General features: G+C 64.7%; 52 protein-coding genes, 1 tRNA gene and 2 pseudogenes (1 of these 55 running past the window's edge). 31 read left to right on the top strand and 24 right to left on the bottom strand.

Annotated elements, in window-relative coordinates:
- The 3 genes from V9L17_RS17350 to V9L17_RS17340 all read left to right on the top strand — a co-directional run.
- A protein-coding gene (locus V9L17_RS17350) for a YnfA family protein (protein WP_337352283.1) crosses the window boundary here: on the top strand, positions 1-279 show its 3' portion. 81 nt of this gene lie to the left of the window's left edge; the window shows 279 of its 360 coding nt (coding positions 82-360); the start codon falls outside the window, past its left edge; it ends in the stop codon at positions 277-279.
- An 82-nt stretch (positions 280-361) separates the two neighbouring features.
- Positions 362-766, top strand: a complete 405-nt coding sequence (locus tag V9L17_RS17345) for a YidH family protein (RefSeq protein ID WP_337348823.1) — start codon at positions 362-364, stop codon at positions 764-766.
- A 3-nt stretch (positions 767-769) separates the two neighbouring features.
- A complete protein-coding gene (locus tag V9L17_RS17340; protein WP_337352282.1) occupies positions 770-1,108 on the top strand; it encodes a DUF202 domain-containing protein in 339 nt (112 codons plus the stop codon).
- 19 nt (positions 1,109-1,127) lie between these two features.
- Here the strand turns inward: V9L17_RS17340 and V9L17_RS17335 are convergent, their stop codons facing one another.
- Entirely contained in the window at positions 1,128-1,526 is a 399-nt protein-coding gene (locus V9L17_RS17335; RefSeq protein WP_337348821.1) for a DUF3592 domain-containing protein, read from the bottom strand.
- Between the two features lie 33 nt (positions 1,527-1,559).
- The gene (locus V9L17_RS17330; protein ID WP_337348820.1) at positions 1,560-2,246 is read right to left on the bottom strand and encodes a DUF2848 domain-containing protein; all 687 of its coding nucleotides are present in this window, start codon (positions 2,244-2,246) and stop codon (positions 1,560-1,562) included.
- Positions 2,247-2,396: 150 nt separating this feature from the next.
- Here V9L17_RS17330 and V9L17_RS17325 point away from each other — a divergent pair, with 150 nt between their 5' ends.
- On the top strand, positions 2,397-3,788 hold the full coding sequence (locus V9L17_RS17325) for an MFS transporter (protein ID WP_337348819.1): 1,392 nt from the start codon (positions 2,397-2,399) through the stop codon (positions 3,786-3,788).
- Between the two features lie 69 nt (positions 3,789-3,857).
- Here V9L17_RS17325 and V9L17_RS17320 read toward each other — a convergent pair whose 3' ends face one another.
- Positions 3,858-4,514, bottom strand: coding sequence for a GntR family transcriptional regulator (locus V9L17_RS17320; protein WP_337348818.1), 657 nt, complete (start codon positions 4,512-4,514; stop codon positions 3,858-3,860).
- A gap of 32 nt (positions 4,515-4,546) precedes the next feature.
- Between V9L17_RS17320 and V9L17_RS17315 the strand changes: the two genes are divergently transcribed.
- Entirely contained in the window at positions 4,547-5,341 is a 795-nt protein-coding gene (locus V9L17_RS17315) for a carbon-nitrogen hydrolase family protein (protein WP_337348817.1), read from the top strand.
- Positions 5,342-5,363: 22 nt separating this feature from the next.
- On the opposite strand, the gene V9L17_RS17310 is transcribed toward V9L17_RS17315, so the two are convergent.
- The gene (locus V9L17_RS17310) at positions 5,364-6,158 is read right to left on the bottom strand and encodes an alpha/beta fold hydrolase (protein WP_337352281.1); all 795 of its coding nucleotides are present in this window, start codon (positions 6,156-6,158) and stop codon (positions 5,364-5,366) included.
- Between the two features lie 353 nt (positions 6,159-6,511).
- Between V9L17_RS17310 and V9L17_RS17305 the strand changes: the two genes are divergently transcribed.
- The 3 genes from V9L17_RS17305 to V9L17_RS17295 all read left to right on the top strand — a co-directional run bounded on the left by V9L17_RS17305 (position 6,512) and on the right by V9L17_RS17295 (position 10,717).
- Positions 6,512-7,831, top strand: a complete 1,320-nt coding sequence (locus V9L17_RS17305; protein ID WP_337348815.1) for an ammonium transporter — start codon at positions 6,512-6,514, stop codon at positions 7,829-7,831.
- A gap of 130 nt (positions 7,832-7,961) precedes the next feature.
- Positions 7,962-10,136: a transglycosylase domain-containing protein gene (locus tag V9L17_RS17300; protein WP_337348814.1), complete on the top strand. Its 2,175-nt coding sequence runs from the start codon at positions 7,962-7,964 to the stop codon at positions 10,134-10,136.
- A gap of 41 nt (positions 10,137-10,177) precedes the next feature.
- Positions 10,178-10,717 (top strand): GNAT family N-acetyltransferase, encoded by a 540-nt coding sequence (locus tag V9L17_RS17295; protein ID WP_337352280.1) that lies wholly within the window; start codon positions 10,178-10,180, stop codon positions 10,715-10,717.
- A 52-nt stretch (positions 10,718-10,769) separates the two neighbouring features.
- Here V9L17_RS17295 and V9L17_RS17290 read toward each other — a convergent pair whose 3' ends face one another.
- The 5 genes from V9L17_RS17290 to V9L17_RS17270 form a co-directional block, all read right to left on the bottom strand.
- Entirely contained in the window at positions 10,770-11,381 is a 612-nt protein-coding gene (locus tag V9L17_RS17290; RefSeq protein ID WP_337352279.1) for a PadR family transcriptional regulator, read from the bottom strand.
- A gap of 132 nt (positions 11,382-11,513) precedes the next feature.
- Complete coding sequence (locus tag V9L17_RS17285) at positions 11,514-12,113, bottom strand: J-domain-containing protein (protein ID WP_337352278.1); 600 nt, start codon at positions 12,111-12,113, stop codon at positions 11,514-11,516.
- 456 nt (positions 12,114-12,569) lie between these two features.
- The gene (locus tag V9L17_RS17280; protein ID WP_337352277.1) at positions 12,570-13,013 is read right to left on the bottom strand and encodes a hypothetical protein; all 444 of its coding nucleotides are present in this window, start codon (positions 13,011-13,013) and stop codon (positions 12,570-12,572) included.
- Entirely contained in the window at positions 13,010-13,321 is a 312-nt protein-coding gene (locus V9L17_RS17275; protein ID WP_337348809.1) for a hypothetical protein, read from the bottom strand. Before V9L17_RS17275 ends, V9L17_RS17280 begins: the two co-directional genes overlap by 4 nt.
- Complete coding sequence (locus V9L17_RS17270) at positions 13,318-13,836, bottom strand: flavin reductase family protein (RefSeq protein ID WP_337352276.1); 519 nt, start codon at positions 13,834-13,836, stop codon at positions 13,318-13,320. The genes V9L17_RS17275 and V9L17_RS17270 overlap by 4 nt, the downstream gene beginning before the upstream one ends.
- 302 nt (positions 13,837-14,138) lie before the next feature.
- Here V9L17_RS17270 and V9L17_RS17265 point away from each other — a divergent pair.
- Positions 14,139-14,212 (top strand) — tRNA-Cys (locus V9L17_RS17265).
- 50 nt (positions 14,213-14,262) lie between these two features.
- Here the strand turns inward: V9L17_RS17265 and V9L17_RS17260 are convergent.
- Positions 14,263-15,936, bottom strand: coding sequence for an HNH endonuclease signature motif containing protein (locus tag V9L17_RS17260; RefSeq protein ID WP_337352275.1), 1,674 nt, complete (start codon positions 15,934-15,936; stop codon positions 14,263-14,265).
- 157 nt (positions 15,937-16,093) lie between these two features.
- Between V9L17_RS17260 and V9L17_RS17255 the strand changes: the two genes are divergently transcribed.
- Positions 16,094-16,765, top strand: coding sequence for a GntR family transcriptional regulator (locus V9L17_RS17255; protein WP_337352274.1), 672 nt, complete (start codon positions 16,094-16,096; stop codon positions 16,763-16,765).
- Between the two features lie 63 nt (positions 16,766-16,828).
- Here V9L17_RS17255 and V9L17_RS17250 read toward each other — a convergent pair whose 3' ends face one another.
- The 3 genes from V9L17_RS17250 to V9L17_RS17240 form a co-directional block, all read right to left on the bottom strand.
- Positions 16,829-17,413, bottom strand: a complete 585-nt coding sequence (locus V9L17_RS17250; RefSeq protein ID WP_337352311.1) for an adenylate kinase — start codon at positions 17,411-17,413, stop codon at positions 16,829-16,831.
- Positions 17,414-17,594: 181 nt separating this feature from the next.
- Positions 17,595-18,092, bottom strand: a complete 498-nt coding sequence (locus tag V9L17_RS17245; RefSeq protein WP_337349160.1) for an SRPBCC family protein — start codon at positions 18,090-18,092, stop codon at positions 17,595-17,597.
- Between the two features lie 12 nt (positions 18,093-18,104).
- A complete protein-coding gene (locus tag V9L17_RS17240; RefSeq protein WP_337349161.1) occupies positions 18,105-18,437 on the bottom strand; it encodes an ArsR/SmtB family transcription factor in 333 nt (110 codons plus the stop codon).
- Between the two features lie 126 nt (positions 18,438-18,563).
- On the opposite strand from V9L17_RS17240, the gene V9L17_RS17235 reads away from it, so the two are divergent.
- From V9L17_RS17235 to V9L17_RS17210, 6 genes are all read left to right on the top strand, one after another.
- Complete coding sequence (locus tag V9L17_RS17235; protein WP_337352273.1) at positions 18,564-19,562, top strand: LacI family DNA-binding transcriptional regulator; 999 nt, start codon at positions 18,564-18,566, stop codon at positions 19,560-19,562.
- Positions 19,563-19,629: 67 nt separating this feature from the next.
- Entirely contained in the window at positions 19,630-20,358 is a 729-nt protein-coding gene (locus V9L17_RS17230) for a FadR/GntR family transcriptional regulator (protein ID WP_337349163.1), read from the top strand.
- A gap of 120 nt (positions 20,359-20,478) precedes the next feature.
- Positions 20,479-21,924 carry an aspartate ammonia-lyase gene (locus V9L17_RS17225; protein ID WP_337352272.1) on the top strand — a complete coding sequence of 482 codons (1,446 nt, stop codon included), beginning with the start codon at positions 20,479-20,481 and terminating at the stop codon, positions 21,922-21,924.
- Between the two features lie 230 nt (positions 21,925-22,154).
- Complete coding sequence (locus V9L17_RS17220; protein ID WP_337352271.1) at positions 22,155-23,465, top strand: dicarboxylate/amino acid:cation symporter; 1,311 nt, start codon at positions 22,155-22,157, stop codon at positions 23,463-23,465.
- 13 nt (positions 23,466-23,478) lie between these two features.
- Positions 23,479-23,775 (top strand): winged helix-turn-helix domain-containing protein, encoded by a 297-nt coding sequence (locus V9L17_RS17215; protein WP_337352270.1) that lies wholly within the window; start codon positions 23,479-23,481, stop codon positions 23,773-23,775.
- Between the two features lie 227 nt (positions 23,776-24,002).
- Positions 24,003-26,492 (top strand): glycoside hydrolase family 2 TIM barrel-domain containing protein, encoded by a 2,490-nt coding sequence (locus V9L17_RS17210; protein ID WP_337352269.1) that lies wholly within the window; start codon positions 24,003-24,005, stop codon positions 26,490-26,492.
- A 75-nt stretch (positions 26,493-26,567) separates the two neighbouring features.
- On the opposite strand, the gene V9L17_RS17205 is transcribed toward V9L17_RS17210, so the two are convergent.
- Positions 26,568-26,831: a hypothetical protein gene (locus V9L17_RS17205; protein ID WP_337349168.1), complete on the bottom strand. Its 264-nt coding sequence runs from the start codon at positions 26,829-26,831 to the stop codon at positions 26,568-26,570.
- Positions 26,832-27,225: 394 nt separating this feature from the next.
- Between V9L17_RS17205 and V9L17_RS17200 the strand changes: the two genes are divergently transcribed.
- From V9L17_RS17200 to V9L17_RS17190, 3 genes are all read left to right on the top strand, one after another.
- Positions 27,226-27,438 carry a hypothetical protein gene (locus V9L17_RS17200; protein ID WP_337349175.1) on the top strand — a complete coding sequence of 71 codons (213 nt, stop codon included), beginning with the start codon at positions 27,226-27,228 and terminating at the stop codon, positions 27,436-27,438.
- Positions 27,439-27,548: 110 nt separating this feature from the next.
- Positions 27,549-28,799 (top strand): NYN domain-containing protein, encoded by a 1,251-nt coding sequence (locus tag V9L17_RS17195; RefSeq protein WP_337349169.1) that lies wholly within the window; start codon positions 27,549-27,551, stop codon positions 28,797-28,799.
- Positions 28,800-28,880: 81 nt separating this feature from the next.
- Positions 28,881-29,705 (top strand): PhzF family phenazine biosynthesis protein, encoded by an 825-nt coding sequence (locus tag V9L17_RS17190; protein ID WP_337352268.1) that lies wholly within the window; start codon positions 28,881-28,883, stop codon positions 29,703-29,705.
- On the opposite strand, the gene V9L17_RS17185 is transcribed toward V9L17_RS17190, so the two are convergent.
- The 9 genes and pseudogenes from V9L17_RS17185 to V9L17_RS17145 form a co-directional block, all read right to left on the bottom strand.
- Positions 29,702-31,423 (bottom strand): alkaline phosphatase D family protein, encoded by a 1,722-nt coding sequence (locus tag V9L17_RS17185; RefSeq protein ID WP_337352267.1) that lies wholly within the window; start codon positions 31,421-31,423, stop codon positions 29,702-29,704. The genes V9L17_RS17190 and V9L17_RS17185 overlap by 4 nt on opposite strands.
- A gap of 131 nt (positions 31,424-31,554) precedes the next feature.
- Positions 31,555-32,469: a pyridoxal 5'-phosphate synthase lyase subunit PdxS gene (pdxS, locus tag V9L17_RS17180; protein WP_337352266.1), complete on the bottom strand. Its 915-nt coding sequence runs from the start codon at positions 32,467-32,469 to the stop codon at positions 31,555-31,557.
- 104 nt (positions 32,470-32,573) lie between these two features.
- Positions 32,574-33,947: pseudogene (locus V9L17_RS17175) on the bottom strand (L-serine ammonia-lyase).
- A complete protein-coding gene (locus V9L17_RS17170) occupies positions 33,947-34,579 on the bottom strand; it encodes a sarcosine oxidase subunit gamma (protein ID WP_337352265.1) in 633 nt (210 codons plus the stop codon). The pseudogene V9L17_RS17175 and the gene V9L17_RS17170 overlap by 1 nt, the downstream one beginning before the upstream one ends.
- Positions 34,572-37,532, bottom strand: coding sequence for a sarcosine oxidase subunit alpha family protein (locus V9L17_RS17165; RefSeq protein ID WP_337352264.1), 2,961 nt, complete (start codon positions 37,530-37,532; stop codon positions 34,572-34,574). The genes V9L17_RS17170 and V9L17_RS17165 overlap by 8 nt, the downstream gene beginning before the upstream one ends.
- On the bottom strand, positions 37,529-37,948 hold the full coding sequence (locus tag V9L17_RS17160) for a sarcosine oxidase subunit delta (RefSeq protein ID WP_337349136.1): 420 nt from the start codon (positions 37,946-37,948) through the stop codon (positions 37,529-37,531). The genes V9L17_RS17165 and V9L17_RS17160 overlap by 4 nt, the downstream gene beginning before the upstream one ends.
- Positions 37,949-37,962: 14 nt before the next feature.
- Complete coding sequence (locus tag V9L17_RS17155) at positions 37,963-39,183, bottom strand: sarcosine oxidase subunit beta family protein (RefSeq protein ID WP_436476603.1); 1,221 nt, start codon at positions 39,181-39,183, stop codon at positions 37,963-37,965.
- On the bottom strand, positions 39,180-40,478 hold the full coding sequence (gene glyA, locus V9L17_RS17150; RefSeq protein WP_337352263.1) for a serine hydroxymethyltransferase: 1,299 nt from the start codon (positions 40,476-40,478) through the stop codon (positions 39,180-39,182). Before glyA ends, V9L17_RS17155 begins: the two co-directional genes overlap by 4 nt.
- A gap of 167 nt (positions 40,479-40,645) precedes the next feature.
- Positions 40,646-41,323, bottom strand: coding sequence for a GntR family transcriptional regulator (locus tag V9L17_RS17145; protein WP_337349134.1), 678 nt, complete (start codon positions 41,321-41,323; stop codon positions 40,646-40,648).
- 137 nt (positions 41,324-41,460) lie between these two features.
- Here V9L17_RS17145 and purU point away from each other — a divergent pair, with 137 nt between their 5' ends.
- The 4 genes from purU (at position 41,461) to V9L17_RS17125 (ending at position 46,551) form a co-directional block, all read left to right on the top strand.
- A complete protein-coding gene (purU, locus tag V9L17_RS17140) occupies positions 41,461-42,375 on the top strand; it encodes a formyltetrahydrofolate deformylase (RefSeq protein WP_337349133.1) in 915 nt (304 codons plus the stop codon).
- Between the two features lie 54 nt (positions 42,376-42,429).
- A complete protein-coding gene (locus tag V9L17_RS17135; RefSeq protein WP_337352262.1) occupies positions 42,430-44,922 on the top strand; it encodes a GcvT family protein in 2,493 nt (830 codons plus the stop codon).
- 130 nt (positions 44,923-45,052) lie between these two features.
- A complete protein-coding gene (locus V9L17_RS17130) occupies positions 45,053-45,679 on the top strand; it encodes a cyclodeaminase/cyclohydrolase family protein (protein ID WP_337349131.1) in 627 nt (208 codons plus the stop codon).
- Entirely contained in the window at positions 45,676-46,551 is an 876-nt protein-coding gene (locus V9L17_RS17125) for a bifunctional 5,10-methylenetetrahydrofolate dehydrogenase/5,10-methenyltetrahydrofolate cyclohydrolase (protein WP_337352261.1), read from the top strand. Before V9L17_RS17130 ends, V9L17_RS17125 begins: the two co-directional genes overlap by 4 nt.
- 104 nt (positions 46,552-46,655) lie before the next feature.
- On the opposite strand, the gene V9L17_RS17120 is transcribed toward V9L17_RS17125, so the two are convergent.
- Positions 46,656-47,351, bottom strand: coding sequence for a GntR family transcriptional regulator (locus V9L17_RS17120; protein ID WP_337352260.1), 696 nt, complete (start codon positions 47,349-47,351; stop codon positions 46,656-46,658).
- A gap of 118 nt (positions 47,352-47,469) precedes the next feature.
- Here V9L17_RS17120 and V9L17_RS17115 point away from each other — a divergent pair, with 118 nt between their 5' ends.
- The 8 genes and pseudogenes from V9L17_RS17115 to V9L17_RS17080 all read left to right on the top strand — a co-directional run.
- Positions 47,470-48,345 (top strand): methylenetetrahydrofolate reductase, encoded by an 876-nt coding sequence (locus tag V9L17_RS17115; protein ID WP_337349128.1) that lies wholly within the window; start codon positions 47,470-47,472, stop codon positions 48,343-48,345.
- A gap of 12 nt (positions 48,346-48,357) precedes the next feature.
- The gene (locus V9L17_RS17110; protein WP_337352259.1) at positions 48,358-50,685 is read left to right on the top strand and encodes an FdhF/YdeP family oxidoreductase; all 2,328 of its coding nucleotides are present in this window, start codon (positions 48,358-48,360) and stop codon (positions 50,683-50,685) included.
- Positions 50,682-51,284 carry a GTP cyclohydrolase I FolE gene (gene folE, locus V9L17_RS17105; RefSeq protein WP_337352258.1) on the top strand — a complete coding sequence of 201 codons (603 nt, stop codon included), beginning with the start codon at positions 50,682-50,684 and terminating at the stop codon, positions 51,282-51,284. Before V9L17_RS17110 ends, folE begins: the two co-directional genes overlap by 4 nt.
- A gap of 148 nt (positions 51,285-51,432) precedes the next feature.
- The gene (locus V9L17_RS17100) at positions 51,433-51,837 is read left to right on the top strand and encodes a GlcG/HbpS family heme-binding protein (RefSeq protein ID WP_337349125.1); all 405 of its coding nucleotides are present in this window, start codon (positions 51,433-51,435) and stop codon (positions 51,835-51,837) included.
- Positions 51,838-52,085: 248 nt separating this feature from the next.
- The gene (gene fdhA / locus V9L17_RS17095) at positions 52,086-53,303 is read left to right on the top strand and encodes a formaldehyde dehydrogenase, glutathione-independent (RefSeq protein WP_337349124.1); all 1,218 of its coding nucleotides are present in this window, start codon (positions 52,086-52,088) and stop codon (positions 53,301-53,303) included.
- 111 nt (positions 53,304-53,414) lie between these two features.
- Positions 53,415-54,731, top strand: coding sequence for a molybdopterin molybdotransferase MoeA (locus V9L17_RS17090; RefSeq protein ID WP_443198046.1), 1,317 nt, complete (start codon positions 53,415-53,417; stop codon positions 54,729-54,731).
- Positions 54,719-55,597, top strand: coding sequence for a formate dehydrogenase accessory sulfurtransferase FdhD (fdhD, locus tag V9L17_RS17085; protein ID WP_337352257.1), 879 nt, complete (start codon positions 54,719-54,721; stop codon positions 55,595-55,597). The genes V9L17_RS17090 and fdhD overlap by 13 nt, the downstream gene beginning before the upstream one ends.
- Positions 55,584-55,856: pseudogene (locus V9L17_RS17080) on the top strand (molybdenum cofactor biosynthesis protein MoaE); the annotation flags it as partial. The gene fdhD and the pseudogene V9L17_RS17080, both read left to right, overlap by 14 nt.
- Positions 55,857-55,973 lie beyond the last annotated feature (117 nt).

Genomic DNA, 55,973 nt, shown 5'->3' with positions numbered 1-55,973 from the left:
GCGTGGCTGGTGTGGCAATCCGTCCGGGAGGGCAAGGACTGGTGGTGGGCCGGGGCGGGCGTCATTGCCCTGGGCCTTTACGGTTTTGTGGCCACGCTGCAGCCCGATGCCCATTTCGGCCGCATCCTTGCCGCTTACGGCGGTGTCTTTGTCGCTGGCTCCCTTGCCTGGGGAATGATCTTTGACGGTTTCCGGCCTGACCGCTGGGACATTGCCGGCTCCGTCATCTGCCTGCTCGGCGTGGCAGTGATCATGTTTGCCCCGAGGAACGCGGGCTGAGCACCCCTGGCCTCAGGTGACGGACATGCCCCAGGCAGCCGGATCGGGCGGATCAGCCCCGGCCAAAGGCTAAACTGTCCCCGTGTCCACCAAACAGCCACCGCCCGGCGATCCCGCGCCTCCGCAGCGGGGGAAAATCGCCGAACGGCTGCTGCCAGGCGGCACGGAGCCGGATCCCCGCTTCACGCTGGCCAACGAGCGCACGTTCCTGGCCTGGATCAGGACCTCCCTGGCGCTCCTGGCCGGGGGAATCGCCATCGAGGCCTTCACCTCGGACCTGTTCCTCGAACCGGTCCGCAAGGGCCTTGCAATCCTGCTGCTCCTTCTCGGCATGCTGCTGAGCGCCGGTGCCGCGGTGCGCTGGATCAGGGTGGAACGGAGCATGCGCAACAAGACCCCGCTCCCGCTGCCGCTCATCGTGCCGCTGCTGGCTGGCGCTGGGGCGCTGGCCGCCGCCGTCGTCCTCATCTTTATCCTCTGGCGCTGACCCGTGGCCCGCACCAGGGCGGCACCGCCCGGACATGAGGATCCGGGCCTCCAGCCTGAGCGGACCACGCTGGCGTGGGGCCGGACCATGATGGCGCTGGTGACTGTGAGCGCTATTTTCCTGCGCTGGCTCCCGCACCACGGGCTCCCCATCCTGCTGCTTTTTGCTGTCTCGGCCGGCGCTGCCGGTGCCATCTACTTCACGCAGCGCCGCCGCTACCGCACCAGCACGCGCGGGATTAGGCAGGAAACCGTCGACGCCGACACATCCGCTGTGCTGTGGACCGCGGCCTCCGCAGTTGCGCTGGGCGGCCTGGGCATCCTGGTGGTACTCGTCACCTAGTCCGCCCCCCGGCGCCGGTTCAGAACATGGGGAGGATGAACCCCGCCAAAAACGCCACTGTGCCGACACCGGTAAGGATCCGCCCCACCACTACGGCAGTCTTCCCGGCCGCTTCCGGTGCGGCGGTCTGCCACTGGGTGGGACGTTTGGGGTGGTAGTAGATGGGAAGGGTGTCGCCCACTGCCATGTCCTTGATGTCGTGCGGGGACATGGGCGCATGATGGATCCGGTACTTGTGGTCAAACCACCGAAAGCCCGTCCCGCTCGCATCTGAATAGACCACGCCCTCGGCGACCACCCACGGGTTCACGAATCGCCGCAGGAACCCGGCATAGACCAGCAGCATCAGCCCGGCAGGCAGGCATAACCAGGTCAGCATTTCCAGGATGGGACCTGCCATTTCGAGCGCAGTTGGCATAGTCAAGATGCTACAGGGAACGGGTTAACGGAATCAGCCGATTGGTTCGGCCATCTGCTCCACCACGTACTGGGCGTCCACGGTGGATCCTGTGACTGGGTCCGTCATTTCCACCCTCCAGCTGCGGGCGAATTGGTTCACCCCGCTGGTCATGGCGACCGTGCCCGAAATGAGTACCGTTCCCGGTTCGTTCAGGCCGCGTTCGGCGAGCACTTCCAGCCAGTAATCAGGGGTCAGCAGGGCTCCCAGGGAACTGTCCTGTATCAGGGTGTCCGGGGTGTCGCCCTCCCCCACCCAGCCCTTCAGCGTGATCTGGTCCAGATGGCCGCGCACTTCCTCCAGGCGCCATGCCTTACGGCCCAGGACATCCGGGCTGGCGTTCTTGCTCCAGGCAACGCCGTGGACCTCGAGTTCGCGGTCGGTGTGGTCGCAGGCAACCGTCAGCAGCACGCCGTCGTCGGTGATGACCAGCGCCCATTCGGCTTCCCCTGACGTCCGGGCATGCTGGACCCGGACTTCCGTGACCTGCTGGGCCAAGTAGGGGGACACTGGGTAGAGGGCCGGAGTTGTTGCAGGTCCCGGCACGCCAAGTTCTGCCAGTTCGGCAATATGGGCCTGCACTTCTTCCTGCTCGCGCCCTGCGTAGCCTGCGTTGAGGAGGTGATTGACCTGTACATCCCGCGTGCTGCCGTCGGGAAGTTCGAAGCTGAGAACCGTCATGGTGGATCCATCCTTTGCGTGTGTTGCGGGGAAAATTTACAAACCGGAAACCGGAAACAGTCGCCTATGTACATCCAGTATGCGTAATGTATACATTTAACGCCAGCGTGACAGGCGTCACCCTCAAATTACTCGTGGAGGACAAACACCATGGCTAGAGTCCCAGTTCCGGTTTCCGGCGCAGCGCCGCATCAGGACAAGCCGATTCATCCCAAGGGCCTGTACAAGGCCTTCGCCGCCAGCCTCACCGGCACCGCACTCGAGTGGTACGACTTCGCCGTCTACTCCGCCGCGGCCGCCGTCGTATTCCCCATCGTTTTCTTCCCGTCCTCGGATCCGCTGACGGGCACCATCCTGGCCTTCTCCACTTATGCGGTGGGCTACGTTTCCCGCCCTGTGGGCGGCATCATCTTCGGCCGGCTCGGAGACCGGATCGGCCGCAAAAAGGTCCTCGTGACCACCCTGATGATCATCGGTGTGGCCACCGTCCTCATTGGCGTCCTGCCCGGATACGGCAGCATCGGCATCACCGCCCCCATCATCCTGGTGCTGCTGCGGTTCGCCCAGGGCGTTGGCGTGGGCGGCGAATGGGGCGGCGCAGTGCTGCTCTCCAGCGAATACGGTGACCCGCACCGCCGTGGTTTCTGGGCCTCAGCCGCGCAGGTCGGCCCACCGGCCGGCAACCTGCTGGCCAACGGCGCCCTGGCGATCCTGACCCTGGCCCTGACCGAGGAGCAGTTCCTCAGCTTCGGCTGGCGGATCGCGTTCCTGGTCTCCGCCGTACTGGTGGGATTCGGCCTCTGGATCCGGCTCAAGCTGGAGGACACCCCCATCTTCAAGGCCATCGAGGCGCACGGCGAACAGCCCAACGCCCCGGTCCGCGAAGTCTTCAGCAAAGAGCTCCGCCCGCTGATCGCCGCCATCCTGTGCCGGGTCGGCCCGGACGTCCTCTACGCGCTCTTTACGGTGTTCACGCTGACGTACGGCATCCAGACCCTCGGCTACGAGCGCAACCAGGTGCTCACCGCAGTCCTGATCGGTTCGGCGTTCCAGCTGTTCATGATCCCCCTGGCCGGCGCCGTGTCCGACCGCTTCAACCGCCGCGTGGTTTACGGCACCGCCGCGGTCCTGGGCGCCCTTTGGACGTTCGTCTTCTTCGGGGTCCTCGGCGGCGACAACGAGCCGGTGCTGATCATTGGCATCGTGCTGGGGCTTATGGCGCACTCCTTTATGTACGGGCCGCAGGCCGCGTTCATCGTGGAGCAGTTCTCGCCGCGGCTCCGCTCCACCGGAAGCTCACTGGCCTACACCTTTGCAGGCGTGATCGGCGGCGCCATTGCCCCGCTGATGTTCACGGTGCTGCTGTCCCAGTTCGGCACCTGGATTCCCGTGGCGATTTACGTTGCCGTTGCAGGCGCCGTCACCTTGGTGGGACTGGCCCTGGGCCGGGATTCGAACACCGTGGAGGACGAGGACTACCGGCTCCTGCTGGAAGGCACCGGGGCCGCACCGCAGCCGTCCGGAATCCGCGAAACCGAGTGAGAACCCGGAGTTTTTGTCCACGGAAGTCGCCCAAAACGCGCCGTGGAAGTCATGTGGACAAGAACTCCTTCAGTTGCGGAGCAGGATGTCCCGCGTGACAGCCAGGTGATGGTCAATGGCTTGCTGGGCCTTCGCGGAATCGCCGGACACCAGGGCATCGAGGATGTCCTGGTGTTCGGCGCATACCTGCTCCCGCCGGCCACCGGTGCGGAACAGCGCGGACACGCCCACCAGGATCTGGCGGACATGCAGCTTGCTGTAAGTCCGGGAGATCAGTTCGTTGCCGGCAGCATCGATCAACTGCTGGTGGAAGAGGGTGTCCAGCCGGATGAACTCTCGCGCAGCCTCAGGATTCAGTTCATCAGGAAGGGCTGCCTGCTGGTCGAGGGTGTCCTGCATGGTCCGGGCGGGTACCACGCCCTGGTCGATCACCAGCCGGGCGGAATGGCTTTCCAGGACACCACGCAGTTCCATGAGTTCGGACATCTCACGGCCGGTCACCGGCGGAACGTAGGCGCCGCGCTGCGGGATCAGTTCCACCAGGCCGTCGGAGACGAGCAGCAGGAGGGCCTCACGCACAGGGGTCCGCGAAACGCCGATTTCGGCGGCAAGCTCCTGTTCGTTCAGGAACCGGCCCTGCATGTCCGGATCGGTCAGGATGTTTTCGCGCAGGTACGCGTACGCTTTTTCCCGGCCAGAGGCCGCCGTTCCCGACATTTTTCGCATACATTATGTATACAACAGAATGGAGTAATTTCATGCGTTTAGCAGTGGCCCAAATCATCACCGGAGCCGATCTGGCCGCCAACCTGGAACTGATCCGAGAATACGCCACCCGCGCAAAAGCAGCCGGGGCGGAACTCGTGGTGTTCCCGGAAGCCGCCATGCGCGCCTTCGGCCACCGGCTGACGGATATCGCTGAAACGGTCGACGGCGCCTGGGCCGGCAGTGTGCGCAGCCTCGCCAAGGAGTTGGACATCACGGTAGTGGCGGGCATGTTCACTCCAGGGCGGGACGGGCGCGTCCGCAACACCCTGCTGGTTACTGGACCTCATGTGGAAACCTCCTACGACAAGATCCACCTCTTTGACGCATTCGGTTTCGCCGAGTCAGACACCGTGGAGGCCGGAACCGGTCCCGTGACCTTTGAGGTGGACGGCACCACCTTCGGCCTCGCCACCTGCTACGACGTCCGCTTCCCCGCCCTGTTCACCGCCAACGCCAAGGCCGGCGCCCAGGTCAACATCGTCTGCGCCTCGTGGGGCGCCGGCGAGGGCAAGGCGGAGCAGTGGGACCTTCTGGTCCGGGCCCGGGCCCTGGACAGCACCACCTTTGTGGTGGCCTGCGGCCAGGGTGATCCGGCCAGCGTCGGCATCACCACCGCCGGCAATGCACCCACGGGCATCGGGCACAGTGCCGTCATCTCTCCCTTGGGTTCAGCCCTGGTGGCGCTTGGCGGCGAACCGGAACTCGCGATCGTCGACATTGACCCGTCCGTCGTTGCCGAGGTCCGCGGAAAACTGCCCGTCCTGGAGAACGCCCGGTCCTTCTAGGGCGTGCGGGAGATGGCCGCGTTCACGGAAGCACAAATCCCCTGAGTGCGGCCATCCACGGCCCGAAACAGTCCAGGTGGGCGTCATGGGAGGCCCCGGGGAGGTCAACGCGCGTCGCATTCCTGCCTCGCCGGACAAACCCGGCCTTGCCCGCTTCGTCAAACATGCCGGCTTCCCCGTAGGCCACCAGGGTGGGCACAGCCACGCTTTCCCACTCCCCCCAGCGCGGGACGGCCACCGCACTGATGGCCGCCACCATGACATCGGCGTCGAACCGCGGCCAAAAGCCGCCGTCGCGCTCCTCCAGATCCGCCGCCCAGGCAAGTGCGAGCGGTGCATCGCCAAGGAAGGCCTGGGCCGCGGCCCGGCTGGGGAACGGCACGGGCCAGGACCGGAAATAATCCCCCATCGCCGCGCGGTCCTCCGCCCCTCCCCCGCCGGCGTCCGCCTCCAGCAGCACCAGCCTGGATACCAAGTCCGGCCTCGCTGCGGCCACGAGCATGGCCGTATGGCCACCCATCGACTGCCCCACCAAGGCTGCCGGCGGGCCCACCGCCTCAAGCACACGCACGACGTCGGACACGTAAGCAGCGCGCGAGACATCCCTTGGGTGGCGGGTGCTGGCGCCGTGGCCGCGCTGGTCCACCAGCACTGTGCGGCATTCGGGGAGCGCTGCCGCCGTCGGCAAGAATTCGCGGGCGCTGCCGGCGAGGCCGTGGAGGATCACTACGTTGGGCCCGCTGCCGCCTGTGTCATAGCAACGCAGTTCCACTCCCTGCCCGGCGGTAACAGTAAATCCTTGGATTGACGTGGGCATCCCATCACCGTACGTGAATCCCACCGCGGGCCCGGTGAGCTGCCGTTCATTTTCACGAAACCTTCTGGCCTTTAGCGTCCGTCGGCGGCTTCTCACCCTCCGTGCACCAAATTTCGCGCCGCTGGTGGCATCCAGCATGCTGATCCGGGGTTCTCCGGACAGCTCAACAGGCTTCGTTAACATTTCGGAAACATATCGGTCATGCGATCTTCACGTAGGCGACGTTTGCGTAACCTGCCTGCAACTTAGCGAAGCAGAAACGGAAACACACGGCGGCAAATATTGACCAGGGGGAATGCGAGGGCCGAACTGGAGAGTCCCGTATTGCAGGCTCAACGCGAAGGGACCCGCAGGTGGAAATCACTGCGCAACACGTCTGGCTGATGATTTCAGCGGCAATGGTACTGTTCATGACCCCTGGGCTAGGCCTCTTCTACGGGGGCATGACCCGCGCCAAGGCGGCCCTCAACATGATCCTGATGAGCTTCATCTCCGCGGGAATCGTCGGTGTGGTCTGGGTGCTCTGGGGCTACTCGATGACCACCGGCGAAGGCATCCTGGGCCTCTTCGGCAATCCGTTTGCCAACTTCGGCCTGCAGAACCTCATGGGCTCGCCCGAGCTCATCAAGGCCGGCTACAGCGCCACTTTCGCCATCATCACCGTGGCCCTGATCAGCGGCGCCATCGCGGACCGTGCCCGGTTCAGCGCCTGGGCAGTCTTCGTTCCTGTGTGGATCACGCTCGTCTACTGCCCGCTCGCCTACATGATCTGGGGCGGCGGACTCCTCAGTGCCGGCGGCGCCCTGACGTCGATCTTCGGCCAAGTCATCGACTTCGCCGGCGGCGCAGTAGTAGAAATCAGCTCCGGCACTGCTGCCCTGGTCCTTGCCCTGATCGTGGGCCAGCGGCACGGCTTCGCCAAGGATCCCAACCACCGACCGCACAACGTCCCCTTCATCATGCTTGGTGCCGCCATCCTGTGGTTCGGTTGGTTCGGCTTCAACGGCGGCGCGGCGACGACGGCGGAACAGGCCGGCCTCATCTGGGTCAACACCCTGGTGACCCCCGCCGCAGCCATGCTCAGCTGGCTGGTCGTCGAAAAGGTACGGCACGGCCACCCGACGTCCCTCGGCGCTGCCTCCGGCGTGGTGGCAGGCCTGGTGGCAATCACCCCGTCCTGCGCCAACATCAGCCCGGTGGCCGCCATCGGCCTGGGCCTGGTGGCCGGCGCAGCCTGCTGCTGGTTTGTGGACCTGAAGTACCGCTTCGGCCTGGACGATTCCCTCGACGTTGTGGGTGTCCACCTCGGCGCGGGCCTTATCGGGACGTTGGCCCTGGGATTCATCGCCCTTCCCGTGGACGGCGTGGGTGGTGGACTGTTGTACGGCGGAGGCGTGCAGCAGCTGATCGCCCAGACCGCCGCAGTGGTGGTCACCCTGGTCCTCTCCGGCGGTATGACGCTGGTGATTGGGCGCGCGATCAACAAGACCATCGGTTTCCGGGTCAGCCACGAGGCCGAGACCGTGGGCGTGGACCTCGCCGAGCACGCCGAGAGCGCCTACTCCTTCGGGGAACTGGGCAGCCGTTTCAACCCGTCCGGCCACCTCGCTGCCGCGCAGCCGGCAGCCCAGGAGTCCGCCTCCCAGCGCGCCAAGGAAGACAGCTTCGCCTGACACTGCGACCCCATTCTGTTGCGCCTTTGTTGCGCCACAAAGGATCGGTTTCTATGTGATAACGGCTCTGGAGGATGCGAAGACGGGCGGCGTATGCTGATGTCACGTCGCTAGCCTGAGAGCTGAAAAAATGGCGAAGAAGAAACGCGGACACGGTCTGGTCGCGACCCTCGGAAGGGTCATCGGGTTCTTCACCGCGAGCGCATTATGCGGCGTTCTTGTTGCGAGCCTGGTGGTTCCGGCGGTGGCAGCCGCAGGCTTCGGGGTCAGCAGTTCCATCAGTTTCTTCGACCGCCTGCCTGAGGAACTTGTGGTCGCGCCGCCGTCGCAATCCACCAAGGTCCTGGCCTCCGATGGCCAGCTCATTGCAACGTTCTATGCCGAGAACCGGATCAAAGTCCCGCTGGACCAGATGTCGCCCTACATCCGTGACGCCGTCGTAGCCATCGAGGACAGCCGCTACTACGAGCACGCCGGAATCGACCCCCAAGGGATCCTGCGCGCTGCGATCTCCAACATGACCAGTGGCGGCAGGCAGGGTGCGTCCACTATCACCCAGCAGTACGTCACCAATGTGATCAACGAGGCCTACCTGTCCCAGGACAAGACGGACGAGGTGATTCTCAGCGGCCAAAAGAGCATGGCTGACAAGCTCCGGGAGATGAAGCTTGCCGTCGCGTTGGAGAAGAAGTTCAGCAAGGAGCAGATCCTCGAGGGTTACCTCAACATCGTGTTCTTCAACCGGGATGCGTATGGCATCGAGGCCGCTTCGCAGTACTTCTTCAGCACCTCGGCGAAGGACCTCACACTGCCGCAGGCCGCGCTCCTGGCCGGACTGGTGAACAGCCCTAGCTTTTATAACCCCGCGGTCAACCCGGACAAATCGATCGTGCGGCGCAACCAGGTGCTTTCCGAGATGCTTGCCACGGAAAAAATCACCCAGGCCGAGCATGACGCCGCTGTTGCAACGCCCATCGAACTGAAGCTGAACCCCGGCAGGCAGGGCTGCGCCAACGCCACGATGGCGCCGTACTTCTGCGACTACATTTCCCACCTCATCCTCAACAACCCGGCGTACGGGGCAAGCCTGATTGAACGCGAACGGAGGCTCTACCGGGGTGGCCTGACCATCAAGACCACGCTGGATCCAAGGCTGCAGGCTGCGGCGCAGGCACAGGTGGACAGCACGGCGGGTGCAAATCCCGACAGGTGGGGGGCGGCGCTGGTGACGATCCAGCCTGGTACCGGCAACATCCTCGCGATGGCCCAGAACACTGTGTTCCTGCCGGAGGAAGGGAAGTTCGACACGCAGCTGAATTTCAACGTGGACGCCCGCGATCCACAGGGCAATGACCTCAATGGCGCTGGCGGATTCCAGCCGGGATCTACCATGAAGCCGTTTACCTTCGCGGAATGGCTTAATGAAGGCAAGTCCATGACGGCCGAAGTGGACGCTTCCCGGCGGGTATATCCGTTGGGATTCCCCTGGCGGTCCAGCTGCGGCAGGGTCCTGGGCGCGTACAGCACGGCCCAGAACAATCCCGAGCTGGGCGCCGCCGACGACCTGCAGAACGCGGACGAGGGCTACTACCGCCGCATGCCCGTGAACTACGGCCTCTACAACTCCATCAACACCGCCACGTTCGCCTCCGCCGCCCAGCTTGATTTCTGCGGCATCCAGAAAATGGTGGACGCTGTGGGGCTGCACAGCGGCCTGGACGGCGCGCAGATCAACATGCACCAGCTGGGCAACCTGCTGGGGGCCATCGGCGTGGCCCCGCTCCACCTGGCGAATGCCTTTGCGACCTTCGCCAATGACGGCCGTTACTGCGTCCCCATCGCAGTGGTGGACGTGACGGACGTGAACGGCGGCAAGCTTCCCGCCCAGGCCAGCGAATGCCGCAACGCGGTCAAACCCGAAGTGGCACGTGGTGTCAACGCAGTTCTCCAGGACGTCCTGAAAGTGGGCTCAGGCGTGTGGATCAATCCCAAGATCCACACTGTGGTGCCCACCGCGGCAAAGACCGGAACCTCGAACAACAACGGCGCCACCTGGATTGTTGGCTACACGTCAGGCCTGGCCACCGCGTCCTTCTTCGGTGATGCTTTGGAGGGCCAGAAGCGGCCCGGCCAGAACGTCACCATCAACGGCGTGTTCTACCCCCGCTTGGACGGCTACATGATCGCCGGCCCGCAGTGGGTCAACTACATGCTGCAAGTGGTGAAGCTCTACCCTGCAAATCCGTTCCCGCCGCCGCCTGCTTCGATGTCGTCCCCTTCACCCGCTCCCTCAGCAAAGCCCTAGGAGTCCGGCCTGGTCGCAAGCGAGGGTGCGAAAATGATCCAATGCCAACCATTGAGACCAACCGGCTGATCTTGCGACCGTGGGAGCCGGAGGACGCTGACTTCGCCTTCGACCTGTACTCCCGCTGGGAAGTGCAGCGGTTCATCGGCAATCCTCCCCGCGTGATGGCCGGGCGGGCCGAGGCAGAGGGGCGGATACGGGACTGGCGGCAGATGGACCACCCAGTGCACGCGGTCTGGGTTGTGCAACTCAAGGGGTCCGGCCAGCTGGCGGGAAACCTGCTCCTGAAATCCATCCCCGCGTCCGGGCCTTCCCTGCCGCTGCAGCCGTCCGGCGATACGGAAATCGGCTGGCACTTCCATCCCGACCATTGGGGCCACGGTTTCGCGACCGAGGCAGCGGCCGCTGCCCTGAACTTCGCCTTTGCCAGCGGACTCAGGCGGGTGGTGGCGGTGACGGCGCCGGCCAATGCTGCCTCCCAGAAAGTCTGCATCAGGATCGGTATGCGGCATCTGGGGCAGACCCCCCGGTACTACAACTCGCTCTGCGAGCTTTTCGAGGCGACTGCCCCGCAGCCGTAGCCGCCGTCGTCGTGCATTTCAACAGATACTGTCGGGTGTTTCAGCAGATGCTTCAGTCAGCGAGGATGAGGTAAAGCGCCCGCCGGGTTTCATCGAGCTTTTCGATGGCGGCAGTGCGTTGCTCCTCGGTGGCGCCGCGGAACTGGTGGATGACCCCCATGAGTTTTCCGATGCTCTCGTGAAAAGCCGGTCCCGTGGCGTCTCCGGCGGCGTTCCAGGCGTTGTCCAGTTCCTCACTGTTCTCTGCCACATACTCCCGGCCTGCGTCGGTAAGCGCGAATTCGGTACGACGGCCCTCGCCAACAGGGCTGATGAGTTCCTCGTCAACCAACTGCTGAAGGGTGGGATAGACCGAGCCCGGGCTGGGGCGCCACGCGCCGGAGGTCTTTTCGGCGATCGTCTTGATCAGCCCGTACCCGTTCGACGGCGCCTCCGCCAGGAGGGACAGGATGGCTGCTCTGACATCACCCCTGTTGGCCCGCCTGGGACCGCCCGGTCCGAACCCCGGCCCAAAGCCCGGGCCGAAACCTCGGGGCCCGAAGCCGCGCGGCCCGAAGCCACCGCCGCCGTGGCCATGCGGTCCGCGGCGGCCGTGCCCGCGTCCGAAGCGTCCGCGGTGCGGCTCATTCTCTGCATATTTGTTGTCTTCGTACATGCCTTTCATAGCGGCATTGTCCTTCCGGTTGTGGAGATTCCAGTCGCCCACCACACCGGCGAGCGATACTTAACGATATATCGCTGAGTATCGCTTGGCAATAGCCGACGACGGCGGCAAGGTGCCGCCGTCGTTATCCCGCTAACCGGTGCCGTTCCACAGCCGCTGCCACCACGTGCGCCTCGCTTCCGGCTGCGGCTCAGGGCTGGCGGCCTTGGCGCGGGCGGTGCGGCGCTGGTGCCAGCGCGCCACTTCGACGTCGATGTCCCGGGTCTTGGTGACGACGGGCGGGCCGCCCTGCAGCTGCCGCCGGGCGTCGACGACACGGGCGTTGAAGTCCTTCAGGATGTCCCGGACCTGCTTTTCGGTGAACTGGGCATCCAGGCGGTCATCCAGTTCGGCGTCCTCGGTGCGCAGCAGGATGGCCTTGGGCCCCAGGCCACTGATGTTCTCGCGCTGGATCAGGCCCTTGACCCACCAGTCTGGATCGTAGGCCTCGCCCAGGCCGGGAATCGGCTTGCCCGAGTACTTGAGGTTGTCGAACTTGCCTTGGGCCATGGCGTCGCGGATGAGGTACTCCACCCGCTTGGCGTCGTCAACCTTGCGTCGTTTTTGCCGCTCGTTTTCCTCAGCGGCCTCCAGTTGTACCTCTTCCTCGGCGCTAATGCCCGCGCCCCGGTAGGAACGCAGCTCCGCACCGCGTTCCAGCCGCCGCCTGAAGGCGTTGTCAGCTTCACCCATGTCCCGTCACCGCCCCTGAACTGCGCCGCTCCTGACTTCCAGTATTCAAGTGTCCGCATTCGGTTTCAACGGGCTAATTCATCATCATCGAGACCTGATGGAGCTTTTTGTTGCCGTTCGTGACCGCGCATCGCACCCGCTGACGCCTGGTTTCACCCCGTGACAGCTTTGCCTGACCAGCTGGGCTCGCGCCTATGGCTGCTCCTACAGTGGCTGTCAAAGGAACGCTGGCATGCGATTCGCGTCCCGCGACAGAGCGTGAGTTAGGTCCAGACCGGTTGGACCACCCGTGGCAGCAGGGCTGCGTGGGCAGATGGACGCGGAACCCGGGCTATTGGGAGGTCTTACGCGTTTTCCATCTCCGATTTCCGGCGGAAAGCCCTGGTTCAGCAGGCGCTGAAGAAGGTCGAGGAAAGCGCCCGGGGCCTGGGCGTGCAGGAACTGGTCCTGCAGTGCTCAAGCTGTGGGCTGCCGAATCCAGGACGACGCCAGCTCGGCATCATGCTCGGTCTCGGTCAGTGCGTAGTGGAAGACCCGGCTGTCGGGGTTTTCCAGCCGGCCGCGTGGCTCCACCCTGAACCATTCATGGCCGGCGACGGCCTGCGCCCAGGCGTCGGCTTCCTCCCAGTACACATCCCCGGACCGGCGGTCGGGATGCACGTGCATCGCCACCGAGATCATGAACGTGGCATCCTCGTTGGTAGGACGGAGGGCGAAGCACACCACGTCCACGCTGACGCCGTGGTTCACGCAAGAGGGCTTGCGGGCCATTGCTGTGGCGGCGCTGTCCACCGCACCCTCGTGGATGACCTGCCTGGCGAGTGCGTACATCTGCCGGCGAAGCAGGGACAGTTCGTCTCCGCAGCTCACTTGGATCCTGCGGGTGAGTGCCCCGATCACAACGGCCACCTCGCGGCAGGAAGCAGGCTGACCCCGTCTAGGTTGCCGTGCATTTGGCGGCCGGATCCTTCGAGGCTAAGCACCCAGACAATTTCGGAGTCGGGCGTTTTGGCGTCAACCCGGCCGAAGTAGGGCATGCCCGCCGGAGGTGTGACCCTGACGGTCGACCCCACCCCGATCGCGGACCAGTCCTGGACGGCGTGGTCCTGAACGGCGTCATAGTGGAGGCCAGCACCCGGCCCGTCGGCAGGATCCCGCTGGAGCGGGCGCCGGCCCCGCCTGCGGGAGCCTGACTTGACCGGCGTCATGCAACGCTCTCCAGCAACTTGGCCCGGGACGGCACGCCCTCGAAGTAGCCGCCCTTGAAGAAGAGCAGCGGCTCTGCGCCATCCCTGGCACCGAGTGCGCGCACCGCGCCCACCACGATGGTGTGGTCACCGCCGTCGTATTCATCATGCAGTTCGCAATCCACCCATGCGAGGGCCTGATCCAGCACCGGACTGCCCAGCGGCGAGGCGGTGTAGTCGACGCCGGCAAACCTGTCGGTTCCGGACCGGGCGAACTGGGCGGCGAGGTGCTGGTGCCCGGCGGGCAGGATGTTCACCGTGAACCGTCCGGCTTTCCGGAGTTGCGGCCAGGTGCCGGAACTGCGGGCGGGGCTGAAAGTAACCAACGCCGGATCCAGGGAGAGGGAGGAGAAGGACTGGCAAGTGAAGCCGGCCGGGCCGTTGTCCGTCACCGCGGTGATCACCGTCAAACCGGAGGCAAAGTGGCCCAGGACGTGACGCAGGCGCTGGGGGCTGAGATCAAAATGTTCCGTCATGTTCTTTTCCTTTCAAGGCCGATAATCCAAACCAACCACCCGTCCACGACCCTTTCAACCACAGGTGAAACGCACCGACGCGCAGAGAAACCTGGCTTCACGGCCCGAAGCATGGGGTAACGAAAAAGCCTGGAAACACTGCCTTGACCAGTGCGTTCACCACCGTTGCGGATTCGGGCCCCATCGCGTCAGTCAGCGGTGGCCGGTTCATCGAGCGACGCCAAACGTCGTACACCGCAATCGTCCGCAGGATTGGTTAACAGAGCGGGACAATGCCGCGGCTGGTGCTTAAGCTACTGCTACGTGATGTGCCCGAGAGGCCAGGGAGCGGTCTGCAAAACCGCTGACGCGGGTTCGAATCCCGCCATCACGTCCACTCCGCAAGCCGCGCGGATCTCAGGTGGCTGCCGGCAGTCCAGCAAAGGGTCACAGACGCAGCGCGTCATCAGGGAGAGCATCGCCGGGCAGCCTGCCGTCAACTGGTGACGGATCTGGTTCGTGGCGCGCCAGTTCGTCCATGATGCGGGGTGGCCATTGGGGTGGTTCCCAGTCTTGGTGTTCGCTTTGGTAGTGGCGTCCGGTGGGTGAGGTCCAGCCGGGTGGTTTGTCGATGCTGGCTTCGGTGGGTGTCCAGGCGGTGGTGTGTTTCAGCCGGTGGTGTTTGGGGCAGGGCTGGCCGAGGTTGCTGATGCCGGTGGTGCCGCCGTCGGCCCAGGCCAGGAGGTGGTCTGCTTCGTTGTCCAGGGACTGGTTGTTGCAGCCGGGGAAGGGGCATTTGCCGTCCCGGAGCCGGAGCCATTGGCGCATCGCGGCGGGGATCCGGTAGCTTTGGCGGCCGATCTCCAGCGGCGCCCCGTTGCGGGGGTCGGTCAGGACGCGGTGGAACGAGCCGGCGCCGTCGGCGACCAGGTTGCGGGCCATCGACGCCGGGATCGGCCCGTACCCGTCGAGGGTGGCTGGTTCGTCGGTGAGGCCCATCAGCGCGAACACCGGCACGGTCACGAGGACCTGCGCCGCCGGTAACGGGACCCGGCCCGTCATGACATCACTGGCGGTGGCCGAGTCGGCGGCCGGAACGCCACCAGCCACGACATCACTGGAGCTGGGGGCAGTTCCGTCGCTGAAGCCGGTACTCGTTTTGGTGCCGTCGCTGGTGCTGCGGGCCCCGCCACTATTGACGCTCACACTGCTGGTGCCGGCGCTGTTGCCAGCTGCTGTGTCTGTGCGGGCCTCGGCGGGGCTGCCCGTGGGGAATCCACCGCTGAGGAGCAGTTGGGCGGCGATGTCGGCGCGGAGCTGGGTCATGGTGCGGGTCTCGGCCGGGCCCTGGAGGGTGCGGGCGGTGGCGGTGATGCCGTTCCAGATCCCGGCTGCCCGGTCCGCGGGCAGGTAAGCCGAAAGCCAGGCCATGCCGTCCCGGTCCGGGACGTACTCCAGCCGCCGGTCCAACACACTCCTGGCGTGGCGCTTTTCGATACTCACCGGATGGTGCCGTTCCCGCCAGGTCCTGGCCTTGTGCCGGAACCGGGACGGGACCAGGTCACCGGCCGGGCACTCCCGGGCCCGGTCCGGAACGTCCGGGCCCAGGAAACGGGCCTCCAACGCCGCCGCCCCGGCCGCATCCAGGCCGGTGGTTTCATCGACCATGACCCGCGCGTGCTGCCACGACAGATCCCCGGACTGCAGCGCAGCCAGCGTCAGCGGCAAGGCAGTGGTCAGCTCATGGGCCTGCGCCAACAGCGCCGAGGCCGAGCGTTCACTCACCGTCAGCGCACACGCGACCTCGGACACCACACCCATCTCCTGGGCCGTGTGCTCCCCAGGGCTCCTGACCGGGCCGTCCAGGGCCGCAGCCTTTCCCGCGTACGCGGCGGCCAGGCGCACCCTGAACGCCGCCACCATCGCGTCCACCCGGACCGAACCGCCCAGCCCGTCCAAGCAAGCATCCGCCTGCCCCCGCAAAGGATCACCACCCCCGGAACCCGTCTGGAAACCCGTCTGGGAACCGCGGCCACCCAGCCCCCGGCGCATACAGGCAGCAAACTCCGCAGCAGCAGCCTCGAAAGCCTCAACCGCCTCGTCAACACCCGGGATCCCCATACCCCCATCATCCAGCGAGGCGCCAACAAGAACACCACAGCACATCGCCTATGTGGATAACCTCCCGGCCCCGCTACCCGAACCTCGGGACTGTTTCCGGCCGGGCCGCCGGCGCGATGCTTGCGCTCATCAGTTGCTCCTTTGCAGGCGATGAAGAATGAAACGGAGGGGAAAAAACGAGGGAAAGCCAGCGCTCCCTCCGGGTGAGCCGCTCTCAGAGAATGAACTGGCGCAGGAACTGGGCGTGAGCCGGACTCCGGTGCGGGAAAGCCTCATACTCCTCCGGGAGGAAGGGCTGGTTCAGGTCTTCCCCCAAATCGGCTCATTCGTCTCGCTGGTGGATCTTGGACGGGTCTCGGAGGCCCAGTTCGTCCGGGAGGCCATCGAATGCGCGTCCCTCAAGGACGTTGCCGTGGATGCGGCCGGCCTCGCGGGCCTCCGCGAAATACTGCGGAGCCAGTCAGATGCAGAAGCCAGCGGAGATGTCGAGGAATTCTTCCGCCTGGACGAGGACTTCCACCGCGAACTCCTGCGACAGGCGGGTCATGAGTCCGCCTGGGCAGCCGTCAACTCAGCCAAGGCCCACCTGGACCGCGCGCGGCGCTTGAGCCTACTGGATACCAGGCCTGTGGCCACGTTGATTGAGCAGCATACGGCCGTGGTGGACGCGCTGGAAGCCAACAACCTGACGGATGCGGACAGCTCATTGCGCCTCCACCTGCGGGGCGTCTTCGAGGACGTTCAGCGCATCCAGGAGAAAACTCCGGAGCTCTTTTCCGACGGCGCAGTACGTCGGCCCATACGGCGGAGCGTCGCCCGCCTGACGTAAGAGGACGACGGCGGGAAGTCCCGCCGTCGTCCTTCAGCCGTGTGTTCTTGCAGTTGCCGTTGCTTACCGTCCGTTGACGGGCACGCCAAGCATTTTCGCCAAGGCGCCAAGGATCCTGTCCGTAACCTCGTCGATTCCGCCAATTCCGTCCACCTGGGCCAGGATCCCGCGTCCGGCATACCTGGCCACCACAGCTTCGGTCTGCTGGTGATACAGGTCCAGCCGGTGGCGGATGACGGTTTCGTTGTCGTCGCTCCGGCCGGCTTCCTTGGCCCGGAAGAGGAGTCGGCGGACAAGCTCCTCGTCGTCGGCCGTCAGCTGGAGCACTACGCCCAGTTCCTGCTCGCGGGCGGCCAGGAGCCCGTCGAGGTAGTCCACCTGATCGGATGTGCGCGGGTAGCCGTCCAGTAGGAAGCCGCTCCCGACGTCGTCCTGGCAAAGGCGGTTTCGGACCATTTCGTTGGTGACGGTGTCCGGTACGAAATCGCCATTGTCCATGTACTTCATAGCCTCGACCCCGAGCGGGGTCCCGCCCTTGACGTGGGCGCGGAAGATATCTCCGGTGGAGATCGCGGCAACACCGAGGCGCTCGGAGATCCTTTCGGCCTGCGTTCCCTTGCCCGAACCGGGCGGCCCGATAATCAGCATTCTCGTCATTCAGTACCCCTCACTGGGTTATGGGACGTCGTCGTCCTGGCCCGATGCTACGGATCCAAAGGTTGCGAACGGGCTGCATCGGCACCTGAGAGCAGAGTACGACGGCGGGACGCACCCGCCGTCGTACTCTTTCCTTTTGTGCTGTTACCGGTAGTCCTGGCGCAGTGGGCGGTCAGGTCCGGGCGTGCTCGGCGAGCACGGCATCGATCTGGCCGGCTGCCTCCTTCATGCCTTCCTCCATGCCCATCTTGATCATTTCTTCCATCTGCTCTTCGGATTCGAAGGTGGACATGATGGTCATCCGCGTGCGGCCGCCGATGTCTTCGAGGTCCACGCTGGCATGGGCGCTTCCCAAGGCATCCACCGGAGCGCCGGAGTCGTCGGCAAAACCGTCATCGAACTCGAGCTTCCGGGGCGCGTCGATGGCGGTGAATTTCCACCATCCTCTGGGCTTCTCCCCTTCAGGAGTGGTCATGTAATAGCTGGCCTTCCCGCCGGGCTGGAAATCAAAGCCCTCGAACGTAGCGGGGTAGCCAGGAGGCCCCCACCAGCGCTCGAGCTGCCGGGGGTCTTCCCAGATCTGCCAGACGCGCTTGACGGCGGCATCGAACTCGGCAACGAGGGTGAGGCTGAGTGCCTCGAGATTGGTGGTGGAACTGATAACAGGCATGGCCGTACCTTCCTATCCTTCAGCCAGGATGTCCGCGATCCGTTCGGCACGCTGCCGCCAGATCGTCTCGTACTCGTCCAGCAGCCGGCGGGCCTTCGCCAAACCTTCGTGATTGCCCCGCACGATCTGCTCCCTTCCGCGCTTCTCCTTGGTGACCAGGGAAGCGCGCTCCAACACCGCCACATGCTTTTGGACGGCGGCGAAACTCATGGCGTAGAGGGCCGCGAGGCCGGACACCGAATACTCCGCCACCGTGACCCTGCGGACAATGTCCCGGCGGGTGGCGTCCGCGAACGCCTGGAAGAGGCGGTCGACGTCGGCATCACTCATCTGATCTACAACCATTTGGTTGTACGATACGCCGGCCGCTGAGGGGTGTCAACGGATATTTTTGTTCCTTGGCGGAACCTGGCTCCGGCAGCTGCATGTCGGGGTATCACGTGTCAATGGGATCTATGCGATGATCGGACTGTGACCGCGGAGACGAAACCCAACAAGCGACCCACCAGCTTTGATGTCGCCAAGAGGGCCGGGGTTTCCCGCGCCACGGTCAGCCACGTGCTGAACGGCCAAGGTTCCCGCTTCCCGGAGCAGACCCAGCAAAAGGTGCTCAAGGCCGCAGCTGAGCTTCAGTACAAACCGTCGCCCGCCGGACGAGCCCTGGTGACCGGACGCAGCGACATCCTTGTGATACTCATACCCAACGCGACTTTCGGCACGAACTTGCAGGATCTCGTGGACAGCGTCAGCGCCCAGGCGGCCCGCCACGGCCTGAGCGTGGTGGTGCGCTTCGCCGGGCGCGATGCGGCGGAAACCCTTGCCGCCATCCTGCACTTCCGGCCGGTGGCCGTGGTGGACATTGGAGTCCTGTCCCCCGAAGACCGCGAAACGCTGGAGGCGACCGGAGCGGTGGCCATTCCGCGGTACAGGCAGTCACGGGAACCTGAAGGGGACCTCAACTTCCTCGTGGGGAGGGCCATGGCGGAGGAACTGCTTCGCGACGGACCCCGCCGACTGGCCTTCGCCGCCTTGGTTGACGAACGGCAGGACCCCTTCGGGCCGCCACGTTATGCGGGGATGAAAGCTGCGGTGCGCGCCCGGGGACTGCCAACGCCGGAACGGCTGGACATTCCACTCAAGCTGACAGGGGCGAAGGCGGCCCTCGAAGCCTTCGCAGCGCAGGGCACGCCGATGGGAATTGGCTGCTACAACGACGACGTTGCCATCGCCGTTCTGGCCGCCGGCCGGGCTCTCGGGCTCAAGACCCCGGGCGATCTCTCGGTGGTTGGCGTGGATGCGACGGAGGTGGGACAGCTCGTCTCCCCCCGACTGACAACTGTGCTCATGCAGGACGACGCACTCATGGAGCAGATCGCGGCAGACCTGGCTGAGCTGCACCAGAAAGAGGCAACGCAGCAGGTGCATGACCCGCGGCCGATGGTCAGAATCATCCAGGGCGAGACCACCTGAGGCCTCATTTTCGGCAACACTCCGGCGGTGCGTTGACATGCGGTGTTACTAGTGACATGCTCGTTACATGGACCTGTTGGACAGCTGGACAGCTAGACAAGACCGGGTGGTACGCGTCGGTGCGGCCGAAGCGGTTTTTGCTTCGCTCCGCGGTGCCATCGAAGCCGGCAAAATCCCTGTCGGTACGCGGTTGGACTCAGAGGCATCCCTGGCCAAGCAGTACGGAGTCAGCCGGACCATGGTCCGCGAGGCCCTGCGTTCCTGCACGGCCCTCGGACTGACCGCCACCCACACCGGCAAGGGCACCTTTGTCATCGCCGACAAAGTGGCCCAGGACCTCAAGCTCGGCAAGTACTCCGCCAGCGCCCTCGTTGAGGCCCGCCCCCATGTAGAGGTTCCGGCCGCAGGCCTGGCCGCCCAACGCCGCACCAACGAGGACCTGGAAGCCCTCCGGGAAATTCTCCGCGAAATGTCGGAAGCTGAGAACCTGCAACAGTGGGTGCAGCTTAACACCGAGTTCCATGTCACCATCGCCCGGTCCAGCGGCAACGGCGTCTTCGAATCATTCCTCTCGGACATCTGTGAGGCGATGGCGAACCAGTCCAACACCCTCAACCTCGTTGCCGACCGGCGCAAGGAATCAGGCGATGAACACGCCCGAATCTTCGAGGCCATTGAGCGCGGCTCCGCCGAGGATGCGTCCCAAGCGATGACCATGCACCTGCACGGGGTGGAGTGTGCCCTCGGCACCATCGTCCCGGGCGGTGGTCCCACCGGGGCAGGCCGTACCGGCTAAATACGCCCGCTATTCCGCAGTCCACCCATGCCTCCGCCATCCCGCGGTGCCATCAACTACGCCCCAAAACGGCTCCCAGCATGCCGTCCACGCCCGTCAACGAAGCCCTGTGAGGACCCCATGACCACCGACCTGCCCACCCTTGATGCCCTTCCGGAGACCCGCTCCGAGCACGATCTCCTCGGTGATCGCGATGTCCCCGCCACCGCCTACTGGGGCGTCCACACCCTTCGCGCCGTCGAAAACTTCCCCATCACCGGCCAGCCGCTGTCCTCCAACATGCACCTGGTCCGCGGCCTTGCCGCCGTCAAACTTGCAGCCGCCCGCACCAACCACGAACTTGGCCTCCTCGACACCGAACGGGCCACAGCCATCGAAGCCGCCTGCACGGACGTGATGAACGGGCACCTGGCCGACCAGTTCGTCGTCGACGTCATCCAAGGCGGCGCCGGCACCTCCTCGAACATGAACGCCAACGAGGTCATCGCCAACCGCGCCCTGGAGATCCTTGGCCACCCCAAAGGCGACTACACACGCCTTCACCCCAACGACCACGTGAACCTCTCCCAGTCCACCAACGACGTCTACCCCACCGCGGTGAAACTGGGCACTATTTTCGCCGCCCGGGAACTGCTCGACGCCCTCGCCGAACTCGAGGAAGCTTGCGCCTCAAAGGCCCTGGAATTCCGCACTGTCGTCAAGATGGGCCGCACCCAGCTCCAGGACGCCGTCCCGATGACCCTGGGCCAGGAATTCGGTACGTACGCCGTCACTATCGGCGAAGACCGTCTGCGCCTCGCCGAAGCCGAGCTCCTTATCCATGAGATCAACCTTGGCGCCACCGCCATCGGCACCGGCCTGAACGCCCCCGCCGGCTACGCCGAAACCGCCTGCCGGCACCTGGCCCACATCACCGGCCTGCCGCTGCTCACCGCGCCGGACCTGATCGAAGCCACCCAGGACGTCGGCGCCTTCGTCCACCTCTCCGGAGTCCTCAAACGCGTCGCCGTGAAGCTCTCCAAAATCTGCAACGACCTGCGCCTGCTCTCCTCCGGCCCCCGCGCCGGTTTCGGCGAAATCAACCTCCCGGCCGTGCAGTCCGGCTCCTCGATCATGCCCGGCAAGATCAACCCGGTCATCCCGGAAGTGGTCTCCCAGGTGGCCTACGAGGTAATCGGCAACGACGTCACCATCACGATGGCCGCCGAAGCCGGGCAGCTCCAGCTCAACGCCTTCGAACCCATCATCGTCCACAGCCTCCACAAGAGCATCTCGCACCTGGAAGCAGCCAGCCGCACCCTCACCGCACGCTGCATCCGCGGCATCACCGCCAACACCGATCACCTCCGCCGAACCGTCGAACAATCCATCGGCCTGGTCACCGCCCTGAACCCCCACCTCGGCTACGCCACCGCCACAGCGATCGCCCAGGAAGCCCTTGCCACCGGCAAAGGCGTCGCCGAACTCGTCCTCGAACACGGCCTCCTCACCCACACCCAACTCCTGGAACTCCTCAGCCCCGAACGCCTCGCCAACCTGAGCAAAGAGTCCCCAACCGCCCCCTAACCTCGCAAGCTCGGCCAGGGAACCCAGCGGTCGCGGGCCCATCAACCGCCCCCTGACCCGCGGGCCCGGCTAGACAAACTACCCCCGCACACCTTCAACCCCGCCTATCCAGGGAGCAGGGGCACACCGACGTGCCCAGATTCCCGGACCGGCCAGAGAGAAAGCGGCACTCAATGATGAAGGCCGTTCCGCTACCGGGCCACCAGCCCGGCCTCACCCAAGGAGTGATCATGAAAAACAAATCAACCATGTGGATCCTGGCAGCACTCGTTATCGGAATCATCACCGGGCTGGTGTTCCACTGGCTACTGCCGGACGCAACCCGCGAATCGGTGGTGTCTGTCCTGGACACCGTGACCCACATGTTCCTGAACCTGATCAAGATGATCATCGCCCCGCTGATCTTCGCCACCCTGGTCTCCGGCATCGCCGGCGCTGCCAAGTCCGCCGGTGTGGGGAAGCTCTTCGGCCGATCGATGATCTGGTTCCTCTCCGCCTCCGTCCTGGTGGGCGCCTTCGGTTTCATCACCGCGCACGTGCTCAATGTGGGCGACGGCCTCAACCTCGTGGCGGGCGGCGATGCTGGGATGGAAACGAAGACCCTCGATTACGCGGAGTTCGTCACCAACATCATCCCGACGAGCGTCTTCGCGGCCCTGACGGCCAACAACCCCCTGCAGATCCTGGTGTTCGGCGCGCTCTTTGGCATCGCCCTGCTGAACCTCCGGAAGAAGGGCCGCTCCTCGATCGCGGATGCCATCGATGAACTGATGGGCGTCATGCTCAAGGTCACCGGCTACGTGATGAAGGCGGCCCCGGTGGGTGTCTTCGCCGGTATCGCAGCGGCCTTCACCGCCGAGGGCCTGGACGCTTTCGCCACGTACGCGTCGTTCATCGGCGGCTTCTACGTGTCGCTCTCCGCACTCTGGGTAGTCATGATCGCCGTGGCAGTCGCCTTCCTGGGTAAGGCCGCCTTCCGGCTGGTCCGCATTGTTCGCGAACCGATGGTCATCGCCTTCGCCACCTCCAGCAGCGAGGCCGCCCTGCCTAAGCTCATCGAGGGCCTCACCAGGTTTGGCATCGAGAAGCGCACTACCGGCTTTGTGCTGCCCCTGGGCTACTCCTTCAACGTGGACGGTTCCATGATGTACATGACGTTCGCGTCGGTCTTCCTGATCAACGCCTACGGCATCGACATGGACCTGGGCCAGCAGATCGCGATGACCGCTATGCTGCTGCTCAGCAGCAAGGGGATGGCCGGTGTGCCGCGCGGCTCACTCGTGGTGGTTGCCGCCGTCGTGCCTGCCTTTGGCATTCCCGCAGCAGGCATCGGCGTCCTGCTGGTGATCGACCAGCTCCTGGACATGGGCCGCACGGCCACCAACATCCTGGGCAACGCGATCGCCACCGCGGTGATCGGCCGGACCCATGATCGGGAATCCGCACTCGTGGAAAGCACGACGGCGGCATACGCCGACGGCGCCCCTCCCACCGATACGGCGGCAGAGCACCAGGAACGCGAGCACGCGACAGTTCGCTGAAAGGCTGCGGCACATGTCCCTCGAAGTTCAGACCCGAACACTGGTACGCCCCGCCGACAGCAGCAACGATGGGCGGCGCACCACGGTCAGATCCCTCATCATCGACTACCTTGCGAGCAACGGGGCCAGCAAGGTGGCCGATATCAGCGCCGCAGTCACGGCTTCGCGGAACTGCGTCAGGTACCACCTGGCTGCGCTGGAACGCGCAGCAATCGTCCGTTCCAACATCTCCCCCGGGACCCGGGAGGGCTGCACGCCCTTTTACGCGCTGGTCCCGGGAAACCGGGTTGCGGACAAGACGTCCACCTAGACCCCAGATGAGCTGCCAGCGGTTGCTGGCGGCTCATCTGCATTTGGGGACCGCCGGAGGTATGTCCCGAAACGCCAGACTCTTTTTCCGGATGGTTGACACGTGATACCAATCAATGATCTCCTTCATTGACACGTGATACTAAATCCAGGAATCACCGAAACAGACTTTGGACCGCCACCTGCTTCCCGCGGGCTGGACCCACATCGCTTACAAGGGAGAAACCGATGACCCGCGCTTCGTTCAATGCAGGATGGGCCGTACGGCCGAAGGTCAGCCTCTTCGCTGAGTTTTCGGGCCCCCTCGCCCCGCCGCAGCCCGTCACGCTGCCGCACGATGCGCTGATCGGGCTGCCGCGTTCGGCCGATTCCGCCCAGGGTTCGCACACCGGCTACTTCCCTGACGGCACCTTCGAGTACTCCAAGACTTTCGACGTGCCCGAGGACTACCGGGGAAAGCGCATCGCCCTCGAGTTTCAGGGCGTTTACCGGGATGCGATGGTCTTCGTCAACGGGGACTTCGCCGGCCAGCGCCCCTTCGGCTACTCCACGTTCAACATCCGGCTGGACCCATTCCTGAAGTACGGCCAGCCCAACACCATCCGCGTTGATGCGCGCGTCCACCAGGACTCACGCTGGTACTCCGGCGCCGGCATCTACCGGGACACTTTCCTGTCAGTGACCGAACTGGTGCACCTGGCCCCTAACGGGGTCCGGATCGCGACGCCGGACATCACGGCCGGGCGTGCCGTCATCGACGTCGCAACCACCGTCGAGAACGAGGGACTGTCTACCGCCACCGTGACGGTGGGAACGGAACTGCACGACGGCGATGGCAAGGTGGTCGCCGTCGGCTCCGCCCCCGTGACGCTGAAGGCGGGCAGCACCGCCGTCGTCCGCCAACGCCTCTACGTCACCGAACCGAAACTGTGGGGCGTGGACAGCCCGCATCTTTATTCGGCGCGGACCAAACTGCGCGACGTCCTGGAGGTGCTGCAGGAAGACACCACCATCTTCGGCATCCGGTCCCTCCAGCTTGACCCGTTCAACGGCCTCCAGATCAACGGCGAGACCGTCAAACTGCGCGGCGCCTGCATCCACCACGACAACGGCGTCCTCGGCGCGGCCACTATCGCCCGCGCGGAGGAGCGCCGGATCCAGCTGCTCAAGGAGGCCGGCTTCAACTCCATCCGGAGCGCCCACAACCCTGTCAGCCAGGCGATGCTGGACGCCTGCGACAAGCACGGCATGCTGGTCATGGACGAAACCTTCGACGTGTGGACCGAAGGAAAGTCCTCCTTCGATTACTCGCTATCCTTCCCCGAATGGTGGGAACGCGACGTCGAGGCCATGGTGGCCAAAGACTTCAACCACCCGTCCGTGGTGCTCTACTCCATCGGCAACGAGATCCCGGAAACCGGCAGCGGACTGGGCTCCGGCTGGGGACGCCGGATCGCCGAGAAGATCAGGTCCCTCGATCCCACCCGGTACACCACCAACGGCATCAACGGTTTCGTATCGGTCATCGCGGATGCTGCGGAGATGATGAAGCGGGCTGGAGCAGGAGACGACAGCCAGGGCGTTAACGCCATGATGAGCGAGGCCGGCGAAGCGATGGGCCGCATCAGCGCCTCTGCCCTCGTCTCGGAACGGACCGCGGAATCGCACGCGGCGGTGGATGTTGCCGGCATCAACTACGGCGACGGGCGCTATGTCCAGGACAAGGAACTCTTCCCCAACAGGATCATCGTTGGAACCGAAACATTCCCGGATCGCATCGACGTCCTCTGGAAGCTTGTGGAGGAAAACCCGCACGTGATCGGCGACTTCACCTGGACCGGCTGGGACTACCTCGGCGAAGCAGGCATCGGCCGGGTGCAGTACACCGATGAGAGCGAGGGGGCACCCGCATTGGGAGCGCCGTATCCGTGGCTGCTGGCCTGGTGCGGTGACATCGACATCACCGGCTACCGCCGGCCCGCCTCCTACTACCGCCAGACGGTCTTTGGGCTGCGCCACGAGCCCTACATTGCCGTCCAGCGCCCCGGGAACTACGCCCGCGAACACGGCATGGGCCCCTGGACGTGGACGGACAGCATCTCCAGCTGGAGCTGGGATGTCCCGGCGGGCTCACCCGTCAAGGTGGAGGTCTACAGCGACGCCGACGAGGTGGAGCTGCTCCTGAACGGAAGCCCCGTGGGCCGCGTCCCTGCCGGACCGGACCACCGGTTCCGGGCGCACTTCGAGCTCACATATGAGCCCGGCGAACTGGTGGCAGTCGGCTACGTCGGCGGTGCCGAGCAGGGCCGCACTACGCTTTGCACGGCCACCGCGGATGTCTGCCTGACCGCCAATGCCGACCGCACCGAGCTGCACGCCGATCACTCGGACCTCAGCTATGTGGCCATCGAGTTCCGTGATGCCAACGGCACGCTGGCCACGAACGTTGAACGTCGAGTCGCTGTGATGGTGGAGGGCGCCGGCGTGCTGCAGGGGCTGGGCAGCGCCCGGCCCGACACAACCGAAACCTACACCGGGACGAGCCACACGTCATTCGACGGCCGGCTGCTCGCCGTCGTCCGGCCCACGATGGCGGGCGCGATTACCGTGCACGTCAGCGCAGATGGATTTGAGCCCGTCACCGTCAGCCTGCTTGCCTCCGCAGCTGACGCCGGCGAAGCCGCCGTCCTCGGCAACGAGGTGGGCGCCCTCGCCTGAGAAACCGGGCCACAAGGCAAACCGGAACGGGACGACGGCGGGATATTCCCGCCGTCGTCAATCTCCATGGGGGGCCTACTGCGGGAAGCAGGCCTCCGCGGAGCCGAGGTGGATTTGCGCTCCGCCTTTGACGAACTCCCCGAATGTAGCGAACCCGCCAGCTTCGGCGATGGCCTTGTAGGTGTTGACGTCGAGCACACCGGCGGTGGCCTCCGCGGAGACGATGAGCCCTACGCAACTGGCGTGGTGGTTGGCTGCCTGTGCTGCCGGCAGCCCCATCGTGAGGGCGACAAGCGTCGCTGCGGACAACATGGCGAATCGACGGACGTAAGTGTTCATTGTTTGCCCCTGGAAAGATCGGTTTCCATCAAAGGATGTGTGGCAGTTTGTGCGGCCGGGCCGCGGCTTCGCCGGCTCGGCGCAGGATGGCCTGACCGTTGCCCCCAGGGCGTGGGCCGAAACGCGGCGCCCGCCGCTACGGCGGCGCCTTTGCAGACAGGGCACCGGTTCGGCGTGCCCTTGGGAAAGATTACCGCCGTTGAATTTTTGCGTCCATGGCGGGCGTGTAATCGGTCACACTTTGGGCATTTCGGTTGTCAACCCCTCTTGCAACCGTGAACCATGAATGAGGGAATTCGTTTCCCGCCTACCTGAACCAGCAATCCTCACCGACGAGGATGCGGCTCCAAACAACGACGTGGGGCCGTCGACTGCATGAGTGAAAGTACTGACAATGATGTTTGAAACCACTGATTCCGTAACGCTGAAAATCTGGGACCGCTCGGCCATCGATCACACCATCGACGCCGCCGTCCAGGACCTGACTCCCCGCGCCAAGGCCGCCAAATGCGGAATCGCCGTCACCCGCAGCGGACCCAACACCTTCACGGTTGGCCTGAGCCGCAACGTTCCGCAGGGAGCCACGTTCGAGGAAGTCACTCGCTAGGAACCCATTACAGGGGTCGACGGCGGGACCACCCGCCGTCGACCTCTTGCGTTAAGCCTGATGTCCCCCAAAAACGCCACAGTGCCGCAAATTGCTGGCACACTAAGCCAATGGATGAGGCACGCACCACCACCCGCCGGCCAGGGCTCCGGGCAGCCATGTTTGTCGATTTCGACAACGTCTACCTGGGCCTGCAGGCACTGGATCCGCAGGCGGCGAGGAGGTTTGCCGAAGACCCCAAGCACTGGGCTGATGCGCTGTCCGCCGGCGGACCTGGAGAGGATTCGCGCCGCTTCCTCATCCGCAACTGCTACCTGAACCCAGTGGCGTTCTCGAAGTACCGCACCTATTGGACCCGGGCGGGCTTTCGGGTCATCGACTGCCCGTCGCTGACGCAGCGGGGCAAGAGCAGCACGGATATCAACCTCGTACTGGACGCGATGGACACACTGACGGGTGTCAGCGAAATCGATGAGTTCTTCATCGCTTCGGCCGACGCCGATTTCACGTCCCTGATCCAGCGTTTCCGAGCCGCCGACAAGCTGACCACAGTCATTGCCGCCGGCGCCGTGGCCTTCGCGTACCGCGAGATGGCGGACAGCGTGGTGGAGTCCCACGACTTTGTGGCGATCCTCAACGGCACCACCGCGGAGCCCATCCACGCCGTGGCCTCTGTCCAGCCCCAGCGTGAGGCGCAAGGAGCGGCGAAGACAAAGCCGAAAACAAAATCCAAGCCCGTTTCCGCCGCGATTCGGGAAGTCTGCGACCTCGTCCGCACCGCACCCGGCCCGGTTGTGGGGGCCATGGTCGCCCATAGGGCTCTCACGGTGGATCCTTCACTGAAGACTGACTGGGGGGGCTTTGGGAAATTCGGGACGTGGGTGGCGCAGATCGGCCAGGGCGTTGAATACTCGCCTTCACGCGGCGGCTGGGTGTGGGACGGGCAACGGTTCTCCAGTGACGACCTGCCCGTCGAAGCCGAGGCCGAGCCTGGCATCGAGGAGCGGGTGACGAGGGTGACCGACGTGCCCGCGCTCTCGGAAGCCCAGTTCCGGCAGTTGTTCCAGGCGATGGCGGCAAGGCTTCAGGAGCAGCCCGTCAACCGCAGCGACCTTTCCCGGCTGGTCAGGGATGACTGTGTCACGGCAGGCCAGCCGGTATCGCGTGGCGCGGTGAACTTCGTGATCCAGGGCCTGGGCTATGTCAATTTCCAGTTGGATGAGACCGCCACGGCGGAAGCGCTGGCAGCGGCCTGGACCGACGACGTCGAAGAGCTGTGCCGGGTGGCACTGATGGAGTTCGACGACGGCGAGCGGCAGGCGCTGCGGCGCTGGGCAAGCGGCGGCTTCCTGAGCGTTTAAGGGTTTGAGTCGCCGCCCAGCAGGCCACTTTCTCGAACTGGCTCTGTTTTTCCAGTCCAGTTTGCCATTACGGTGAGAGGCATGCATATACCACTGATCCACATCGATGCCTTCGCCACACAGCTGTTCGAAGGGAATCCGGCAGCCGTGATGCCTCTGCAGGCCTGGCTGGAAGACGACGTCCTTCAGCAGCTAGCCGAGGAGAACAACCTTTCCGAGACAGCCTTCGTTGTTGCCGAGATCCCGGCTGAGGCCCCACCCTTCGACTCCTCGCAACCCGCGTACCACCTCCGCTGGTTCACGCCGGCCATTGAGGTTGACCTCTGCGGGCACGCGACCTTGGCCACGGCGTCGTACCTCTTCACCGATGTCCACCCGGACGCCAAGCGGCTGCAGTTCTGGAGCCGCAGCGGCTGGCTTTTTGTAGAGCGCGACGGCGACGGCTTCATCCTGGACTTCCCTTCCGAAATGCCCCAACCGGTGGCCGTGGACCCCTCGGTCGCCCAAGCCCTCGGCGTTCGGGCACTCGAGGCCTTCCTGGCAACGGACCTCATCCATATCGTGAAGGATGCCGAGACGGTGCGCACCCTGACCCCCGACTTTGGGGCCATTGCAAAGCTGCCGGTTCGCGGCGTCGTCGTCACCGCTGCGGGTGACGGAACCGGCCACGACTTCGTCTCACGGTTCTTTGGTGCCCGGGCGGGCATCGACGAGGACCCGGTAACCGGCTCGGCACACTCCCAACTGGCACCTCTGTGGGCCGGCAGGTTGGGCACTAACGTCCTTTCTGCCCGCCAGCTCTCGGCCCGCGGCGGAACTGTGCTCTGCCGTGTGGAGGGGGAGCGCACCCTGCTCTCCGGCACGTGCGTGCGGTACCTCGAGGGCACTGTCTGGCTCGCGGCCTAGCCACGCTCCGGCGGCACGCGGCTTTTAGGCAATGTTCGTCCGCTTTCCGCCGCGCGATCCCGGGAGCTCCGGGGAGCCACGGTAAGGGCTGCCACCGTCTCGAGCCGTGGGTGCAGTTCGTCGCCTTCTTCCACGACCCCCGTTTGCCACCACAGTTTCAGGCCGTCAGGCGCGACCTCCAGGCTGGCAAGGTTGTTGTTGAACCAGGGCCCCTTGACGCGTTTCCAGCGGAAAGGCGGCTCCGGCACGCGCGCTGATCGCGCTACCAGTGCCCCTACCGGGGCGGCGAGTCCGTACGCCATGATGGCCCCGAAGTATCTCATCAGGCGGGGAAGGGGATTGCGGATCGGGGAACAGACCGCCTGCATGATCCGGCTGCCCGAGGAACGTTCAACCTCCGCGACGTAGGAGAAGTGCACGTCCCCGGACAGGAATGTGACGGTGTCCGGGGACGCACCGCGCTCGCCATCGGCAACCTCGGCCGCCATGGCAGCCACCTCCCGGAAGCTTTTTTGGAACGCGGCCCAGTGTTCGAGATCCACCGCTTGGCGCAGCTTCTCACCGGCCCGGGCAGGGCGCTTTCCCCACGCGCCCTCGGAAACAGCTTCATTCCACGACTCGACGTGGTGCAGGCCCATCGGCAGCAGGAAAGGCAGTGACGTAGCCACCAGCAAATGACGGAATCCGCCGCGCATCTGGCCGTCAAGCCAGGCCATTTCCGCACCATCGAGCAGGGCGCGGTCCTCCGGTGCCAGATTCCGGGCCGCACGGGAGTCAACCACGATCAGCCTGGTGTCTCCGAAGTCCCGGCAGAAACTCCACCGGTAGGATTCCGGCTCCTGATCGGCACGGTCCGCGAAACTGTCCAGGTCGGCGCTGAGGTCGAGTTCGGCTTCATCCCGGTGCCGGATGATCCGCTGCCAGATGGCATCGCCCAGCCGCTCCTGGGGCGAGAGGTTGCCCAGGTGCTGGTAGACCCAGTAGGAGGCCAGTCCGGCGACAATCCGCTGATGCCACCATGAGGTGGCTTCCATTTCCTTCTTCCAGCTCAGTGACGCGTTCCAGTCGTCGCGGATGTCGTGGTCATCGAAGATCATGGCACTGGGCAGGGTGGACAGCAGCCACCTGTTCGCCGGGTCGGACCAGGCGAGATTGTAGAGGTGGGCATACTCCTCATAGTCCTTCAGCTCCTCCCCCGGCGGTTCCTCCATGTCCCGGCGGCTCCGGATGAAATCCTGCATCTGCTCGCTCGTCAGGTCGGCGTACACCTGGTCGCCCAGGAAAACCACCAGGTCCGGCCATGCCACGCCTCCACGGGAGGCCATCGCCAGTGAGTAGGCGCGGAGCGAGTCGACGCCGTGCGTCCGGTTGCCGGTCGCATCGTGCGGGACGCTGGTGCGGCAGGAGCCGTAGGCCATGCGCAGTGGCTTGCCGGGTTTCAAGGTGGCGATCACAGGGGGCGGAAACCCGGATGCTGGCTCGGGCCAGACTTGGACGCCGTCGATTTCAGCAGTGTAGGGAAGCACGGACCCTGGCTCAATCCCATCGGCCTCCACCAGGACGTAGTGGTGGCCGTGAACGGCGAAGGTGCGGGCCTCCCAGCTGCGATGGCCGGCCCGGACGGTGACGCGGGAATCGTTCCGGGTCTCCAACCAGATGCTGGCGGAGGTCTCATCCACGTACCGCATCATGGGACCAAGCACCAGGGAAGTCGTCATGCCTTAGTTGTACCCGTTCCGGACCGCGCCAACCATACGGGCCGCCAGGAGCCGAGGATAAAACTCAAGTTAAAGCACGACGCCGGTCCCCCACCCAAGAGGTGAGGGACCGGCGTCGCGTGAACGGAGCGTTACCAGCCGCGCTCTGCGAGGCGGTGCGGTTGCGGGATGTCGTCCACGTTGATGCCCACCATGGCTTCGCCGAGCCCGCGGGAGACCTTGGCGATGACGTCGGGGTCGTCATAGTAGGCAGTAGCCCTGACGACGGCGGCGGCGCGCTGGGCAGGGTTGCCGGACTTGAAGATGCCCGAGCCGACGAACACGCCGTCGGCGCCAAGCTGCATCATCATCGCCGCGTCCGCCGGGGTGGCGATGCCGCCGGCGGTAAAGAGCACCACCGGAAGCTTGCCGGTGGTCGCGATTTCCTTGACCAGTTCGTACGGGGCCTGCAGTTCTTTGGCCGCGACGTAGAGCTCGTCCTCGGGCAGGGCAGCGAGCTTGGCGATTTCGGCGCGGATCTGGCGCATGTGCCCGGTGGCGTTGGAGACATCGCCGGTGCCGGCCTCGCCCTTGGACCGGATCATTGCCGCGCCCTCGTTGATGCGGCGCAGCGCCTCACCCAGGTTCGTGGCCCCACAGACGAAGGGAACGGTGAAGTTCCACTTGTCGATGTGGTTGATGTAGTCGGCCGGGGTCAGGACCTCGGACTCGTCAATGTAGTCCACGCCCAGGGACTGCAGGATCTGGGCTTCGACGAAGTGGCCGATCCGGGCCTTGGCCATGACCGGCACGGACACGGCGTCAATGATCGCCTCGATCATGTCAGGATCGGACATGCGGGACACGCCGCCCTGGGCACGGATATCGGCCGGAACGCGTTCCAGCGCCATCACTGCCACGGCACCGGCGTCTTCGGCGATGCGGGCCTGCTCGACGTTGACGACGTCCATGATGACGCCGCCCTTGAGCATCTCAGCCATGCCGCGCTTCACACGGCTGCTGCCCGCGACGGCGACATTTTCGTAAGGGAGTCGTTTTAGGGTCACTTCTTGCTCCAAAGAGACAGGGCGCCTGTGAAGCCAGGCATTCGAGTATTGGGATAGGCCCCGGGGTGCGTGTGCACACCCGGGGCTAGAGGTACTTCACCGAGTCAGCATTCGATGACGTTTACCGCGAGGCCGCCCCGTGAGGTCTCCTTGTATTTGGACATCATGTCGGCGCCGGTCTCCCTCATGGTCTTGATGGCCTTGTCCAGGGATACCTTGTGACTGCCGTCGCCGTGTAGTGCAAGGCGGGCGGCGTTGATGGCTTTGACGCTGGCGATCGCGTTCCGTTCGATGCAGGGGATCTGCACCAGCCCGCCCACGGGGTCGCAGGTCAGGCCGAGGTTGTGTTCGATCCCCACTTCGGCGGCGTTCTCCACCTGCGCAGGTGTGCCACCCAGCACTTCACAGAGGCCGGCGGCGGCCATGGAGCAGGCGGAACCCACCTCGCCCTGGCATCCTACTTCGGCTCCGGAAATGGAGGCGTTGATCTTGAACAGGATTCCGACGGCGGCAGCCGCCAGCAGGAAGCGGATCACGCCGTCGTCGTTGGCGCCGGGAACGAACTTCACGTAGTAGTGCAGCACCGCGGGGACGATGCCGGCCGCGCCGTTAGTGGGTGCGGTGACGATCCGGCCGCCGGCAGCATTTTCCTCGTTGACGGCAAGGGCGAACAGGTTGACCCATTCCATCGCCCGGAGCGGGTCGCTCACCCCGGTGTCCGCCGTGAGGGTCTGGAATAACGACGGCGCCCGGCGCCTCACGTTCAGACCGCCTGGAAGGATCCCTTCCGCCGCGCAGCCGTTGTCCACGCATTCACGCATCACCGCCCAGAGGCCCAGCAACTTCTCCCGGAGCTCCGCTTCAGTGCGTCAGGTCAGCTCGTTGGCGAGCATGACGTCGGAGATGGACATGCCTTCCCGGCGGCAGATCGCCAGGAGTTCGTCGGCCGTACTGAACTCGTAGGGCAGGACGGTGGCGTCGGCCACCACCCGGTCGCTGGCGTCGGCGTCGCCGTCAACGACGAAGCCGCCCCCAATCGAATAGAAGCTCCGCTCGCTGAGGACGGTCCCGGCGTGGTCCAGGGCGCGGAATGTCATGCCGTTGGGGTGCGCAGGGAGGGACTTGCGCCGGTGCAGCACCACGTCTTCGTCCCAATTGAAGTCCACGCGGTGGACCCCGCCCACCCAAAGTTCGGCGTCGAGGGCCGCTGCGGCCACCTGGTCATCAGCTGTTGTGGTATCCACGGTTTCGGGGTCCAGCCCCTTAAAGCCCAGGACCACGGCCTTATCCGAGCCGTGGCCCCGCCCGGTGGCCCCGAGGGAGCCGAACAGTTCGGCCTGCACGCGCCTGGTGGAACTCAGGTGTCCTTCGCTTTTGAGCCCGTCGGCGAACAGCTTCGCTGCCCGCATCGGGCCGACCGTGTGTGACGACGACGGCCCGATGCCAACGGAAAACAGATCCAGGACGCTAAGTGCCATTAAGGGACCTCAGGGGAGGCGTATTCCCGCATGGCATCGAGGAGCCAGCGGCCCAGGAACTCTGCGAATGAGGCCCGCGGGAAAATGCGGTAGCTCTCGTCGCCGATTTTCCACAGGACCACCGGGATGTTTCCAATTTCCGTGGAAAGCGCGGTGCCGGCTTTGAACTCGCGGGGGTGGAGGTCCAGTGAGCAGCCCTTTTCCAGGACGGCCCGGGACCGCGGCCCGGTGAGTTCGAACGTGGTGCGGTTGGCGGAGAGGTCCACAACCTGGCCTTCGCCGTCCGCGAGGGCTTCCCGGAGCGCCTGGAGAAGGTCACCGCCGAGGGACTCGTGGGCTTCCAGGGGTGCCACCACCAGGAATTCCTCGGGCCCGAGCCACAGCACGGAGGTGTCTCCGGCACCGCTCACGTCACCGCACGTTGCGGGCAGGCCGCCCGTGACCGAGGCGATCCGCTGCCCGGCTTCGGTGTTCCGGCCAACCCGAATGCCCACCATGGTCAGGAACGTGATTTCGCTCAGTTCCACGGTGCCGCGGACGGAGCCGGTTTCAAATGCCGCCCGGAGCAGTGCAGCCGGGCTGGTCCGGAGGGAGAGGTTCTTTTTGGTTGCGGGTGCTGCTGTTTCAGCCATCTTTGCGGGTCCCTTCGGGGTCAAAAAGTACGGTTTCTGCGACAACAACGTCAACCACCTGGTTTCCTGCGACGGCCACCAGGGTCTCGCCGATCCGGTTGCGGCCGTTCTTGATCAGTGCCAGGCCGAAGGAGCGGCCCAGTGCGGCGCTGTGGTAGCTCGAGGTGACAAAACCCTGCATGGGCACCGGGCCGTAGGCGGAGTTCACCGGGATGCCCTTTTCCACCAGTTGGGTTCCTTCCGGCAACCTGATGGTGCCGTCGATGGGCAGCACGCTGACCAGGTGCTTACGGTCACCGCGCTGGGCATCGACACGGGCGTAGGAGCGCTTGCCGATGAATTCCTTGGCCTTGGAGACGATCCATTCCATCCCTGCGTCCTGCGGGGTGACGGTGCCATCCGTGTCCTGGCCAACGATCGGGTAGCCCTTCTCGGCGCGGAGCACGTGCATGGTCTCGGTGCCGTACGGGGTGATGTTGAATTCGGCGCCGGCCGCGGCAACGGCTTCCCAGGTGTTCAGCCCGTACCAGGCAGGCACGTTGATCTCGTAGGCCAGCTCACCGGAGAAAGAGATCCGGCAGACCCGGGCACGGACGCCCGAGGCGAGGGTTGTTTCGCGGAAGGTCATGAACGGGAAGGCTTCGGTTTCCAGTCCGCCGTTGGCGGCGAGCTCCGGTGCCACCTTGGCCAGGACCGCGCGGGATTTAGGCCCGACGACGGCAATGGTGCTCCACTGTTCAGTCACCGAAGTGCAGTGCACATCCAGTTCCGGCCACTCCGTCTGCAGCCACTCCTCCAGCCAGTCCAGCACCTTCGCAGCGCCGCCGGTGGTGGTGGTCATGAAGAAGCGGTCCTCGTCCAGGCGCAGGGTCACGCCGTCGTCGAAAATCATGCCGTCTGCCTGGCACATCACGCCATAGCGGGCGGAACCGGGCGCGAGCTTCTTGAACGCGTTGGTGTAGATCCGATTAAGGAACTCACCGGCGTCCTTGCCCCGAATTTCGATCTTGCCGAGCGTGGTGGCGTCCATGAAGCCCACCGATTCGCGGACGGCAGCGCATTCACGCAGCACGGCCTCGTCCATGTCCTCGCTGCCCTGCGGGTAGTACCAGGGACGCTTCCACTGTCCGACGTCCTCGAACAGGGCACCCTTGGCAACGTGCCAGGGGTGGATGGAGGTGACGCGGGCGGGGTCGAACAGTTCGCCGCGCTGGCGTCCGGCGAGAGCCGCGAACGCTACGGGGGTGAACGGAGCCCGGTAGGTGGTGGTGCCGATGTCGCCGATACCCCGGGACGCTTCGCCTGCCTGGCGGAGCGCGGCGGCGATGACGCCGATCGCGTTGACGCCGGAGGTCTTGCCCTGGTCGTTCGCGGTGCTGATGGAGGTGTAGCGCTTGATGTGCTCCACGGAACGCATGCCGGCTCCGGTGGACCGAAGGACGTCTGCAACGCTCTGGTCCCGCTGGAAGTCGACGAAGTGGTGGTGCCAGTCGTCCGGAGTTCCGGTCTGCCCGGGCACCAGCCACAGCTGGCGGGTTGGGGCGGACGCCTTCGGCTCGCCGATGACGGCGGGTTCGGTTTCCGAGGTGAAGCCGGCGGCGATGGCAGCCGCGGCCCCGGCGGAGATGCCTTCGGCGAGGCAGTCGGCGAGTTCGAAGCTGCCTCGACCGGAGCCGATGGTCTGCTGGTTGGGGACCACGGTGCTTGGCACGAAGGCCGCCAGGTCGTCGTCCCAGCGCAGCTTGCCCTGGCGCTGGGAGTGGAGGTGCACCAGCGGGCTCCAGCCGCCCGAGACAGCCAGCAGGTCGCAGGCGATCTCTTCGATGCCGGAGGTGAGTTCGCCGTCGTCGTTGATGCTGCGGACGGTGACGGCGTTCAGCCGGCCGTCGTCCGTTCCGGCGTCATCGGTTCCGGCGGCGGTGTTGGCCACCGCGCTGCCGACCAGTACCCGGGTGCCGGCTTCGACGGCGGCAGCGGCCACCTCGGTCAGCTTGGGGCGGGCGTCGACGACGGCGGCGACCTTGACACCGGCGGCGCGCAGGTCCGCGGCCAGGGCGTAGGCGCTGTCGTTGGTGGTGCTGATGACAACACGCTGTCCGGGGGCTACCGCATAGCGGTTGAGGTAGCTGCGGACTGCCGAGGCGAGCATGATGCCGGGCCGGTCGTTGTTTTCGAAGACCAGAGGGCGTTCGTGGGCGCCAGGGGCCAGCACCACCTGGTTGGCACGGATGTGCCAAATACGCTGCCTGGACACGCCGGACGCTGCCGGGGTGGACAGGTGGTCGGTGCGGTTCTGGACGGCGATGACGTAGTTGGAGTCATAGGCGCCGAAGGCGGTGGTGCGGTTCAGGACGGTGGATTCCGCGCCGGAGACGAGCTCAGCTTCGATATCCGCCACCCATTCCAGGGCAGGCTTGCCTTCGATGGTCTGCGCGAGCTCGGGGGCCGTGGAACCGGACAGCAGGGATCCGCCCAGTTCGGGCTGATCGTCCAGCAGCATGACGCGGGCGCCGGTGCGGACGGCTTCGCGGGCTGCGGCCAGGCCGGCGGGGCCGCCGCCGATCACCAGGACGTCGGTGTGGACGTACTTCTTGTCGTACTCCGCGCGGTCCTCCTCGGGATCCAGTCGGCCCAGGCCGTTAAGCAGTTCAGCCTTCAGGCCGTCCACCAGGGTGACGGTGGTTGCGGGGAGCATGGACTCAGCCACGTGGCCCGGGAACCGTGGCGCGATTTTCACCAGCGCGTTGGCTTCCTCTACGCCGGCGGACATGATGCCGCGGGCCCGGTCCTCGTAGAGCGAGTTGCCGACGGCGATCCGGCCGTTGGCGAGCAGGGCGGAGGCCAGCGTGTCGCCGGGGTGGCCCGTGAATTCCTCGCCGTCCACGGTGAAACGCCAGGAGATGGTGCGGTCGATGCGTCCGCCGGCGGCGAGGCGGGCGTTCTGGGAAGTCACTTGGTTGCTCCTTCCGGGGCGGTGGTGCTGGCGGGGGCGGTGCTTGGTGCAATGCTGGTTGCAGCGATGCTGGGAGCCGCGGTCCCGGTGGTGGTGCTGTCCGGGGCGGTGCTGGCAGTGCCGGACTCAGGTGCCGGAGCAGCCTTGTCAGGCCGGGGCGCGCCCATGGGGTAGATCGCCTGGATCTCGTAGGTGACCGTGTCGCGGAGCATGTTGAACCACTGGCGGCAGCCAGTGCTGTGGAGCCAGCGTTCGGCAAAGGCGCCCTTGGTGTTGTCCCGGTAGAACAGGAACTCGGCCCATTCGCGGTCGTTCAGTTCGTTCGGGTTTTCCGGATAGGCCACGTGGGCCTGGCCGCCGTAGTGGAACTCGGTCTCGTCGCGGGAGCCGCAGTTGGGGCATGAAATGAGGAGCATGTCCGGACTCTCTTCTAGTGGGCCACGGCGGCTGCGCCGTGTTCGTCGATCAGGGCGCCGGTTTCGAACCGCTCCAGCGCAAACGGCTTGTTCAGTTCGTGCGGCGTTCCCGTGGCGATGGTGTGCGCAAAGGTGAGGCCCGCGGCCGGAGTGCCCTTGAAGCCGCCGGTGCCCCAGCCACAGTTCACGAACATGTTCTCCACCGGGGTGGTACCCACGATCGGAGAGGCGTCCAGGGTGGTGTCAACGATGCCGCCCCACGTCCTGAGCACGTGCGCACGGGCAAAGATCGGGAAGAGCTCGACGGCGGCCGCCATCTGGTGCTCGATCACATGGAACGAGCCGCGCTGGCCGTAACCGTTGTAGGAGTCCACTCCGGCGCCCATGACCAGCTCGCCCTTGTGGGCCTGGGAAACGTACACGTGCACGTGGTTGGACATGACGACTGTGGGGTGGACCGGTTCATGCAATTCGGAAACCAGCGCCTGCAACGGGTGGGACTGGATGGGAAGCCGGAAGCCGGCCATTTCGGCCAGGACCGAGCTGTGCCCGGCGGCGCACAGGCCCACCTTTTCGGTGTTGATGGTGCCACGGTTGGTCTGGACACCCACCACGCGGTTGCCGTCCTTGACGAAGCCGGTGACTTCGCAGTTCTGGATGATGTCCACGCCTAGTTCATCGCACTTGCGGGCGAAGGCCCAGGCCACGTGGTCGTGCTTGGCGATACCGGCCCGCGGCTGGTACGTGGCGCCCATGACGGGGTAGCGGATGTTGTCGTTGATGTTCAGGATGGGGCAGAGTTCCTTGACCTGCTGCGGGTCCAGCCACTCGGCGTCCACTCCGTTGAGTTTGTTCGCACCCACGCGCCGCATGCTTTCACGGACATCACCCAGGGTGTGGGCGAGGTTCATCACGCCGCGCTGGCTGAAGAGGAAGTCGTATTCGAGCTCCTCCGGCAGGACTTCCCAGAGCTTCAGGGCGTGCTCATAGATAGCCGCGCTCTCGTCCCAGAGGTAGTTGGACCGGATGATGGTGGTGTTCCGGGCCATGTTGCCGCCGGCCAGCCAGCCCTTTTCGAGGACGGCGATATTGGTCATGCCGTGATTTTTGGCCAGGAAGTAGGCGGTGGCCAGGCCATGCCCGCCGCCACCAACGATGACTGCGTCATAGGAGGGCTTCGGGTCCGGGTTGTGCCAGAGGAATTCCGGGTGCTCCGGAAGCAGATCGGCCATCATGCCACCTCGTTCGTGTCAGAGGAGAGGTTGGGGTAGAGCGGGAACTTTCCGGCCAGGATTTCAACCCGCTGCCGCAGTTCCGCCACGGTCTCGTCGCTGAACTCGCGCTTGAGTGCTGCGGCGATAATGTCCGCAACCTCGGTGAACTCTGCCTTTCCGAACCCACGGGTGGCCAGTGCCGGCGTGCCGATTCGAAGGCCGGAAGAGACCATCGGGGGACGCGGGTCGAATGGCACGGCATTGCGGTTGACGGTGATGCCGATCCGGTGCAGGCGGTCTTCGCCCTGCTGGCCGTCCAGTTCCGAGTTGCGCAGATCCACCAGGACCAGGTGCACGTCGGTGCCACCGCTGACGACTGTCACGCCGGACTCTGCAACATCGGCAGACAGCATGCGGTCTGCGATGATGCGGGCACCTTCCAGGGTGCGTTCCTGGCGCTCGCGGAACGCCGGCTCAGCGGCGAGCTTGAATGCCACAGCCTTGGCGGCAATGACGTGCTCCAGCGGGCCACCCTGCTGTCCGGGGAACACCGCGGAGTTGACCTTTTTGGCGATGTCGGCGTCGTTGGTCAGGATCACACCACCGCGCGGGCCGCCAAGGGTCTTGTGGGTGGTGCTTGTGACGATGTGGGCGTGAGGCACGGGGTTGGGGTGCAGCCCTGCGGCTACCAAGCCTGCGAAATGGGCCATGTCCACCATCAGGTACGCGCCTACCAGGTCAGCGATCCGGCGGAATTCGGCGAAGTCCAGCTGACGGGAGTAGGCGGACCAGCCGGCGACGATCAGCTTCGGCTTGTTTTCAACCGCCAGGCGCTCGACTTCAGCCATGTCAATCAGCATGGTGTCTTCGCCGACTCCGTACGGGACCACTTTGTAGAGCTTGCCGGAGAAGTTGATTCGCATCCCGTGGGTCAAGTGGCCACCGTGGGCGAGGTTCAACCCCAGGATGGTGTCGCCGGGCTGGATCAGGGCGAACATCGCCGCTGCGTTGGCCTGGGCGCCTGAGTGGGGCTGCACATTGGCGAATTCGGAGCCGAACAAGGACTTAAGACGGTCGATGGCGAGCTGCTCGACCACATCAACGTGTTCGCAGCCGCCGTAGTAACGCTTGCCCGGGTAGCCTTCGGCGTACTTGTTGGTCAGGACGGATCCCTGTGCCTCCATGACGGCAGTCGGCGCGAAGTTTTCGGAGGCGATCATCTCCAGCGTGCCCTGCTGGCGCAGGAGCTCCTGCTGAACGGCTGCGTGGATCGCAGGATCGGTCTCTGCGAGCGTACGGGTCAGAACGTCGACCATCTTTTCTCCTCTGCTATCTAATATCCTGTTGATATATTAGTTTCGTGACTCAAGTATGCTATCCGGGCCAGTGGGTGTCAACAGATTTTTCAGGCCGTCCCAGAGGCGCCAAAAGCGCGGCTGCAAGGGCCGCGCTTTGGATGGCACATCGAGAGGAGGGGCTTAGATCAGGTGAAGAGCGCCTTGCGGACGGCATCCTCGAATCCACTGACATGGCTCCTCGCCAAGTCAGCTGCCCGCGCCTCATCGCCGTCAATCACTGCACCGAGAAGGTCCAGGTGCTCATGTACGTGGCGGGAAAGGTCCGGAAGGCGATCCAGCACCATGCACCAGATGCGGGTGGCGAGGTTGTCGTACCGGATCAGGACGTCCTCGAGGTGGGGATTTGCCGCAGCTGCATAGATGCCTTGGTGGACGCGCGCATCAAGGCGCAGGGTTTCAACGACGGAGGCTGCCTGGATATCGAAGGATTCAACAGCACGCATCACGGCCCGCAGTTGCTCGCGCTGCCGTTCTGTAGCCACCCGGGCGGCACGCGACGCTGCGAGCGGTTCAAGCTGCGTCCGGATTTCCGAAATGAAAGCCAGGTCTGTCACCTCCACACGGGTGGCAAAGGTGCCCCTGCGCGGATACGAAACCACCAAGCGGTCAAGCTCAAGCCGCTTCAAAGCTTCCCGCACCGGAGTCCGCCCCATGCCGAGGTCCCTGGCGAGGTGGTCGTCGTTAAGGAGATCGCCGGGTTTGATGTCCAGCATGAGCAGCCGGTCGCGGATGCGCTCGTACGCCACGTCCGCCAACGACTTCTTGACTCCATCTTCCACGATCGCCAACGCTTCAACTGCCATAACCTGGACCCCTTTCCATTCAAGCCAAACAGGCTATTGACCTCGCCCACTGACCAGTATACGCTGATTCCCAGCCCTAATATATCAGTTCATGATCTGAGAATATATCTAACGGGAAGATACCTAAAGGAGGAGACATGACCCTAGTGGCAACAGACTCATCAACCAGCACGCTGACCCAGACCGACCCCCGCGTGAAAGACCAGGCCCAGAAGTTCGTGCTCACACTGTCGTGCGTCGAACGTGCCGGTATTGTCCAGGCGGTCACCACCTTTCTCTTCGAACGTGGCTTCAACATTGAGGAGCACCAGCAATTCGACGACGGGCTCCGCGAGACGCTGCACCTGCGCACCGCATTCTCTGGTTCCCCCGAGTACACGCCGGAGCGGCTCCAGGAGGAGTTCAGCGCCATTGCGGACCGCTTCGAGATGAAATTCAGCTTCCATGACCAGACCAAGCAGCGCATCCTGGTGATGGTGTCCAAGTTCGGCCATTGCCTGAATGACCTGCTCTTCCGCTGGCGCGGCGGCAGCCTCGGCGGCGATATTGTCCTGATCGTTTCCAATCACGAAACCCACCGGGCGATGGCCGAGGCTGCAGGCCTCCCCTTCCTCTATGTTCCGGTGACGCCCGAGACGAAGGCCGACGCCGAACAGCGCCTGCTGGACCTCATCGACGAATATGACATCGACCTCGTGGTGCTCGCCCGGTACATGCAGGTGCTCTCCGATGACCTCTGCCGCTCCCTTGAGGGCCGGGCCATCAACATCCACCACTCCTTCCTTCCTGGCTTCAAGGGAGCACGCCCGTACCACCAGGCGTACGACCGCGGCGTCAAGCTGGTAGGTGCCACAGCCCACTACGTGACTGCGGAGCTGGATGAGGGGCCAATCATCGAACAGGAAGTCATCCGGGTCGATCACAGCTACGGCCCCACCGCACTGTCGACGGTCGGGCGGGACGCGGAAGCGCTGGCACTGTCCCGCGCCGTGCGCTGGCACTGCGAGCACCGTGTGTTGCTGGACCAAACCAGCACTGTCGTGTTTCGGTAAGCACGACCACCACATCAGCACAGACAACACACGAAAATCAGCAGGAGAAACCACATGGCTTCGACGCCAAGCATTGTCATTATTGGAGCAGGAATCGTCGGCACGAACCTGGCCGATGAACTGGTCACGCGGGGTTGGAACAACATCACTGTCCTGGACCAGGGCCCCCTGAATATGCCCGGAGGCTCCACGTCCCACGCCCCCGGCCTCGTTTTCCAGACGAACCCCTCAAAGTCCATGGCACTTTTCGCCAAGTACACGGTGGAAAAGCTCCTGTCCCTCACGGAGGACGGCCAAAGCTGCTTCAACCAGGTGGGCGGCCTTGAAGTTGCCACCACGGAAACCCGTCTGGCAGACCTCAAGCGCAAGCTCGGTTACGCGCAGGCGTGGGGCATCGACGGCAAAATCCTCTCCCGCGAAGAGTGCAAGGAACTCTACCCGCTGATCAACGAGGAAGACATCCTGGGCGGCCTCCATGTACCTACCGACGGCCTGGCCCTGGCTGCCCGCGCAGTCCAGTTGCTCATCAAGCGCACCGAAGCAGCCGGCGTAAAGTACATCGGCAACACCGAAGTGACCGGGATCGAACAATCCAACCGCCGCGTCACCGGCGTCGAGACCGCCGACGGCGTGATCCCGGCGGACATCGTGGTTTCCTGCGCAGGCTTCTGGGGCGCCAAGGTGGGCGAGCTGATCGGGATGTCCGTCCCGCTCCTCCCGCTGGCCCACCAGTACGTCAAGACCACGCCGGTTCCCGCCCAGAAGGGAAAGAACGAACTGCCCAACGGCGCTCAGCTCCCCATCCTGCGCCACCAGGACCAGGACCTCTACTACCGCGAGCACGGCGAGCGCTACGGCATCGGCTCCTACGCACACCGACCCATGCCCGTGGACCTGGACGAACTGGGCAGCTACGAGCCCAGCAGCATCAGCGAACACAACATGCCTTCCCGCCTGGACTTCACCCTGGAGGACTTCCTTCCCGCGTGGGAAGCAACCAAGCAGATCCTGCCGGCACTGCGTGAAAGCGAAATCGAGGATGGCTTCAACGGCATCTTCTCCTTCACCCCGGACGGCGGCTCCCTGGTGGGCGAGTCCAAGGAAGTGGACGGCTTCTTCGTTGCCGAGGCCGTGTGGGTCACCCACTCCGCCGGCATCGCCCGTGCCGTGGCAGAGCTCCTCGTGGACGGAAAGTCGCAGATTGACCTTGGCGACTGCGATATCCACCGCTTCGAAGAGGTCCAGCTGACCCCCGAGTACGTCAGCGAGACCTCCCAGCAGAACTTCGTGGAAATCTACGATGTCCTGCACCCGCTGCAGCCCAAGCTCTCTCCGCGCAACCTTCGCGTCAGTCCCTTCCACGCCCGCCACAAGCAGCTGGGCGGCTATTTCCTGGAAGGCGCCGGCTGGGAACGCCCCTACTGGTTCGAAGCCAACGCCGAACTGCTGAAGGAAATGCCGGACGAATGGCAGCCGCCGGCCCGTGACGCCTGGTCCGGAATGTTCAGCTCCCCCATCGCCGCCGCGGAAGCCTGGAAGACCCGTACGGCAGTTGCCATGTACGACATGACCCCGCTCAAGCGCCTTGAGGTCTCCGGCCCCGGAGCCATGAAGCTGCTGCAGCAGCTGACCACCGCCGACATGACCAAGAAGCCGGGGGCCGTCACCTACACCCTCCTGCTGGACCACGCCGGCGGGATCCGAAGCGATATCACCGTGGCCCGCCTGAGCGAAGACACCTTCCAGCTCGGAGCCAATGGAAACATCGACACGGCCTACTTTGAGCGGGCTGCACGCCACCAGACGGAGAACGGAACCGCCAGCGACTGGGTCCAGGTACGCGACACCACCGGCGGGACGTGCTGCATCGGCTTGTGGGGCCCCCTCGCCCGGGACCTGATCAGCACGGTCAGCAGCGACGACTTCTCCAATGACGGCCTGCGCTACTTCCGGGCGAAGAAGGTTGTCATCGGCGGCGTCACCGTCACCGCAATGCGGCTGTCCTACGTTGGCGAGCTGGGCTGGGAGCTGTACACCAGCGCGGACAACGGCCAGCGCCTTTGGGACGCACTGTGGAAGGCAGGGCAGCCGTTCGGCGTCATCGCTGCCGGCCGCGCCGCCTTCAGCTCGCTGCGCCTGGAGAAGGGCTACCGCTCGTGGGGCACCGACATGACCACCGAGCACGACCCCTTCGAAGCGGGACTCGGCTTCGCCGTGAAGATGACCAAGGAAAACTTCGTCGGAAAGGAAGCACTGGAGGGCCGGACCGAGGAAAACTCTGCCCGCCGCCTGCGCTGCCTGACGGTCGACGACGGGCGCAGCATCGTGCTGGGCAAGGAACCTGTCTTCTACAAGGACCAGGCAGTTGGCTACGTCACGAGCGCCGCTTATGGCTACACCGTGGCAAAGCCGATCGCCTACGCGTACCTGCCCGCCGCCGTCTCCGTGGGTGATTCGGTTGAAATCGAGTACTTCGGCCGGCGCATCCAGGCCACGGTCACAGCGGATCCACTGTACGACCCCACGATGACCCGGCTCCGCGGATAAGAGCCGCAGGGCCATTCAAGGGCACGCGGCCCGGACTCATTCCCTCGCAACCGGAGTCCGGGCCGCTGCTTTTCCATGGCCTGTTTCATGCCCAGGCCAGTCGACTAGAGCTTCAGCCCCAGGAAGACACATGATCAGTTCACAAACAATAAACGACTACCTCGCCAGGCTTGCCTCGCGCGAACCCACTCCAGGCGGCGGCGCAGCCGCGGCTCTCCACGCCGCCCAGGGGGCGGCACTGGTCGCCATGGTGGGCAGGTACACCACCGGCACGAAATACGAACAGCACGCCGACCTCGTCGCCAGGATCATCAGCAGCGCAGATGGCCTGGTGGCCCAGGCCCTGCACCTCGCGGACGCCGACCAGCACGCGTTCCAAGCCGTCATTGACGCGTACAAGCTCCCTGCCGGTACTGACGACCTCAAGGCTGCACGGACAGCGTCCATCCAGGACGCGCTCGTCCAGGCCGCGAAAACGCCGGCACAACTGATCCTCGTTGCCGGCGCCGTTGTGGATCTTGCCACGGAACTGTTCGAGGTGGCCAACGCCAACGTGATCAGCGACGTCGCCGCCGCCGTCGACGCTGCCCGGGCAGCCGCCACCACTGCACGGGTAAACATCGACATCAATGTGGTGGCCATCAAGGACACCGAAACACGTTCCCGGCTGGCTGCCCAGACCGATGGCCTTGAGGAAAAGGTCATCCTGGCAGCCGACTCGCTCGTCAAGCGCGTTCGCGAAAGGATTCTCGGTTGAGCACCACACTCCTCTCTGGACGAAACCTGGCAAAGCTCATTCAGCAGAAGGCCCACGACGAAGCCCGGAACCTCGAAACTGAGGGCCTGCGCCCCACCCTTGCAGTGGTGGTGGCCACCGATGACGGCTCCACGCTCTGGTATGTGCGGTCCATCGAACGGGCTGCTGAAAGCGCTGGCATCAATTGCCGGATCGTGGACCTGGGCCACGACGCGACGGGACAGGTTCTGGCCTCAGTCCTGAAGGACCTCAGCGCCGAGCCGTCCGTCAACGGCATCATCCTTCAGACGCCATTGCCTCCCGGCGTTGACGCAGATGCGCTGGTTGGGCACATCGCCCCCGAGAAGGACATCGACGGCGCCAACCCCCTGAGTCTTGGCCGGCTGGCTGTGGGCCAGCCCTCGTTCGCCCCTGCCACTGCACGGGCCGTAACCGAGATCCTGGACCACTTCGACATCCCGGTGGCGGGCCGAAACGTCGTCGTGATCGGACGTTCCGCCGTCGTCGGGAAACCGCTGTCACTGCTGCTACTGGAACGCGACGCCACCGTCACCGTCTGCCACTCCAGGTCAGGAGCACTGGAGAAATACACCAGGACGGCCGACGTCGTGGTGGTCGCCGCCGGGCGTACCGGCCTGCTGAACGGCGGCCACATTTCCCCCGGGGCGGTTGTGATCGACGTCGGCACCAACGTCCTATCCGACGGGTCCCTCGTGGGGGATGTGGACGAAGCCAGCGTCCGGGGCATCGCCGGGGCGCTGACACCCGTTCCCGGTGGCGTCGGCTCAGTCACCACGGCCCTGCTTCTCCTGCACACCGCCGAGGCCGCGCGGGAACAGTCGCGTGCCTTGGTCCGGGGAGCAGCCGGGTAATCCACGGCAAGCACCACTGCTTCGCTTAGGCCCAGTTGTTGTCTTCGCGCCCGTGCAGATCCCTGCGATCTGCACGGGCGCCTAGGCCGTGTCCTGCCAAGGGGCTACAGGACGGCCCTGATGAGGTTCTCGAAGTCCGTCACATGCTTGGTTGTCAGCCGCGCGGCAGCTTCGGAATCCCCTTCTGCGATGCACTCGAGCAGCTCAATATGCTGGGCAATGTGCTCGGACACCGGAGGAAGTTTCTCCAGCACAAGGCTCCAGATCCGCGTCGCCAGGTTGTCGTACCGGATCAGGACATCCTCTAGATGCCGGCTCCCGGTGGCCCGGTAAATCATTCGGTGTACCCGCATGTCCAGGCGCATCAGGTTCTGCTGGGAGTGCATTCCTGGCAGGAGCTCCCCGACTTCCCTGGCAAATTCCTTGATCTCTTGCCGGAGTTGCGGCGACGCCATTCGGGCAGCCCGTGCTGCGGCCGCAGGCTCTAAGAGCTGCCGGATTTCGGAGATTTCGGCCAAATCCGTGATGTCCACCCCTGCGGCGAATGTTCCCCGCCGGGGATATGCCACCACCAGATGGTCGCTTTCAAGGCGCTTCATCGCTTCGCGGATCGGCGTCCTGCCCACTCCGAGCCGCTTCGAAATCACTTCGTCGTTCAATGGTTCGCCAGGCTTGATGTCCAAAACGATCAGTTCATCACAGAGCACCCTGTAGGCGAAGTCGGCGAAGGACTCGTCCTCCTGCCTCGTTGGCAGGAAGGACCCCCCAACATCCGACGGTAGTTCTCCACCGCTTGCCATTTCCAAGTCTCCTCCCGATGCACAGCCGAGCCTTGACGCGAAGGCCTCGTGTACATAGTATTCCTAGAACTGATATATCAATATGCCATGAAAAAAATGTCAACCCTAACGGAGAGCAATGAGCACAGAAGCTGTTGCAAGGATACGGCTGGAAGTGGTTCCGTCCGCCGATCTGCTCACGCAACTCCCCGCGGCTTTTGACACCATGGGATCCGTCAGCGTCACGTGCCTCCCGCACCACGGGCCTGCACGGACCGTAGAGACGTCCGTGAACCTGGCGCGCCTGGGCTACAACGCGGTTCCCCATCTCGCAGCCCGCAGCATCACGGGTGAGGCAGAACTCCACTCGCTGCTACTGCAACTGCAGGAGGCCGGCGTATCGGAGCTGTTTCTCGTTGCCGGTGACCGGCGCACGCCTGCCGGCCCCTACAGCTGGAGCGGAGAACTCCTTGAGGCGGTCAACGCCTACTCACCCGACTTCTCGATAGGAATTGCCGGTTATCCGGAAGGCCACCCGCAGTTCAGCCAGGAGCAACTCAGCAGCAGCCTCCTCACGAAAGCACCTTTTGCGTCCTCCATGGTCACCCAGATGTGCTTTTCCGCCGAGGCAATCAGCCGGTACCTCCGGTCAATCCGCACGAGCGGCATCCAACTGCCCGTGTGGGTTGGAGTCCCGGGCCCGGTCTCCATCAGGAAACTGGTCTCCCTGGGAGCACGCCTCGGGGTGGGCCGCTCCCTCAAGCTCGCCCGCGGGACCGGGATGGCGGAAGCCCTCTGGCGGCGGGACGACTTCCTGAGCTACGACAGCGGGCGCCTGATCCGCGAGGTACACCAGGAGTTGGCAGGCGATCCCCTCTTTGCCGGGTTCCATGTCTACACCTTCAACGACCTCGGCCGGTTGCCTGGCCTCCTGGATGGTGTACGCGCACTGCAGCCGACCGCCACCTTGGCCTCGGGCAACACCTCCATTCCACTGATTCCTGCCAAGATCTGAAGGGAAGATCACATGGCTTCAAAAGCCCCCAAGCAGAATATCGACGAGTCAAAACTGACCGTGACGAAGCCCAAAACGACGGCCGTCGGCATTCCGGCTGTTGCGAACGCGTTGAAAATTTCCCTTGAGCAGATGGGCCCGCTGCGCAGCATCCAGACACTCCTGGCAGTCAACCAGGTTGACGGCTTTGACTGCATGGGCTGCGCCTGGCCTGAACACGAAAAGCGCAATGCTGCGGAGTTCTGCGAGAACGGCGCCAAGGCGGTGGCCGAGGAAGGCACGCGCCGCCGCGTCACTCCTGAATTCTTCGCGAAGCACTCCATTGCAGACCTGAAGACCCGTGACGACTACTGGCTGGGTCAACAAGGCCGGCTCACGCATCCGATGCTCCTCGAGGAAGGCGCAACGCACTACAAGCCCATCGCGTGGGACGACGCTTATGAGCTGATCGCCCAGGAGATCAGGGACATGGAGCACCCCGATCAGTCTGTCTTCTACACTTCCGGGCGGACATCGAACGAGGCAGCCTTCGCCTACCAGCTCCTCGTTCGCGGCATCGGAACGAACAATTTGCCCGACTGCTCCAACATGTGCCACGAATCGTCCGGCTCCGCCCTGGTCGAAACGATCGGCATCGGCAAAGGCTCCGTCAGCCTCACGGACCTGGAGACGGCGTCGCTGATTTTCGTGGCGGGTCAAAATCCGGGCACCAACCACCCGCGCATGCTCAGCGCACTGGAGAAGGCGAAGAAGAACGGCGCCGTCATCATCTCAGTGAATCCGCTTCCCGAAGCCGGGCTCCTGCGGTTCGAGAATCCGCAGAACATATCCGGCATGGTGGTGGGCACGCAACTGACCGACGACTTCCTCCAAATCCGCGCCGGCGGCGATCAGGCCCTCTTCCAGGGGCTTGGCAAATACCTTCTCGAAGCCGAAGCCCAAGGGCGCAAGACCCCCGGCCTGTCCACTGTGCTGGACCATGAGTTCATCAGGGACCATACCGTTGGCATCGACGATTACCTGCGGTACCTCGAAAAGGCGGAGTGGGACGACATCGTCGAAGCCACGGGGCTGACGCTGGAACAAATCAAGTCCACAGGCGAGCGCCTCCTGGCCTCGAGCGCCACGATCGTCTGCTGGGCCATGGGCCTGACCCAGCACAAGCACTCGGTACCCACCCTCCGCGATGTGGTCAACGTCCTGCTTCTGCAAGGCAACATCGGTAAGCCCGGAGCAGGCGTCTGCCCCGTCCGCGGCCACTCCAACGTCCAGGGCGACCGGACCATGGGTATCTTCGAGAAGATGCCCGAGAGCTTCCACGACCGGCTTGACCACGAGTTCGAATTCCGCTCCCCCCGGGCGCATGGCTTCGACACCGTGGCTGCTATCCGCGCTATGCGGGACGGCAAGGTCCGCGTCTTCATCGGCATGGGCGGCAACTTCGTGCGGGCGGCCCCGGATTCCGAGGTCACCGAACAGGCACTGGCCAACACCCGCCTGACGGTGCAGATCTCCACGAAACTGAACCACTCCCATGTGTCCACGGGTCGCCGTGCGCTGATTCTTCCGACGCTCGGACGTACGGAGAAGGACACCCAGCGCACCGGTGACCAGAGGGTGACAGTGGAGGATTCCATGAGCGCGGTCCACGCCTCCCGGGGTCGCCTGAAGCCCGCCAGTGAACACCTGCATTCAGAAGTGGCCATTGTGTGCAACATCGCCCACAAGATCTTCACCGGCAGCGACAACCTCCCGCTGCCCAATACTCCCAAAGCCGACTGGCTCGCCATGCGGGACGACTACTCCATCATCAGGAAGCACATCGAAGCGGTCCTCAGCGGCTTCGAGAACTTCGAGGAACGGATCCAGAACCCGGGCGGGTTCGTCCTTCCCCACCCGCCCCGGGACGCCAGGAAGTTCGATACCGCCTCGGGCAAGGCGCACTTCACAGGCAACGAACTGGAATTCATCAGGGTCCCTGCCGGACGGCTCGTCCTCCAGACGCTGCGCTCCCACGACCAGTACAACACCACCATCTACGGCAAGGATGACCGCTACCGGGGCATCCACGGCGGGCGCCGCGTAGTCCTGATCAACGCCGACGACATTACTGAGCTGGGGTTCACGGACGGGGACATGGTCCATCTCATCTCCGAATTCCAAGGGACCGAACGACGCGCCGAGAACTTCCGCATCGTGTCATACTCGACGCCCAAGGGTTGCGCGGCGGCCTACTACCCGGAAACAAACGTCCTCGTGCCTCTTGATTCCGTAGCCGACACCAGCGGCACGCCGACCTCCAAGTCCGTTATCGTGCGGCTTGAGCGGGCCGAATCGTGAGCTCTGTACTGACGACGGAAGCAACCGTTGCCACAGGTGTGGACGGGCCAAGGGTGGAGCGGGCTGTCCGCGAATACCTTCTGGCCATCGGCGAGGATCCCGAAAGGCCCGGACTGGCGGACACCCCGGCCCGCGTGGCCCGCGCCGCCGCGGAAATGTTCGGCGGGCTCCATGAGGATCCCCTGGCAGTCCTGGACAAGACCTTCGACCTCGGCCACGGTGAAATGGTCATCGTGAAGGACATCCCGTTCTATTCCACCTGCGAACATCACCTGGTGCCGTTCCATGGCGTGGCACATGTGGGCTACATCCCGTCTGCTGAGGGACTGGTGACCGGCCTCAGCAAGCTCGCCAGGCTGGTGGACGTCTTTGCGCGAAGGCCGCAGGTCCAGGAGAGGCTCACCACCCAGGTGGTAGACGCACTTGTTACGTCGCTGCGGCCCTTGGGGGCAATTGTGGTGATCGAGTGCGAGCACCTGTGCATGTCAATGCGGGGCGTCCGCAAGCCCGGGGCAAAGACCATCACGTCTGCAGTCCGTGGTGAACTGCGCCTGCCGGCCGCCCGGGCGGAGGCACTGAGCCTCATCCACGGGCGCTAAGAAATCTCTCTGGACATGCCCCTACGGCTGCCATACGATGTAACTGATATATCTTTATTGACCAACTTAAAATATCAGCCTCGTACGCCCTCTTCTGCGCGACGACCAACAGCACTAACACACACCAGACACCATCAACGGAGAAGCAATGTCTGATATCACTCAAGCCCAGGCCGATGCCATCCTCGGCGCCGCCCGAGAGTCGGCCCGTGAGACGGGCACCGCCATGAACATCGCGGTAGTGGACGCCGGTGGCAACCTGAAGGCCTTCACCCGCATGGATGGCGCCTGGCTCGGCAGCATCGACATTTCCATCAAGAAGGCCCGCACTGCCCGCTACTTTGACATGGCAACGGGATCCATCGGCGAACTGTCCCAGCCAGGGGGCCCGCTGTTCAATATCGAAGTCTCCAACGGCGGACTTATCACGTTCCCGGGCGGACTCCCCCTGCACGATGAGGACGGCACTGTCATTGGCGCAATCGGCGTCAGTGGCAGCACGGTGGAGAACGACCACACCGTAGCTTCCGCAGGAGCTGCCGCCCAGCGCTAGGCAGGACCGGGACGCCATGCCACCGGCACGGCATCCCACTGACAGCCTTCGTCCTCGCGAAGGATGAACTGTCCCGTTTCCCGTGAATGGTGCTTCGGTGGCCTGAAACCTGGGGAGGTATCCTCATCGAAGCACCGCTTTCGGGCAACGGGGCAGCGCCGGCAACTTGCCGGACCAGTGCAAGGCAATCCGAGATGGCAGGCCTGGCACCAAATCCCAGCACCACCCCGCAGCCAAAAGGAGTGTCCATGTCAGGAAACAGAGCCGTCGCCTACAAAGAACCCGGTGTCGTCGAAATTATCAATACCGACTACCCGACGTTCGAACTCAAGGATGGGCCTGGCGTCAATCCGGCCAATGTGGGCCGGAAAGTACCCCACGGTGCGATCCTGCGCACGGTGACCACCAACATCTGCGGTTCCGACCAGCACATGGTGCGGGGCCGCACCACCGCTCCCAAGGACCTCGTCCTCGGCCATGAAATCACCGGTGAAGTGGTGGAAGTCGGTCCGGACGTGGAATTCATCAAAGTCGGAGACATCGTCTCCGTACCGTTCAACATCTCCTGTGGCCGTTGCCGGAACTGCAAGGAGCGCAAGACCGGCATCTGCCTGAACGTCAACCCGGACCGTCCGGGCAGCGCCTACGGTTATGTGGACATGGGCGGCTGGGTGGGTGGACAGGCAGAATACGTGCTGGTCCCTTACGCTGACTGGAACCTGCTCAGGTTCCCGGACCGCGACCAGGCCCTGGAAAAGATCATGGACCTGACCATGCTCTCGGATATCTTCCCCACCGGGTTCCACGGCGCCGTCACCGCCGGAGTCGGCGTCGGGTCGACCGTGTACATTGCCGGCGCCGGCCCGGTCGGCCTCGCAGCCGCCGTCGGTGCGCAGTTGCTCGGTGCCGCCGTCGTCATTGTTGGTGACATGAACGAAGACCGTCTGGCGCAGGCCCGCTCCTTCGGGTGCGAGACGGTGAACGTCTCCAACGGAGATCCAAAGGACCAGATCGAGCAAATCCTTGGCGTTCCCGAAGTGGATTGCGGTGTCGATGCTGTGGGATTCGAAGCCCGCGGGCACGGAAAGGATGCATCCCATGAAGCCCCGGCCACGGTGCTGAATTCCCTCATGGACATTACAGCCGCAGGTGGGGCCCTGGGCATCCCCGGCCTGTACGTCACTGGCGACCCCGGTGGAATTGACGACGCCGCCAAGCATGGTTCCCTGTCGCTGTCATTGGGCACCGGGTGGGCAAAGTCCCTGTCCTTCACCACTGGCCAGTGCCCCGTCATGTCATATAACCGCCAGCTGATGATGGCCATCCTGCACGACAAGGTCCAGATCGCCAAGGCAGTGAACGCCACAGCGATCCCGCTGGAGGATGCACCGCGCGGCTACGCCGAATTCGACGCCGGCTCGGCAACAAAGTTCGTGCTGAACCCGAATGGATACGTCAAGGCGTAGCACCCCAACTGACCGGGCCGGGGATTGCGGGGCAAGCACCACGTGGTGCACGCCTCGCGGTCCCCGGCCCGCACATTTTCAGCGCATCACTACCATCAGGAAAGGGCACCCTTGCTCGCCCAAGATACCGCCACCAGCGGCAGCAGTTCGGTGTTGCGCTCCGCAGGGCCACCTTCCGGACATCCCTCCCCCACCTGGCTCGAAGCCCGGCAACTGGCTTTCGATTGCGCCGTCCCGCTCGCCCCCGCGGAGCTTCCGCTCGCGTTGGCAGCGGGCCATACCCTGACCCGCGACGTCGCCGCACTGCAAGAACTCCCCCATTACGCCTCCTCTGCCATGGACGGCTGGGCCGTCAACGGCGCCGGTCCCTGGATCCTTACCCGCCATGAGCCCGTTTTGCTTCCCGGCCGGGCCAGTGTCATAGCCACCGGCGGACTAGTACCCGTTGGCGCCCAATCGATACTCCGCAAGGAAAGCGGCCAGGTCCTCCGCGGCGCTGACGGCAGCCTTCTCCTGCGACTCAATGACAGGGCAAAGGAAGGCGAACCCGGCCGGGGCCAACACATTCGTCCTGCCGGCGAGGAAGCCGCGGCCGGGGAAGTGCTGATCCCGGCCGGCACAACGCTGAACCCGGGCCACCTTGCCCTCGCCGCCGTGGCTGGCCACGACAACCTGCAGGTGCAGGCCAAGCCGGTGGTCGGAATAGTGCTGACCGGTTCCGAAGTAGTCACGTCGGGCGTTCCGGAACCAGGCCAGGTCAGGGACACGTTTGGTCCGCAGCTGGGGACTGTCATTTCCCTTCTCGGTGGCACGCCTGGCGGCTCCCTGCGGATCGGGGATTCCTACCCCGAGTGGCTCGCGGCACTCGACGGTTCAGAAGCCTTTCCCGCACGCCTGCCGGACGTAACCATTACCACTGGCGGAACCGGCTGTTCCGGGACAGATCATTTTCGCGCCGCCATCGCTGCCCTCGGCGGACAGCTGTTGGTGGATGGCATCGCCATGCGGCCGGGCCACCCCGCGGTCCTGGCCAAGCTCCCGGACGGCCGCTTCGTCGTCGGGCTGCCCGGTAACCCCCTGGCAGCAATGATGGCCCTGATCACCGTAGGTGGACCGCTGCTGGAGGCACTCGGAGGCAAGCCCCTGAGCGACGTTGGACAAGTGACTTCCGCGGCTGACATTGATCCGTGCCCCGGCCGTACGCGCCTGATTCCCTGCACGTTCATCGAGGGGCTTGCCTTCCCCGCCTCGCATACGGGACCCGGCATGATGCGTGGACTCGCTTGTGCCGACGGCATCATGGCCGTTCCCCCTGCTGGAGTCCAGTCCGGCGAGCCGGTTCCTGTGCTCCCGCTCCCCTGGACGCAGGCCAACGAAACAATCCATACCACCACCAACCGCGCACGGAGGACCCCATGGCCCGCATGACACAGCGCCGCAAGATCCACCGCTTCCACTTGGACGGCTCCGGCACCGAGTACCCGGTGCGCTTCAAGGAAGACATACTCGCCGCTGAGGAGCCCCTGGAAATCCGCATCGGCGGCCGCTCCTTCGCTGTCACCATGAGGACCCCGGGCGACGATTTCGACCTGGTGGCCGGGTTCCTGGTCTCGGAAGGCATCATCAGTTCCCACTCCGAGCTGGTATCGCTGCGCTTTTGCGCCGGCGACGCCGGGGGAGAACAGACATATAACGTGGTCGAGGCCCAGTTGAGGCCGGATGTACGCATGCCTGACACCATGCGGCATGTCTATACCTCAAGCTCCTGCGGCATCTGCGGGACAGACTCGATCGACTCCGTCCGCAAGACCCTTCCCTTCGATCCTGCCCGGGACACGCTGCAGATTCCCGTGGATGTGCTCGCCGAACTGCCGGAGCGGCTTCGCGAGGCCCAGGCGGTGTTCGACAAGACGGGCGGCGTCCATGCGGCCGGCCTTTTCAAGGTGGATGGCGCCAGCCCTGAGTTGCTGTGCCTCCGGGAGGATGTCGGACGCCATAACGCTGTGGACAAAGTGGTGGGCTGGGCGCTGCGCCAAAACCTGCTGCCTCTGAGTGGCACCGTCCTCCAGGTGTCCGGGCGCGCGTCCTTCGAACTTGTCCAGAAGGCCGCCATGGCCGGCATTCCCGTCCTGTCTGCTGTGAGCGCGCCCTCCAGCCTGGCCGCCGACCTCGCCGTCGAGACCGGAGTGACGCTGGTTGGATTCAGCCGGGGACACAGCCTGAATGTCTACGCCGGGCGCGAAAGGCTGGGCCGCCCGCAGAAGGCCCGCGAAGAAACCTATGCCAAGCTTTGACGTTGTCCTCGCCGAGCTCAGCGAGGCCCCCATCTCGGTGGACCGGGCCACAGCGGCAGTCCAGGGCGATGAAGCCGGGGCAGTGGTCAGCTTCAGCGGAGTGGTCCGAAACCACGACGGCGGCATGGCCGTCAGCAGATTAGGCTACTCGGCCCACCCCACCGCGCATCGCGTCCTCGCCCGAGTGGTGGAAGAACTGGTCGCGGAGCATGCCGGGAAGGCCGACAAGCCGGTCCGCATCTGGGCCGCCCCCCGCGTCTTCTGAACGTCCCTCGCAAGTAATAGAGAAATAGGAGAATAATGACTGCCATTTCAACGACCCAGTCAGGTGCGCCGGTTACGTCCGACGCGCATTCGAAGTCAGTTGGTGCCGACG

The organism is Pseudarthrobacter sp. CCNWLW207 (assembly GCF_037203945.1).
GTDB lineage: Bacteria > Actinomycetota > Actinomycetes > Actinomycetales > Micrococcaceae > Arthrobacter.
This window is presented reverse-complemented; position numbering and strand designations above follow the sequence as displayed.

What these genes read in the sequence shown, in the direction of transcription:
- V9L17_RS17230 (WP_337349163.1), top strand. Translation starts at nt 19,630, where the DNA reads ATGGACCTGTTGGACAGCTGGACAGCTAGACAAGACCGGGTGGTACGC.
- V9L17_RS17290 (WP_337352279.1), bottom strand. Translation starts at nt 11,381, where the DNA reads ATGAAAGGCATGTACGAAGACAACAAATATGCAGAGAATGAGCCGCAC.
- V9L17_RS17245 (WP_337349160.1), bottom strand. Translation starts at nt 18,092, where the DNA reads ATGCCTGTTATCAGTTCCACCACCAATCTCGAGGCACTCAGCCTCACC.
- V9L17_RS17300 (WP_337348814.1), top strand. Translation starts at nt 7,962, where the DNA reads ATGGCGAAGAAGAAACGCGGACACGGTCTGGTCGCGACCCTCGGAAGG.
- V9L17_RS17120 (WP_337352260.1), bottom strand. Translation starts at nt 47,351, where the DNA reads ATGGCAAGCGGTGGAGAACTACCGTCGGATGTTGGGGGGTCCTTCCTG.
- glyA (WP_337352263.1), bottom strand. Translation starts at nt 40,478, where the DNA reads ATGGTCGACGTTCTGACCCGTACGCTCGCAGAGACCGATCCTGCGATC.
- V9L17_RS17315 (WP_337348817.1), top strand. Translation starts at nt 4,547, where the DNA reads ATGCGTTTAGCAGTGGCCCAAATCATCACCGGAGCCGATCTGGCCGCC.
- V9L17_RS17205 (WP_337349168.1), bottom strand. Translation starts at nt 26,831, where the DNA reads ATGAACACTTACGTCCGTCGATTCGCCATGTTGTCCGCAGCGACGCTT.
- V9L17_RS17240 (WP_337349161.1), bottom strand. Translation starts at nt 18,437, where the DNA reads ATGGTTGTAGATCAGATGAGTGATGCCGACGTCGACCGCCTCTTCCAG.
- V9L17_RS17255 (WP_337352274.1), top strand. Translation starts at nt 16,094, where the DNA reads ATGAAACGGAGGGGAAAAAACGAGGGAAAGCCAGCGCTCCCTCCGGGT.
- V9L17_RS17190 (WP_337352268.1), top strand. Translation starts at nt 28,881, where the DNA reads ATGCATATACCACTGATCCACATCGATGCCTTCGCCACACAGCTGTTC.
- fdhD (WP_337352257.1), top strand. Translation starts at nt 54,719, where the DNA reads ATGGCCCGCATGACACAGCGCCGCAAGATCCACCGCTTCCACTTGGAC.
- V9L17_RS17195 (WP_337349169.1), top strand. Translation starts at nt 27,549, where the DNA reads ATGGATGAGGCACGCACCACCACCCGCCGGCCAGGGCTCCGGGCAGCC.
- V9L17_RS17250 (WP_337352311.1), bottom strand. Translation starts at nt 17,413, where the DNA reads ATGCTGATTATCGGGCCGCCCGGTTCGGGCAAGGGAACGCAGGCCGAA.
- V9L17_RS17335 (WP_337348821.1), bottom strand. Translation starts at nt 1,526, where the DNA reads ATGCCAACTGCGCTCGAAATGGCAGGTCCCATCCTGGAAATGCTGACC.
- V9L17_RS17110 (WP_337352259.1), top strand. Translation starts at nt 48,358, where the DNA reads ATGGCTTCAAAAGCCCCCAAGCAGAATATCGACGAGTCAAAACTGACC.
- purU (WP_337349133.1), top strand. Translation starts at nt 41,461, where the DNA reads ATGACCCTAGTGGCAACAGACTCATCAACCAGCACGCTGACCCAGACC.
- fdhA (WP_337349124.1), top strand. Translation starts at nt 52,086, where the DNA reads ATGTCAGGAAACAGAGCCGTCGCCTACAAAGAACCCGGTGTCGTCGAA.
- V9L17_RS17100 (WP_337349125.1), top strand. Translation starts at nt 51,433, where the DNA reads ATGTCTGATATCACTCAAGCCCAGGCCGATGCCATCCTCGGCGCCGCC.
- V9L17_RS17145 (WP_337349134.1), bottom strand. Translation starts at nt 41,323, where the DNA reads ATGGCAGTTGAAGCGTTGGCGATCGTGGAAGATGGAGTCAAGAAGTCG.
- V9L17_RS17295 (WP_337352280.1), top strand. Translation starts at nt 10,178, where the DNA reads ATGCCAACCATTGAGACCAACCGGCTGATCTTGCGACCGTGGGAGCCG.
- V9L17_RS17285 (WP_337352278.1), bottom strand. Translation starts at nt 12,113, where the DNA reads ATGGGTGAAGCTGACAACGCCTTCAGGCGGCGGCTGGAACGCGGTGCG.
- V9L17_RS17310 (WP_337352281.1), bottom strand. Translation starts at nt 6,158, where the DNA reads ATGCCCACGTCAATCCAAGGATTTACTGTTACCGCCGGGCAGGGAGTG.
- V9L17_RS17170 (WP_337352265.1), bottom strand. Translation starts at nt 34,579, where the DNA reads ATGGCTGAAACAGCAGCACCCGCAACCAAAAAGAACCTCTCCCTCCGG.
- V9L17_RS17135 (WP_337352262.1), top strand. Translation starts at nt 42,430, where the DNA reads ATGGCTTCGACGCCAAGCATTGTCATTATTGGAGCAGGAATCGTCGGC.
- V9L17_RS17215 (WP_337352270.1), top strand. Translation starts at nt 23,479, where the DNA reads ATGTCCCTCGAAGTTCAGACCCGAACACTGGTACGCCCCGCCGACAGC.
- V9L17_RS17130 (WP_337349131.1), top strand. Translation starts at nt 45,053, where the DNA reads ATGATCAGTTCACAAACAATAAACGACTACCTCGCCAGGCTTGCCTCG.
- V9L17_RS17185 (WP_337352267.1), bottom strand. Translation starts at nt 31,423, where the DNA reads ATGACGACTTCCCTGGTGCTTGGTCCCATGATGCGGTACGTGGATGAG.
- V9L17_RS17330 (WP_337348820.1), bottom strand. Translation starts at nt 2,246, where the DNA reads ATGACGGTTCTCAGCTTCGAACTTCCCGACGGCAGCACGCGGGATGTA.
- V9L17_RS17320 (WP_337348818.1), bottom strand. Translation starts at nt 4,514, where the DNA reads ATGCGAAAAATGTCGGGAACGGCGGCCTCTGGCCGGGAAAAAGCGTAC.
- V9L17_RS17115 (WP_337349128.1), top strand. Translation starts at nt 47,470, where the DNA reads ATGAGCACAGAAGCTGTTGCAAGGATACGGCTGGAAGTGGTTCCGTCC.
- V9L17_RS17225 (WP_337352272.1), top strand. Translation starts at nt 20,479, where the DNA reads ATGACCACCGACCTGCCCACCCTTGATGCCCTTCCGGAGACCCGCTCC.
- V9L17_RS17260 (WP_337352275.1), bottom strand. Translation starts at nt 15,936, where the DNA reads ATGGGGATCCCGGGTGTTGACGAGGCGGTTGAGGCTTTCGAGGCTGCT.
- V9L17_RS17220 (WP_337352271.1), top strand. Translation starts at nt 22,155, where the DNA reads ATGAAAAACAAATCAACCATGTGGATCCTGGCAGCACTCGTTATCGGA.
- V9L17_RS17200 (WP_337349175.1), top strand. Translation starts at nt 27,226, where the DNA reads ATGATGTTTGAAACCACTGATTCCGTAACGCTGAAAATCTGGGACCGC.
- V9L17_RS17270 (WP_337352276.1), bottom strand. Translation starts at nt 13,836, where the DNA reads ATGACGGAACATTTTGATCTCAGCCCCCAGCGCCTGCGTCACGTCCTG.
- V9L17_RS17325 (WP_337348819.1), top strand. Translation starts at nt 2,397, where the DNA reads ATGGCTAGAGTCCCAGTTCCGGTTTCCGGCGCAGCGCCGCATCAGGAC.
- V9L17_RS17210 (WP_337352269.1), top strand. Translation starts at nt 24,003, where the DNA reads ATGACCCGCGCTTCGTTCAATGCAGGATGGGCCGTACGGCCGAAGGTC.
- V9L17_RS17155 (WP_436476603.1), bottom strand. Translation starts at nt 39,183, where the DNA reads ATGATGGCCGATCTGCTTCCGGAGCACCCGGAATTCCTCTGGCACAAC.
- V9L17_RS17160 (WP_337349136.1), bottom strand. Translation starts at nt 37,948, where the DNA reads ATGCTCCTCATTTCATGCCCCAACTGCGGCTCCCGCGACGAGACCGAG.
- V9L17_RS17275 (WP_337348809.1), bottom strand. Translation starts at nt 13,321, where the DNA reads ATGACGCCGGTCAAGTCAGGCTCCCGCAGGCGGGGCCGGCGCCCGCTC.